The sequence below is a fragment of the Mesorhizobium sp. USDA 4132 genome (assembly GCF_056279545.1).
On sequence record NZ_JBWCCP010000002.1, the window covers coordinates 907,732 to 964,125 of the forward strand.

Here is a 56,394-nt window from a genome sequence, read left to right on the forward strand (position 1 = left end):
AGAAACCCTCTTATACGCCCCGCTTCCTCATCGCCATGGTCGATTCGAGCGGGGATCTGCACCGTAAATATTGCTTGTACATGTTACCGAATGTGTTCATAGTTAGCGCGAAAAATTCGAGTCGAAAAGTCAGAAAATGCACTCGGTGGAAATTTAATGCAAACACGAAGGGTAACGCTTCCTCGCCGAAGCCTCATATGTCTTTCTGCTCTGCTGACAACAGCCGTCCCGGCTTTGGCCGGAGGAAAAGTCGATCCGGCTTATGTCAAATCGCTGGCTGCGCCCGGAAAGTCGGTTCTGGTGGTCGAGTACTATGATCCGGGCGGGAAAATCGTCGACCGGAAGGGGTTTGCCTCGGCGACCGGATTCGAGGTTCGCTCGCCCGTCGATATTGCGGTCGACGCGAAGACCACGTTGCACCTCTACGGGCTTCAGCCCTGTACCGGCGATATGGTCAATCAAAAGGAAGGGTTCGCCGGGTCGTGCAGCGACTATGCGCGACAGCAACTCCACACCTTGGTGAAGGCGGCGAAGGTCGTTTTTTGTCGGGCGTTTCTGACCGAGAAAAATGCCGCCACGCAGGATGTCACGTGCTTCGGCTATTATAACTATCCGGGGGCGCTCGACGCTGTCGACAATATCGAGGAGCAACTCGTTTCGCTCGGCGCCTTGCGGCTCTCAAAAAAGCAGGATGGCAGCTTCTTGCGCCCTGACCTGGAGGCGGCCGAAAAAATCGGGCGGGGCGGCTTTGGAATGTGGGCCGATCCGAGAGTTCAGCAGCAATGACGGGCCGGCTTCCGCGCATCGTGCTGGCGGCTTTTCTCGCTGCCTTCCCGGCAAGCGGCGCTCCCGCAGGTTATTTCGACTTCGGACCCAACGTCACCTTCGAAACGGGTGACACCTGGATTTCCGCGGGCCGGCGCTACCGCATCTATGGGCTGCAGTCCTGCTTGCGTCAGACCTTCTACACCGATCGGTCGGGAAACAAGCGAGACTGCGGTGAGGCATCGATCGCCGTCTTGGGTGCCTATGTGAGAGACACGCATCCGCTTTGCGCTCCGGTTGCCACGCAAGCTGATCTGACATTCGTGACCTGCTACGCCACTGTCGGCGGCGAACGCCTTGACCTCGCGATGATGATGATCACGGAAGGCTTCGGCTTCGCCAGCCTCAGCAGCGACGGCCTGCCCGTATATCCCACCTATGCGGTTGCCGAGCAAAAGGCGCGAGAAGCCCGGCGTGGTCTATGGCAATTCGATGATGTCCAGCACCCATCTATCCTTCTGAGCCACGCGGCGAAAAACGCGAGGATGCAGAAATGATCCGAACGAGAACTGTTGCACTGCTGATGCTCACGCTGCTGCCGAACGCATCGAGCCCTGCGGACTTTGTAAGACCTGCACTCCAGAGTGCTAAGTCAACCGACCGGCCGATTGCGCAGAAGATCGAGGGCAAGGTGACTGTGATTGATGGCCGGACGCTGTGGTTTCCGGCTTCCCACCTTTTGGTGCGCCTTGCTGGGATCGACAGTTGCGAACTTCCGCAATGGGCTTTTGATCCGAACGCGACCGATCCCCGCAGCCTGGTTCTCGCCCCGGTGCCATGCGGAGCCCTGGCAAAGGCGTGGCTCAAAAAAATAATCTCCGGGAGACGCGTCGTCTGCACTGTCAACTCCAACCTGACCGAGAACCTGCCCGGCGCAACCTGCGTCGTCGATGGACGCGACCTCGCTCTAGACATGATCGGCGTCGGACTGGCGCGCGTGGACGATCCAAGACGGGTTCCCGAGCGGTATCGCTCCTCGCAACGTTACGCGATGGCTGCGCGCTATGGCATGTGGGCGACCTACTTACTCGACTTGGCAGAGTGGCGGCATAAGGCGGTCGACAAGACGCTGGGTCGCCGCCCCGCGGCCGATCGAAACCTGTTGACCACGCGGCAGAGCGAGATCTCGCCGCCATTCATCGACGCTCGCCGCCAGCCGGCGCGCCGAGACCGCTAATGATTGCACCTGATGAAGGATCCTTTCCGTGAGATATCTCTTAGCATCCTTGCTCGCCTTCTCCGCTCTCCTCGCCCATGCTCCCCAAACGTTTGCGAGCGAATGGGGCTGCGAAGTGCTGCTTTGCGCAGCGTCTTCCAGCCCGCCTTGGCAAGGGATCGAAAGTTGCCACCCACCAATGGAGAAGTTGATTTCTGCGATGAAGAAGCAGGGTTTCTCCTGGCCGACCTGTCCCGAGGGCGGTGCGGGAAAACCGGGCTATGAGCCCTATGCCGACTGCCCTATGGGCTGGACGCCGACCGCCAGCGGTGATGGCAACGGAGACCTTTCTCGCCAGGAGTTCTCGAGATGCATGCGCCAGATCACGAGTTGCGAGAGCGGATCCCGATTGTCTCGCTTTTCCGACAGCGGTGGCAGCGTTACGGCGGGGGACATCACACGGCACTACCGAGGTGACAATTCCTGCAGCTACACGGAGTTCCAGGATCGACCGCGTCGATCGGACCCCTATTTCTTTGACATCAGGGATCAGGCCACGGGTAAGGACGAACGACATTGGTTCGCTTTATCAACACACTAGTTTGTGCTGTTAAGACGCATTATCCGCGTTTTTTACCGCAGATCGATAGCCATCCGGCACCAGCGTGATGTATGAACGGGCGTCGCATTTTGGGTCGGTGGATGATGGCGGAAGATTTGGATAATCACATTGCGGAATTGGAATTGGTCAAGACGACCGATCCTGACAACGAAAAGCCCGTCTATCGCAGACAGGGCTTCGATGGAATTTCCACCTTTGACGAGTTGGATAACAAACTGGGCGAGCAACTGCGGCACTGCCGCCAGGAAAAGGGATTGAGCAGAGCCGATATGGCAACCCTCGTTGGATTGAGCGAGCAGGTCTACGGCCGCTATGAACGCAATTCCTCCAAGATGACGGTGAGCCGCTTGATTCACCTGAGTGAGGTGCTCGGTGTCTCGCCTCTGGCGATGCTGTACCCCACAGCACCCCAACTATGGGGGAAAACGGAGATTGAGGCGGAAGCCCGCATCCGGATCATGGGCTTGTTGGAAAACCTCCCGAGCGACACGATGGAATCCGTCGTAAAGCTGCTTGAAACGGTCCACGTCCTTCAGGAAAAAAACGCAAACTCTTAAGCCTTGGGACCGCCGTAGAGGATGTGATCGAGCGACAGCATTAGCCGTGCCATCGCCTGGTCATCCAGGAACGTTTCGGTTTTCGCGAGCAATAGCGTGAAATAGAGCAGCTTAGTCCTGCCCGCCGGCATTGGAAGTGGGTTTGAAGTCTAACAGCCGCTCGCGCAGCGATTGCTCTTCAAGTGTGCGTATTGTGATTTCCTGCTTGTCTTCGATCGTGGGATGCGACCTGGCTTGCAGATTGTCGATCGTTGCTATGACCTGGGCATGCTGGGCCAAGAGCGCCCAGAAGTCATCGGTTTCATCATCCATGCAGTATCTCGAAATGTAGCCAGCGCGCGCGGATGCAGTCGAGAGCGTGATGCAACGAACGCAGGTAGTGACCAGGTTTGTCGATTTCCGTAACCGCCCATTTTGGGTCTGGCCGGTCCAGTAGGTCTAGGCGCGGCCTTTTATGGTCTGACGTCCGGGGCAAGAGCTTAACTCTCTCAGTAGTCCGATCGACTGCTAAGCCATGAATGTCTGCAGCAAACCCCTGGACGTCGTAAGCTCGATATTGGAAGATCAAGCACTAAGCTGCCTATTTCACGGCTGCAGACCAACGTCTAAGACCCGTCAGATTTTGGCGGCGCCTCACCTGCATGAATTACAGCTCACGGTAGAATATCTAAAAATATGACTGTAGATCACGTTAAGTTGAGCTAGGCGCAATCTGTACTTGTGGTGACGGTTGCAGCGATCGGATAGAGCAATCGCGCCATGCGTTCGACGCCCCCCATTCGACCAATGGCATAGCATTTTCTGCTCGAAGCCGGAGATTTCGCAATAGACGCCAGATGGTTAGCAAAACCCCCCTCAAAAACTTCAGCTATTACTTCTTATTCAAGAACACTACCAGAGCAAAATCGTTGGTTGCAAGAGAGGCATATATCAATATCTCCGATATATCGAAGAAATCGGCACGAAATTAGATAATTGACGAAGCGATTTGTAGCAGGACTACTTTTCCGTGCGTGTAGTGGAGGGCACTCCGGCTGCGCAATCCAGATAAACAGGCATTTCAATTTTATGCAGGACAGCGATCTCTATCCGACAGCGCCGGACAAAGCGGCGGAAGCTTATCACCGAATCAAGGCTGCTCTTTATCGTCATCGACATCGCCCCGGAGCTTTTTTAAACATCCGCGTATTGGCGGCAAAAATGCGAGTTAGCCCCACGCCTGTTCGTGAAGCTTTAATCCGGCTAGCGGACGAAGATATTATTGGATTTACGAGAGGACGCGGATATGTCGCGAAGGCACTTGACCTGGAGGAGGTGGCCGGCGACTACGAAATGGCGCTGACCATGGCGAGGCTTGCGATCGAAAGAGATCCTTCCGCGCCTTTCCAGAGCGTTTCGGATCTTCGGCCGGATTTCGCGACAGACGTGCGTGGGTTGGATGAGGCCGAGGCGGCCTTGGCTGCGTCCTACGTCGAAAACTTGTACGATCGGATCGCCATCCTTTCTGGAAATGTTCGCCTAATCCGAAATATGCGACAGTTCAGCGACCGCACGACACATATTCGCCAATTCGGTTTGATGTCGGCTCCGCCCTTCTTCTCCCTCGTGAACCAGATGAGTATGTTCGAGGACGCGATGATTGCTGGCAATCGGACAGCGGCAATCGCGATCCTCGAAGACCAAATCCGGAGAAAGATCAGGGGACTTCAGGATCTTATCAAAGAGCTAAATTTGCGAGCGCAGCAAGCTCGGGTACCGCTTGAGGATTTGCTGTGATCCTTCGGTCACGTGACTAACAATCCTTGCCATTTCGAGTCGCGCGAGCAACCGGAGGCCACTGCTCCGATGGGAGGAACGCAACGTTGGACCAATGCATCCAGCGTATTGTCAATGGAATGCGTTGGTGGTCATTTGATTATTCCGAACTGCTGGGCAGGTGGCACGGTTGAGTGTCGTTCTGGCAATCGAAGAACTGAGAAATGCGCGTCACATGGCGGTGTCGGCCGCACAAATTCCATTCCATATTCGCGAAAAGCTGACCACGATGCCTTGGAGGATGCCGTAGTGGTCATCACGCCGGTAGAAACTCGCCGCCGTTCACGTCCAGGATCGCACCGTTGATGAAGCCCGCCGACGCAGATGTCAGGAATTCGACGGCTGCCGCGACATCGTCAGGTTGGCCGAGCCGGCCCGCAGGGATCCGGGCAAGCGCTGCCCGATTTGCAGGTGAGTCGCTCGGCATGGTCATCTCTGTCAGAATTCGGCCGGGGGCGATCGTATTCACTGTCACGCCGCGACCTGCATATTCGTTGACGAGCGAGCGCGCCAGCCCAGCAAGGCCTGCTTTCGAGGCGACATAACTCGCGCCGGCGATGCGCGGCATGGTGCGGGCAGCGACCGACCCGATGAAGACGATGCGGCCAAAACCCTGTGATGCCATGGCCGGAACGACCGTCTGGCAGCAAACCATGGGTCCTGTCAAATTGACGGACAGGACGTCGTTCCATTCGTCGAGGGCAATCGCATCGAACCGCGCCGGAGCGCCGTTTCGCTTTGGAGTGTATCCTGCGCTGCAGATCAGTACCGACGGGGCGCCCCAGCGATCTATGACCATTCGAACGAAGCGGGCGATCGCCCCGACGTTCCGTATGTCGACCGTTTCGGCGATGACATTGTCCCCGTCGGAATAGCTCGTGAGCAGGGCTTTTGCCTCGTCCACGCGATAGCTCTGCTGGCTGAAGACGGCCACCCGATGGCCTGACGACAACAGCCTCCGGGCGCAGGCGAGCCCGATGCCTGATGTTCCGCCGGTGACAATGGCAATTGGCGAGACAGAAGTCGGCATCACGCGGCCACCTCAAGTCCGGCAAACAGCGACAGAGCCGGGAAAGCATCTGGGTCTGTCATGATTTCGACCAGCAGGGGGCCATCCGTCTCGAACGCCCTGTCCAGCGCTGCGGACACATCCGCTATCGAGTGTGACCGTACAGCCGGGCAACCGCATGCCTCGGCAATCTTGACGTGGTCAACGTCGTGAAAGTGGATGGCGCTGGTATATTCGCCGAATTTCACGGTTTCGGCGTGCTTCTGAAAGCCAAGTATCCCGTTGTTCAGAAGAAGGATGGTGACGGGCAACCTTGAGCGCACCAGTGTCTCGAGTTCGGCCCAGCTGTGGGCGAACCCACCATCGCCGACGACCGCGATAACGCGCTGCCCAGGCCTTGCGGCTTTTGCACCGAGTGCGAGGGGCAGACCCCAGCCGAGGCCGGCAAGGCCACGCGGCGCAAGGAAGCGCATGCCGGCTCGCAGCGATCGCAATTGCCCGACGATCCACATTGATGAATAGCTCGCGTCTGCGACCACGATTGTCTGCGCGGTCATTCGTTCTTGCAGTTCCTTCATCACCGCTTCAGGCCGGAGCGGTCGCCCGTTCTGCTCCACCAGCGAGAGACGGTCCCGAGCAAAGGCCGACCAGGCTTCTGCGATGGCGGCTTCCAGTCCGCGCCTGTTTTTTCTACGGGTTGAGAGATCGACCTTCTTCAAGGCGATGCAAAGCGATTTCAGCGTTTCGGCCGCACTACCGACCAGTCGGATGGCCTCGTAGTTCCTGCCGATCTCGACCGGATCAATGTCGATGTGAACGATAGTCGCAGTCGGCGGGATCAAGCGCCAGCTGTCGGTACCATTCTGGTTGCTGCGGGTCGCGACCATGACGATAAGGTCCGCCTCCTCGAGGAGCCGACGTGTCCGTGCACCTAGCGACAGGGGTCCCATCAGCGTCATCGGCCCCGCGGACAGGGGATGGAACTCGTCTACCGCGCCCTTCCCCATATTGGTTGTAAAGACGGGCAACGAGGCGAGGTCCTGCAGGTGCGCCAGGGCATGCGGTCCATCGGCCGCATGAACGCCACCGCCCGCGATGACCAAAGGGGCTTCTGCCCTGGCAATTCGTTCGGCGAGGTCGATGATCTGCTCATCCGACGGTCGAAATTTGTCCAGCGGCCAATATCCGAGATTTGCGCTTCGTCGAACCAGTGGCGCTGCCGCCCCCTGCCGCAACAGGTCGGCCGGGAGGAGCAGCACCGCAGGCCCTGGACGACCTGACGCTGCCGCCGTGAAGGCCATGTCGATATAGTCGTCGATGCGGTCCTCGGTCACGACGCGCCGGACGAATTTCGAGCATGATTGGAAAAGAGCGATATGGTCGAGCTCCTGGAACGCGTTGCGGTCTGCCTGGTCCCGCTCCACTTCCTGAACAAGGGCCACGATTGGAATGCTAGCCTTTAGCGCTTCGGCAAGCGGCGGTACCAGCAAGGTCGCGGCCGGTCCGTTCTGCGCGGCGACGACGGCCACACGTCCGGACATGCGGGCGTAACCGTCGGCCATGGCACCGCCCATGTTTTCCTGGCGGTAGGAAATCTGACGGATGCCAAGCGCTTCTGCGGCGAGGATCACCGCCGAAGGGAGGCTCTGGCCAAAGATGACCTCAACGTCATGGCGGCGCAGCGCCAGCGCTGCGCGCTGTGCGACAGTCTCAAACTCACTCGTCATGTTGAAAATCCTGGGTGTCGAGAAACTTTTCGAATGTGTCCGCGACGAGATCGACGTCGCTTGTGTTCATCGCAGTGGAGAGGGACGAGGCGGCACCTTTCGGCATCAGCACGCCATGGTCCTTCATGAAATAGTCGAGCCTGGTCATCGCCCGGTTTTCCTGTGAACTGAGGAACGCCTCTCGATACTCGGAAGGAGCCGCCGTTTTCGGGTGGATGCGGAAAAGCGAGGCGGAGCCGGACACGCTGAACGGCGCCCCGGCGTTCTTGATCGAAGCTTGCAGCCTCGCCCGCAGACCCTCGCCAAGCGTTTCAAGACGATTGAAATTGTCTCTGGTCATCGCCCGCATCGCCTCAAGGCCAGCGACCATGGAGACCGGGTTTGCGGAAAAGGTTCCTCCCTGCGACAGGAGTGCGGTCCCGAACACCGCCATAGAGCCTCGTTTTCCGCCGATCGCACCGATCGGAAATCCGCCGCCGATGATCTTCCCCATCGCGACAAGGTCAGGATCAAGACCGAACCGGGCGGATGCGCCTTCATAACCCTGCCTGAGGTTCAGGACCTCGTCGGCAACAATCAATATCCCGTTTTCCCTCGCCACCCGCGTCACGGCCTCCAGAAAGGCCGGGTCCGGCGCCATGAGCCCGGCTCGGCTCGGCATGGGATCGATGAGGATACATGCAAGCCTCGATGCGTTCGCCTTGATCCGGCTAACGGCGGCCTCGATGTCGTTGAACCGCAGAACGACAACGTCATCCAAGACCACGCTTGGCTGGCCGTTATAGGCAGGGACCGGGCAAGGATTGTCCGGGGGGCCCCAGGTGATCGGGCTTCCCATCTGGCCGACTTCCGCCCAGTCATAGGCGCCGTGATAGGCGCCTTCGATCTTGGCAACACCTGGCCGGCTCGTCAGGGCGCGAGCCGCCTTGATCGCAAACATCACGGCCTCGGTGCCAGTATTGACGAAACGGACCTGCTCCACCGCGGGAACTCGATCACACAGAAGCTCAGCCAATGCGATCTCATGGACCGTCGGGTTCGAATAGCAGGTCCCATCCCGCAAGGTCCTGGTCACGGCATCGACGACAGGTTCGAACCCATGTCCGTGGATCAGCGTCGTGAAATTATTGTTGAGATCGAGGAATTGCCGGCCGTCGACGTCATGCAGATGGGCGCCCTGGCCCCAGCCGATGTAGTAAAGGCCGGGATCCCGATCCACCGTGTTGCGTGTGATGCCTCCCGGGAAGACCCGTGTGGCCCTTTGTGCGAGTTGCGCAGAAATTTCTCCGGGCGAGCCGCCCGGCCTTGGTATTGCCAGTTGCATGTTGACCTCCCGGCGGCAGGCTTGCCGCTTTGATGCAACAAAAGAAACAGGATTCTATTTTTGTTGCAACAAAATTCGGAGGCTTTGACCTATTTTTTTGGAGCGCGGTCGCTCAATGCCTGGCGCAGGCGGCGGTATCCGTCTCGAATATCGGTCTCGATCGCGGCCTTGACCTCCTGAGGATCCTGATGACGGAACCCTTCCAGCGCAGCACGATGGTTCTGAATTCCGTACTTCGAGATCGCGAATTCCGGATAGAGATCGTTGAATGCCGCGCCGACGCGAAGCCAGAGCGTCTCGATCGTTGCAAGCAGCATCGGCATGTTGGCGCGACCGTAGATATGGAAGTGAAACTCCTTGTTGCTCCAGAGCGCATCCGCGTACCGACCTTCCGCCAGCGCGGCATCGATCTCGCCTTGAAAGGCCTCCAATCGAGCGATATCAGCTGATCCGGCGCCAATCGCACCCTTTTCCGCGGCCAATCCCTCCAAGCGCAGGCGCATTTGGGTCACCTCATATAGCTCCGCGAGCGACAGCGTCGGGACGACGACCGTCTTCGGACCGGAAAAGACGAGCGCGCGCTCAGCAACCAGGCGGTTGAGCGCATCGCGTGCCGGCGTGGTGCCGTAGCCGAGTTCCTCGGCGACCGCCCGGACGGTGATCTTATGGCCCGGCGGATAGGCCCCGCGCACTAGCTTTTCCTTCAGATCCTCGTAAGCGCGATCACCAAGGCCCATCACCTTGTTCGAGCCGCCGACCAGTCCATCAGCCTCTTCCATTGAAGGTTCTGCCAAAGTTTTTTTCTCCATCACGATAATTTTGTTGCAACAAAAAAATCCCAAATGTATAGACGTTACATCTGACAGACGAACAAGCACGTCGAACGTGCGCAGGGGAATAAAACCAACCCGCCGACGGTACGTCCGGCTGCGGGAGCGTGGACACATCGCGTCTTCTTGCGATTATCCGCCGTTTTGTTTCCGGAACATATGGCTCTGCCATTGCTGAGAGCTCGCTCAATCTTGTGGAGGAAAACCGACATTGAACGGAGAACCTATCGATATACTGGGGATCGAAAAGCAGTTCGGCGACAAATCTGTCGTTTCGGATGTTTCTCTCTCCGTGAAGGCGGGCGAATTCCTGTCGCTGCTGGGGCCATCCGGATCTGGCAAGACGACCTTGCTGATGATGATCGCGGGGTTTGAGTTCCCGAATTCAGGGCAGATTCGTGTTGGGTCTCGAGACATTACGTATTTGGCTCCCAACCGGCGCGCCGTTGGCATGGTGTTCCAGAAATATGCCCTTTTCCCTCACATGACTGTAGAGCAGAACATCGCTTTTCCACTGAGAATGCGAAGCCTTGCAACCAAAGAGATCAATCGTCGGGTATCCGACATGATGGGTCTTGTCCAGTTGACCGGCTTTGAAGGCCGCTATCCGCAGCAACTGTCGGGTGGGCAGCAGCAACGGGTCGCCGTCGCGCGCGCATTGATCGCCGAGCCCCCGGTCCTGCTGATGGACGAACCACTCAGTGCGCTTGACAAGAAACTTCGCGAGACCATGCAGACCGAGATCAAGCGGATTCAAAACCGGGTCGGAGTCACGGTGGTCTACGTCACCCATGACCAGGAAGAAGCCTTGACCATGTCCGACCGTATTGCGGTGATGTCGGAGGGCCGACTGGTACAGGTCGGATCGCCGCTTGACCTCTATCAAAGACCGGCCACATCCTTTGTCGCCGAATTCGTCGGCAAGATGAACTTCCTGAAGGGGGAATTTGTCGGAAGCGACCATGGCACTTTCCGAGTGCGAATATCGGGGCATGCTACTCTCTCGTTCGATCTGGTCTTGAATGGAGAGGCCGAACAATACCGGCCGGGCTGCAGGGTCCGCGTCGCGATCAGACCCGAAGATATCATCATCAGGCAGCGTTTCGAACCTGGTCACCAGAGCGGCATTGTGCTGCGAGGGACGGTCGAGGCGGTTATCTTCCTTGGCCAGGCGCATGTGATCCTCGTCCAGATTGAGGGGCAGGGGGAGGCGCCGGTTCAGGTCCTGGTTCCTTCGCTCATCGGACAGGCGACATTTGCGCGGGGAGAGATGGTCGATCTCATGATCGCTCCCTCTGCTGTAAGGCTGTTTCCGGAGCTTGCGGGGTCTGTTCAATGACCGTTACCGCGACCATCGGGGTCCCGTCTACGGAAGCGATCAGGCGCCGGCCCCTGACCGGCTCCGCACGCAGCTATTCGAAAACACTCTCCCTGATACTCATCGCTCCGCTCGTGCTGTTGATGGGTTTCGGCTTCCTCTATCCCGTTGGCAAGCTGCTGCTCGGGAGTTTCTTCGCACCCGAATTCGGACTTGAGCAGTTCCAGCGGCTCATGCGCTCACCGCTTTATCTGACGGTTTTGCTGCGGACGTTCGAGATCGCATTTGCGGTGACGATTGCGAGCCTCGTTATCGGCTATCCGATCGCGTTTGCGATGGCGAAACTGCCACGCAGGTGGGCGGCCCTGACTACGGTATGCGTGCTCATCCCGCTCTGGACCTCGACATTGGTGAGGTCCTACGCGTGGATTGTGCTGTTGCAGCGCAAGGGTGTTGTGAACGAGCTCCTTCTGGACCTGGGCTGGATCACCGAGCCTTTGCGCCTGATCTACACGGAAGGGGCGGTTGTCATGGCGATGACCCATGTGCTCCTACCATATACGATACTGCCGATCTTCGCGGCGGTGCGCGCCGTCCCGAACGAACTTGGCCAGGCCGCGAGCAACCTGGGGGCAGGGACACTCAGTGTCTTCTGGCGGATCATGCTGCCGCTGAGCCTGCCCGGTGTTTTTGCGGGCTGCCTGATGACCTTCATTTTGGCACTCGGTTTCTATGTGACGCCGGCTCTGGTCGGTGGGCCCCGCACGATGCTGATGGCGACGCTCATCGGACAGCAAACCACCGAGACACTCGACTGGGCTTTTGCGGGCGCACTCTCGACGGTGCTTCTTGCAGCAACGCTCACCTTCGTCGTCGCCTTTCGCAAAACTCTGTCTCTCAATCGAGGATTCGCCGGTGTCTCCTGACATGGACTATGCACTCGCCGAGCGCGAAGCGGCTGAGATTGAAGGTCGCCGCCCGAAACCTACCCGTCATCAGGCAATGGGTCTGCGTTACATCTCCGGGGTGGCGATGACGGTTGGCTTGGCGGCGCTGCTGTTCTTTCTGATTCTTCCGACCGTGCTGGTGATCCCCATGTCGCTTGGATCGGCGGACTACCTTGAGTTTCCACCGAAAGGCATCACCTTCAAATGGTACGTGCGATATCTGACCGATCCCGACTGGATCGCCGCGACGCTATTCAGTCTCAAGATCGCGTTGGCGACCACAGCCACGGCGACGATCATCGGCACGCTTGCGGCGATTGCCCTTGTCCGTGGCGACTTGCCGGGAAAGGCCGTTCTTCAGGCGATGACGATCAGCCCGATGATCGTTCCGCATATCGTCATTGCAGTGTCGGTGTTCGTGGCCTTCGCGCCGCTGAAACTGTCAGGCAACTTCGTCGGCTTTCTGATCGCCCACACGATGCTCGCCGTCCCCTATGTCGTTCTGACGGTCACAGCCTCACTTCAACGCTTCGACACGACGCTGGAACTCGCCGCGTTGAACTGTGGCGCCGGCCGGTCGAGGGCATTCTTCAGCGTCGTGCTACCCGGCATCGCGCCAGGCGTCTCAAGCGGTGCAGTGTTTGCCTTCCTCGCATCGTTCGACGAGGCGACTGTCGCTTTTTTCCTCTCCGGGATCGACGGCAAGACCATCACCCGCAAGATGTTCGAGGACATCGACTTCAATCTGACGCCGGTCGTGGCGGCGGTCTCGACGATCATGGTGCTCGTCTCGCTGCTGGTCATGGGCGGCCTCACGCTATTCCAAAAACACCAGAAGGCCACGAGCTGGAATTGATGGGAGGACAGCAGACAATGCGTAGATTTTTGAAGAATTGCACGAATGCAGGCCTGATCACTGCAGCCGTTTTCGCTGTTTCGGGATCGGGTTCGGTGTCTGCCCAGGAAAAGCTCGTCATCGCGACGACCGGCGGGACCCTGGAACAGGAAATGCGGACCCATTTCTTCGACCCCTTCACCAAGGAGACCGGGATCCAGGTGATCACCGTATCCGGCACGGGCGCCGAGAATGTCGCCCGCATCAAGGCGATGGCACAAACGGGCAATGTCGAATGGGACCTCTATCAGGCCGGCGAGATCCAGGCGGCCTCGGAGCTCCACAAATCGATGAACGAGGATATGACCGAGTTCTGCCGCGCCTATCAGGGCGACACGGATCTGCTCCCGGGCGCCTGCGCGTCCTCCGGCGTGCTCTCCGCCTACGGCACGACACTTCTGGCCTACAATACCCGGTCGTTTCCAGCACCCGGCCTGAAGACCTGGGGAGATTTCTTCAACGTAGAGAAGTTCCCCGGGCCACGTTCGATGCCGAATTTCAATGACCCGTGGCGGGTCATGGCGGCAGCGCTCCTTGCAGATGGTGTACAGCCTGGCACGCTGTTCCCGCTCGACGTCGATCGCGCGCTTGCCAAACTCGATACGATCCGGCCGCAGATCAGCCTGTGGTGGAAGACGGGCGACCAGAGCACTCAAGGGTTTCGCAACGGAGAGTATGTCGCGGGCGAGATCTGGCAGACGCGCGCGTCCGCGTTGAAGAAGGAAGGCCAGCCGCTCGCCTGGAGCCAGGATCAGGCGTTTCTTGTCGGGGACCGCTGGGCATTGATCAAGAAGGCCCCGCATCGCGCCAACGCGATCAAGTTCCTCGAATATTTCCTCGCGCATCCGCAAGCGCAGGCGAGGGTCTGTGAAGCACTGACCTGCACGCCAGCCCGATACTCGGCGGCGAAGGCGATGAACGCGGAAGCGCAGGCGGCCGCGCCGACCTCACCGGACGTGTTCGAGAAGCTCATCCGGCCGGACGCTGCCTGGATAAACGCCAACAATCAGATGTTGCTTGAACGCTGGAACGAGTGGAACCAGCGCTAATCTAATCCCTCAACCGAACAGAAAGCCTGGAAATATGAACGTGCCCAGCCAAAGGCCACGGATTGCCGTCGGCCGTCTATATCACGAGTCCAATCGCCTCAATCCGCAACCGGCCACCGCCGACCAATTCGAGATTCAACGGGGCGAAGCGGTGTTTGAATGTGCCGGCTCGACATTGGGAGGCATCATCCGGTACCTCAGACAAGCGAACGTCGAGATTCTGCCGCTGATCTCCGTCTCGGGCCCGCCAAGCGGTCTTGTCGTCCACGAGTTTTACGAAGCGATTTGCACCGAGCTGGTCGAGCGGATCCAGGCGTCGCGCCCTGATGCAATCATCCTTGATCTGCACGGCGCGGCGGCTTCGACCGAGATCGCCGACCTGGAAGGAGATCTGCTGGCCCATCTCAGGCGGCATGTCGGCCCCTTCGTGCCGATCGGAATCGGTCTCGACCTGCACGCGCACCTGACCGACCCCATGCTGGAAAACACCGACATCTGCGTTGCATGTAAGGAAAACCCGCATTCGGACGTCGTCGAATGCGGCATGCGAGCCGCGGAACTGACCCTGCAGGTGTTGAGGGGCGACTTGCGGCCGGTCGTAATCAGCGCCCGGGTGCCGATGATCCTGCCAGGCGCCGGGGAAACCGCAAGTGGGCCGCTTGGTGAAATCCACGACAAGGCTCGAGAGCTTGCAGCCAGAACAAGCGGCGTTGTCGATATCTCCATCTACAACGTCTTCCGCTACGCCGACGACTACAATATCGGGCAGATGGTAACCGTCATGACTGATGGAGCCGTTTCGCTCGCCTCGGAGGTGGCCAAGGAGCTCGCATGGGCGTTCTGGGATAACCGGGAACGCTTCGTCGATGATCTTTTCGAGAAACAGGACGCCTTCGAGATCGTGCGATCGCAACCGGCCAACCGCCCGTATGTCATGGCCGACATGGGCGACCGGATCCTGGCCGGGGCGCCCGGTGACAGCACCGTTTTGCTGGCGGAAGTGCTGGACCATTTCGCTGAGCTGCGAGGTGCCTTGACCATCACCGATGCGGCCAGCGTGAAACACGCACAGGATGCTGGATTGGGCGCCACGGTCACGCTCGACGTCGGCGGACAGGTTTCGCCGGGATTATCGTCGCGCAGGATCACCGGGAACGTGATCCACCTGAGCGACGGCGCATATACGCTTGCCGGGCCGTTCCATGGCGGGGAGGCAAGCTCCCTCGGTGCGGCAGCTGTCGTACTGGTCGAGGAACGGGTGTTCGTGCTTCTCACCAGCAAACCGGCCTTTAGTCACGACCCTGCCGTGTTCACGAGCCAGGGAATTGATCTGAAGTCCATCGATTTCGTGGTGGTGAAGTCGGGTTATCACTTCACGATGAATTTTAAGGGGATTGCGACGCCACTCCTCGTATCGACGCCGGGTGTCGGCTACTACCGGAAGGGGATCTTCCGTTACGACAAGTCGCGCTTTTGGCCGGAGCATGACATCGACCTCAAAGCCATCGAGACAAAAGCGTTTGGGGGCAAGCTTAGTTCGGCATGATCAGCAGGTTCTTCCCGAGGCACGCCGACGGGGGCTAGGGGGCACTTGGGAACGCTTTCCTCTGAAATTAGTCTGTCGTCCTTCTCTCCACCACTCCGGGTTAACAGCTCAGCTACCGCCGTTCCAAGCAGCATGACGGCGACGATGGCTCCGGTTTCAGCCGGAGGGTTTTGTCGTGGCGGCAGTCGATCACGATGGAAGCAGCATTCCGCATCGAAGCAGTCGAGGAAGCGCTGGTCCCTTAGGGCGACCCGGAATATTTAATACCGACCAAGGCTCGCATTTCACCTCCATGGAATCCACGACGGTGCTGGAGAAGGCCGAAATCGCCATCTCGATGGGTGGCAAGGGTGCGTGGGGGACAATGTGTTCGTCGAACGGGTCTTTCGTTGGATCAAATACAATGATGTCTACCTCCACGCCGATAAGACCGTGTCCGAAGCCCGCGTCGGCGTCGGCCGATACCTGCCCTTTTGCAATAGCCGACGCTCACATTCATCCGGTGGCCGGCAGACGCCGGATCAGCCCTCCTTCAACGCGCTGGCACCGATGATGGTGGCGGCATAACCGCGGCGGAATACACTTAGCGAAGCGCCCGAAACTGTTCAGACAAACCGAGCCACCTCCTGAGTTCGCCCGCCATCTGGAAAGGCGGCGAGCTTTGCGAGAGAATGATCGCGAGGCTATCGACCGGCGTCCGCAGCAGCCATGTCGATCCAGCCCCCAATATTATGATGCCCGTTCTGCATCCAGTCGTACTCGCGAGTGAAGTCGCTTAGCGCCGCCGCCGTTCCAACAGGCAGCGGATCCTTGAAGTACCCTGGGAAAGGTACAGCCTGGGTGTAGTCCTGGTACCACTCCCAGATCCACCTGCCATTCCTCCAGACGCGCTCACAAAGAAAGATGCTTCCGTTATCCGCCCGGCCGAGACCTATCATTCTGCATGGGTTTAGCCCGCGCTCGTCCGGCCTATGGCGCTGATGGTGATTGATGCTGTTTATATGGATCGCGAGCAGCCCCTTGCCGTCGATCACGCTGCGGGCGATCTCGTATTTGACCCAGCGCCGTTGCCAAGTCTCCGACCCAACGAGAACGCATACGGTTGAGGTGTTCTCAACACCGGTACGGATAAGTGATTTTAGTGCATCGTCACCCTGGAGCTTTCTGCTCTCCCACAGGCTTCCGTCATAATACCCCTCGATATTGCGGCCGAATGCCGTCGATGAAGTTGCAAACTCTCCGCTCATTCTGACGACGTTCACACGCATGATGTCGGCGTAGTGAAAGGAGAAGAAGGTTCGGCGCTTCTTCTGCTGTACGACAGGAGGGTAGAGCCCGAATATCCCTGTCATGTTATAAACCTGGATAAAACATAGATGATGGATACGACGACGAGGACAGGCGCATAGAATCCTACAATGGACCAGCTTAGGAAAGCTTCCCAATAGGGATGCTTGTCGAGAAGGCTTGGTCTCAGGTCAAACAGAGGGCGGGCATCCCAGTCCTGGAGACGCACGTCGTTAAACAGTGAACGGTATGATCGTTCGAGCTGAAGGTACCGGGCATCAAGATAGGCGAAAGTGACAATAGCTAGAGCCGCCAAGGCAATCAGGTTCGCCTGTTTCATGGTCAAAGCGAAGCCGATGACCGCAATTACTAACGTGATGCAGTAATTCTTCAGCGTTGCACTGTAGCCCGACATGCGCGCAACAACAGCTTGGATCATCTCCAAGTGCTTTAATCGCATGTCAACGAGCTTTTCCGTTGGAATCATGCTTCATTTTACGAAAGGCGGCGTCGGCCACAACTGGCAGCTTCATTTCTCCCCAGAAAGTATCGAGCCGCTCGAGATTCAAGCTCCAGCAATGACTGACCCGATCGAATGCTACCCTTCGGCCTCTGCTTCCTTTTTCCTCGCGGGCTTTAAGGCCACAGATGAGGCAGCAGCTGCCACTGCGGCGATGGGGGCGACAACAGCAGCTCCGCCTTTACCTGGTATCAGCGCGATAATTTTGTCTGCTATTCCCGGGATGTTTCCAAGCTTAATCGCCGCATGAATTACGGAGATTAAGCCAATATTCTCCGCAACAGCCCGATATCAGAAGCTTAAGCCGCTTACCAAGGGCCGCAACCTCGGCAAGCCTCTACCTCCGCTCGGCGCTTCCACGGTAATCATCTGACGGCCTATCGGGGCTACGTTCTAGATTCTGGCCGTCGGAGCTCCGTACACAAGAGTCTTATGAGCGGATTTAGTAGCTTGGAGCTATCCGGAACATCCCGGAGAATCTGGTGGCGTTATCAGATCCGAACTCCCGAGCCTCACAGTGCAAATTTGCAGGGTCGTTGCATCTCATAGAAGCGAAAGGCGGTCCCAAGATGTTCGGTCATGCCGACGAACGAAAATCCCAGCCGCAGCATGGCCTTCTGAGACCGGATGTTCGTAGGCCTGACGACGCAAACCAGCCGGCGCAGAGGAAGGCGTCGAAAGCCGAACTCGATCGCGGCTTCAAGACTTTCGCCGGCGATCCCCTTACCAGAGGAAAACCCGAACAGGCAGACACCAACCTCGACATTATTTTCGTCATATCGGCGCAGTCCCGCGCGACCAACGAAGGTCAGGTCACCGTTCGGTTCCCTGAGATAGATCATCCAGAAGCCATAGCCATAGCGATCCCACTCATTGAGATAGAGATCGAGACGAGCGTCAGATTCGGCCCGCGTCAGCGGTTTGCCCTGCATGATAAGTTCGACGACAAGCGGATCAGTATGGAGGCGGTGTAGCGCGTCGCCGTCGCGGGTGGTCACCGGCCGCATGAACAGCCGTTCGGTCTCAAGGTTCATCGGCTGCGACCTCTTTCCTCGCATCGGGTCTGCCGACCACCGCGCCCAGGGCGTCTTCGAAGACTGCCGCAAGCATGCCGACGTCCGTCGGCGTCATCGGAGTCGAAATCGCCCCAAGGCCGACTTGCGAAATCAGAACGCCGCGATCGCGCATGTGCCTGATAACGTCGCCGAGCGTAGATGAATGGCGCGAGGCGAGATAGGCGTCGGCATAACTTGAGATTTTGCCGGCACCGATGAAGATGCGAAACAGTGATCCGGTGCCGGTGACCGCCCCGGTCACGCCCGCGCTTCGAAACGCATCGGCGAGCACGCGTCGCGCATCGTCACCGAGTTGATTGATGCGGTGAAACTCGTCCTTCGTCATGGCGGCCATCGCAGCCAGGCCCGCAACCATGGTCATCGGATTGGCTGTGAACGTGCCTGAATGCGCGACATGTGGTCGTTTGCCCAATGGCGCAAAGACCTTCATCACATCGCTGCCGCCCGCGACTGCACCGATGGGAAGGCCACCGCCGATGATTTTGCCGAAGGCGGTGATGTCGGGCTTGATCGAGCCTTCGCCGAAGGCCCCGGTGTATCCGAGCCTGAAGCTCAACACCTCGTCGGAGATCAGAAGAGCGGATCGGGCTGACGTCCATCGTCTCAGGTAGGCAAGATATTCCGGAGTGATCTGAACGAGGCCGGCACGGGAGGGCAGGGGGTCGATCAGCACGGCAGCGAGGTCGCATCCGGCAGCAGAGAGGATGCGATCGCTATTTTCGATGTCGTTGAAGGGGATCACGACCGTCTGCTGCGCGACGGAAGCGGTTAATCCGTCGTGCTCAAGGCTGCAGCCCCCACAGCCATCGGTCCAGCGGGTTGGCGGCGCGGAGACGTTGATCTCGACCGCGTCGTAGTTCCCGTGATAGGCGCCCTCGCATTTTGCCACCAGCGTCCGGCCGGTCAAAGCCCTTGCAGCCTTGATGGCCATCATCACCGCTTCGGAACCGGTGTTGGTGAAGCGCACTTGCTCGAAATGCGCTACCCGGTCGCAGAGAAGCTCCGCGAGTTCAATCTCGGGAAATGTCGGGTTCGCAAAGCTCAAGCCCTTCATCAATTGCGCCAGCAATGCGCTTGTGACGTCGGCATGACCATAACCGTGGATCAGCGCGGTGAAGTTGTTCTGGAAGTCGAGATAGCGGTTGCCATCCACGTCCGTGACATCGGCTCCCTCCCCTGATGCAAGATAGATAGGATATGGCGTGGCAAATGCTGAGCTTCTTGTGTTTCCCATGGGCATGACGCGTCGTGCCCGCCGATTTGCTGCCGCGGAGACGCCGGTGATCAGCATGGACGCGGTCCCGATCCGTCGGCCGCAGGTCCGTCGATAATGGACCTCAGCTCGCGGCCTAACCAATCGACTTCTTCGACCAGATGGGTGGCCGTCGGACAAACGCGCAAACCCGCTCTTCCCTGGGCCACCGTCGGAAAAAAGATCGCGGACGTATAGAGGCCGCGGTCGAGCAATTGGCGCGCCGCTGAAATAGCTGCGCGCTCGTCTCCGAGCATGATGGTGCGGATCGGAAAGGGCAGGGAGGTCTGCTCGGTTTCGATCATGGCATCAAACTGTTTGATCCGCTCTCCCAATGCGATTTGGCGATCGAGGAGCTCCTGGGTGCGGTGAAGATTGGCCGATGCGATCGCGCCGCCGACGCCGGCAAGATTGACAGGAACCGAAAAGGCGAATGCCAGGGCAAACCGGCGAAAGAGGTCTTCCTGGCGTTGCGACCCGAGCATGAGCAGCGCGCCTGAGGCGCCAAAACCCTTGCCAAGCGACGCGGCAATGATGGTGCGATCCCCCAATTCCTGGCCGATGGACGATCGGGCATAGCCTTCCCCTCGGAAACCGAAAAGCGATATGCCGTGGGCGTCATCGATGTAGAGGAATAATCCGTATTGCCGTTGCAGCCTGAGCAGTTCGCCGATCGGGGCTGCACCGCCCATGGAATAGAGACCATCGCAGACAAAGGCCACGATCGGGTTTGCCCGACAGATCTGCTCGAGCATATCGACATCATTGTGATCGATGGTGAGCACCGTGGTCTCGGCAGCGACGAGCGGCTTGTGGACCGCCAGCGTCGCGTGGACCAGCCGGTCGAAGACGACAAGCGGTCTATCGCCTCCGGTCAGGGAACCGGAAGCCAGGATCGGCATGGCACTCAGATTGGCGGCAAGCACGGTGGAGAACGTAATGACATGCGCCTGAAACAGATCGGAAAGGTTCTCCTCAAGGTCAGCGAGCAGCCCGAAATTGAGGCGCGTGCGTGCGCAGGACCAGTGCAGAGAGCCATAATCCGCGATCGCTTCGATGGCCCCTGCGATGATGGCTGGGTGATTGTCGAGACCGAGGTAGGAACAGCGGACGAAGTCGACGACTTCGTGGGTGCCGTTCTGGCGGTCCCTAACATGGACGAGGCGTCGTTCAACCGACTTCCCGCTCAGTCCCATCACACCTGCATCAAACGCAAGAGCGAAGATGGGGTCGGCGCGTTCGATGATACGTTGGGTATTCCGGATCGATCGCGGTTTGGCTGCAGAGGTCCGACTGTCTTTCGTCATTGTGCCCTCCCAATATCAAGGAAGGGTGAGCGCAGAATGGACATATAGCAAACGATATCAATGATGTAGAGACGATATATCGATCTGACGAAAGCACGGTTGGGAGTTGACGTGCACCCGCTCAGATCGGATGCGGACCTGCACAAACCCGCACAAGATCAGCCAGGATCGTCCGAAGCTCCGGCCACGGCGCTTCCTGTAGGGCAGAGCGTGGATCCTCTTTTTCCAGGAGTGAATGCAGCTTCACCGCGACGCCGGCGACAGAATGAGGGGCCGTGCTCCACAATTCCTTTGCCAACCCCTCTTCGACATCTGCGATTTCCTCTTCGGCTTTTTTCGACCTCGTATATCCAACACGCGTGTCCGCCTTCTTCCATTCGCTCCGGCTTGCGGCCAATGCTGCCCTTGCTTGCCTCCGCATTTCATCCTGATCAGCGTTCGGCAAAAGACGGTCGATCTCGCGGCCGGAATAGGCCCACATGAAACCACAGTCTTCGGAGAGCAGGACTTTCGTGCGGGGGAAACTTCCAAATTCTTGAAGTAACTCCCTCTCGAGCTTTTGCTGCCGGCGGCAGGCTTCCCCGCAGAGCCTGTGGGCGACCATCCAGTCTCTCCAGAGTGATACCACCGGATCGTTTTGCTCCGAACTCTCCGTCCGCACCACCGCACCTGCCGGGGCGGGCGCGGCTGCGATCGAAGCCGCAGCGCGTGACAGGAAGTTTCTGCGCGTGGTCTCGGGGGAGGCATCCCTATTCCCGGGCGAGGTCATTGGAGCCGGCCCTGATAACAACGAGATTCATGAGGATCGTCCGTAGTTCTGCGCGGTGATTTTCGGCGGATGATCGCAGACAAAGTTCTGCTATTCTCAGAATCAGCCATGATCCAAGCTCCAGACAGCTAGATTGTGGGTAGGTTGCCTATGCTGCTCGCAACAGTAGAGGCAACCGTCTCATACGCTCGGCCCCAAACGCAATCTGCGCGAGGACGAGAGAACTTTTAAATATCATATGAACTGAAATGGTTCAATGGAACTAGAAATGAAAATGATTACCGGAGCACAAATACGCGCGGCAAGAGGCTTGGTCCGATGGAGTGCTGATGAGCTCGCGGCTGCGGCTCAGGTCGGAATTTCGACTGTGCGGCGCGCGGAATCGGACAAGGGAGTCTCATCTATTACGACTGCCAACCTCAAGGCTATTCAACTTGCTCTCGAAAGCGCAGGGGTAGAGTTCATTCCAGAGAATGGTGGAGGAGCTGGCGTTCGATTTTTAAAACCGGCGCACGCCGACAGGTAAAGCTTGGCCAAGGCGCCAGAGGGGAAACCGTGACAAGTCGAATTGCATTCACATGTCAACGTTGGATTCGAAGATCTTGCGCCCGCCTATCCAGCTCGACTCCAACTCAAGCCCGGGCGTCAGCAGTACAAAGTCCGCGTCGGCTCCAGGCAAAAGCCGGCCTTTGTGGTTGGCAATACCCACGGCGTCGGCAGGATAGGCTGAAGCCATCCGAAGCGCTTCCTCCAGTGGCACGCCAAGCTTTTCATTCACGAAACGCACAGAGGAAAGCATATTAGTGTCGGCGCCGGCGAGGGTGCCATCGTGAAGCATCAGGCGCCCGCCTTCGCGTACGACTTTGCGGCCGTTCAGGTGGAAGCGCTTCATATCGGTGCCGATGGTCGACATCGCATCGGTAACCAGGAAAATCTGGCCGGGGCCCTGTTTGCTTCGGATCGCAATGTCCATTGCTGCCGGTTCGACATGGAAGCCATCGGCGATTATCCCCGCAAAGAACGTACCGGTCGCCAGTGCGGCGCCGACGACCCCCGGCTCGCGGTGACCCAGACCGCTCATCGCATTGAACAGATGGGTGACAACGCGGGCTCCCGCTGCCGCGTATGCGCAGGCGATCTCAAAGCTTGCATCCGTGTGGCCGAGACTGACGGTGATACCTGCATCGGCAAGACGTTCCACCTGCTCGATAGTTGTATTCTCCGGAGCAACGGTCACCATCAGGCAACCGAGTGCCCGCATGCAGGCAAGCAGTTCATCGAGATCTCGTTCTTGCATAGGGCGGATGAGCGACGGATCGTGAGCGCCCTTTCTCATCATAGACAGGTGCGGCCCTTCGAGATGCAGTCCAAGGAAACCGGGTATCCCAGCTGCTTTCGCCTCGACACCTGCCTCGATGGCAGCTTTTGTCACCTCACGTGTGTCGGTGATCAGCGTCGGCAGCAAGGCTGTCGTGCCGAACCGCGCGTGGACTTCACAGATCTTCCGGATACCTTCGAGCGTCGGTTGCTCGTTGAAAAGAACACCGCCACCGCCGTTGACTTGCAAATCGATGAAGCCTGGGACAAGAATGTGACCGCGTGTATCGACCGTTTCTCCAGTTCGGTCGGGCTTTTCGGCAACGATCGAGACGATGCGCCCGGCCTCAACAACAAGGAGGGAATCGTCATGCCATTCCATGCAGTCGAAGATCCGAGCACCTTTTATTGTAAGGTTCGAACTCATCGGGTTTCCGTGACCTTCTTCAGGTTTGCGGGCGCATCCGGATTATGGCCTCGCGAGCGTGACCAGGCTTCGACGAAAACGTAAAATGGCAGGATCAGCGCCAGTGCATCGGTGATTGGGTGGCCGGTCTCGACGAAGGGCAGTGGCTTTGCCCTTGCCGAGAGTGGCGACGTGATATGGACGAAGGCGCCCTTGGAAACCAGATCGTCGGCCACTTCCGCGACCGACCTCTCTGCTGCATCGCGGGCCGCAAGCGCGAGCACCGGAAAGCGCGTGCCGACGATTGCGACGGGGCCGTGCAGGACTTCCGCGGCGGAAAAGGCTTCGGCATGAATCCCGGTCGTTTCCTTGAACTTCAATGCCGCCTCGTTGGCGATCGCCAGCGCCGGGCCGCGGCCCAGCACATAGATGGATTCGGCTTCGCCGGCGTCGGCAGCAAATTCCCGCCAATCAAGTCTCGCCGCTGCGGCAAAATACTTCGGCAAATCGGTTACGGCGCGTCCAAGTGCCGAATCTCCCGTCCACTCAGCCAGCACCGCAAGGCCGGCGACGACGGAGTTCACATAAGACTTGGTGGCGGCGACCGCATTTTCCGGACCGGCAAGAATGTCAAGGGAATGGTTGCAGGCGCCCGCAAGCGGTGAAGGGACCGTATTCGTCAGAGCGATCGATGTGGCGCCGGCGCGCGTGGCGGTGCCCGCCAGGGCTACAATATCGGGGCTTTTCCCAGATTGCGAGATCGCGATGGCTGCGCCGCGACCAAGGTTGAGCTCGGTGCCGTAGATAGATGCGAGTGACGGCCCAATTGAAGCGACAGGTAATTTGGCCGTGAGCTCGATCGCATATTTCAGGAACAATGCTGCGTGGTCGGATGAGCCGCGCGCGACGGTAACGACGAATGCAGGGTCCTTGGAGCGCAAAGCCGCGCCGATCGCAGCGAAATCTTTCGCTGCGTGATCGAGCAACCTTGCCGCAGCCTCTGGAATTTCGTCGATTTCTCGGCGCATGTTCGTCTGCACGGTTGCCTGCATGATAGCGGTCCTGTTTCGTGGGAGGAGGTTCAGTTATCGAGATTGGTGAGTTCGGTGACGAAACAGTCGGCATCACCCCGAAAAAGTGAGCTGGTGAATTCGATCGCGCGGCCCGACGCAAGATAGGCCACGCGCTTCGTCAAGAGACCGGCCGCTCCAATCGTTACGCCGAGCATGCTGGCGTCGGGATCATCGATGTTGCATGCCAAAATACGCTGGATCGCTCGGACAGGTCGAAAGTCCGCGTCCGCGAGCGCCTTGTAGATCGAGGAGGTAACATCAAACGTGTCGCCCAGGAACTCCACGGAAATCGACGTCCGTTCGATGGCAAGCGGCCGGCCCGCTGAACTCCGTAAGCGACCGAGGCGTGCAACTCGGCTGTCACCTGGCAGGCCGAGTGTCATCATCTCCTCGGGGGACGGATGAGACGTGCTTCGCTCGATCCACTCAATTTTCGATCCAGGCCAGCAACCGTGACGGATCAAAGAGCTCGCGTATGATAGAAGGCGATGCGCGCGGACCGTCGATCCTGCAACGAAAGTCCCCGAGTCGGGCCGACGCGCCAGAAATCCGTCGCGGACGAGATGGTCGATTGCTTTTCGAACCGTGACACGGCTGACTTGCACGTGGTCAGCCAGATCCCGCTCGGGGCAAAGAACCTCGCCTTCCTTAAGCTCCCCAGAGAGTATTGCCTTTTCGATCACCATGCGAAGCCTATGATAGCGCGGACCCGCGCCCCCGGCATCTTTGCACCATCGTGGGGGCACTACGGCCGGCCCGTCACTCATTCGATAGCCTGCTGGCCACCGAAGCGCGAGACCGCCAAGGCGATGGCCCCGCTCAGTGCATCACCCTCAGGTGTGGCCATGAGTTGTTGATGCCGGGTGGCGAGCCGGGACGAATAGAGCGGCCCCAACCCGCCGAGAAGGCAAATCTTTCGTGTTCCTCTTGCAACAAGACAATCAAGCGCTTTGTCCACCAAAACAGCCGCATCATGCAGCAGCCGGGTAGCGACGGCATCGCCTTGCTCGGCATGTTCGAATACCCGCGGAGCATAGCGACCGAAGGCACCCGGATTTGCCTGCCGCGCAAACTCTACGATATTCCGCGGATCGTTCTTGAATTCCGCGAGTACCGAGGCACTCACTGCGGACATGTCATGGATGCCGTCATGAGCGAGCAGCGCTTCTTGCAAAAGCGCATGGCCGATACGTGCGCCGCTGCCAAGGTCGCCGACATTAAAGCCCCATCCACCGGTGTAGGTCACCGTATCGCGCCGGCGAGAGATGTAGATCGTGCCGGTTCCTAATATGGCGACAGCTCCGTCACTGTCGCCAAGCGCACCCTGTAGCGCGATCAGCCCATCTGACTCGATGTCTGACTCGGCAAAGGGTAGCTTGTTCTTAACGTATTGAACGGCGCTGCCGACATTGTTGCCCGCCACGCCAAGCACCGCGCGCGCCGAGGCGATATCGCCCGTGTCGATACCAGCTGCGTCGAAAGCCGCGCGGGTCGCGTCGGCTATGTTGCCGAGCGCCGTATCAGGATCGGAGAGAATGTTGGCCGGGCCGGCGTGGGCCCTTGCAAGGATCCGCCCGTCCGAATTGGCAACTGCCGCACGGCAACTCGTACCGCCACCATCGATTCCAACTAGGTAGACCGTCATGAAACCGTTCCTCAGGGGGAGATCGTGCCAAGCAACGCCGGTGCTCGCGGATCATGTTACACGCTATCGTTATTAGTATGTGCGTCGCACAAACATACCAGACTGTCAACGGGGAACCGAATAGCATGATGAGGTCACCCACTCGAGGAACCCCTAATGCCTTTCGACGCAAATCCATTCCCTTTCGACGCTGATCGCCATGCAATCTGGGAAATGCTCGTACGCAAAGACGTCGAAGGGTTTGTCGCCCAGGACTGGACCATCTTTGCACCCTCGTTCAAGTTTGACGGATTCTGCGGACTGGATGCGAAGGGGTCGCTCAATCCCGGAGACTGGGAGGTTCGATTCCCAACAGTTGAAGCCTACCGTGACGCTTGGCTTGGAGATGCCGATCGCTCGGCTTCAACCAGATATTCCGAGGACCGCAGGGATGCCCTTTACCGGGCATCCGTTATGCTGGACATCCGCGTGGAAGGTCAAACGGCTACCGCGAGAAAGACATTCAACGACAAAATTGCCCTTGAGGAGGGCGGTTTTCAGGCATTGAACTGGCAGTCGGTTTTCTTTTGCACGAAGGAAGGAGGGGCTTGGAAGATCAGCGGTTTCGTCGGCTTCCTTCCATTCGCACCGGGCTGAGCAGCAGAACCTCTTGGAAGTCGTTAGGCGGCGCCAAGCTCCTGCTTCGTCTGGTCATGGCATACTCAGGTCAACGGGTCGCAACTCCGCGCCTGCGATGATGGAGACCTTTTGATCGGCATGATCAGGCACAATAAGGGAGGGCTTGCTTGCCGCAAGGCAGAGAACATGTCCAGCCGCACAATCCCAGAGATTGGTCCCGTGTTCTATGTATCCGGCGAGCCGACCCGTTGCGACGAGGGCAAGGGAAGCCGCGCAGCTACCCAGGCTGACTACATGGTAGCCTGCGGCTTCGATTTCACCTTCTATCTTTACTCGATGCGCCGTCGGCCATTCCCGGTTTCGGCCGATTCCAAAGGCCGCGGACGCGTTCGCCCCTATCATCTGCAACGGCCCGTCGACGTTAAGAGAGCCATCCGATGTGGCCCAAACTAGTGTTTCGAGCGCGGGCAGAGCGACTGCGCCGAGCACTGGCGTGCCCGCTGCGACGTAGGCTATCGAAACCGACCAAATCGGGATTCCGCTGATAAAGTTGGCGGTACCATCCACCGGATCGATCAGCCAATAGCTACCTGTTGCGTTTCCCCCTTGTTCCTCACCAACAACAAGATCGTCTGGGCCGCTGTCTGCCAGCAATCGCCGAGCAAGGGTCTCTGCGTCGCGATCGACGGCACTGACGTAGTCGGAAGGTCCTTTGGTCTCGGCTGTCCACCCATCCCGATCGTGGAACCGCTCAAGCGTGAACGCCGCAACCTCTGATATGACAGCGTGAAGAGTTGCGAGCCGATCGGTAAGCGCATGCGCCCTCATGCGCTTTTCCCCCCGCGCGCCTCGGCTACCATCTCCTCGAGCCTGACGGCAACACTGTGAGCGCGGCGATAGTACGCGGACTCTGGAATCCCATACCGGTCCATTGGCGTTTCGAAGTTGAGCGGCGTCTGGTAAGGAGTGGCTGCGATGGCCGAGATGATGGTGCGCCAGTTCAACCGGCCATCGAACGGCAGAAGATGGTCGTCCATTGCTCCGAAATTGTCATGTATGTGGGTAGCGATGAGACGATCCCCGAAACGCTCCAGCACCGTGAGCTTGCCTGGCTCGACCAGTTCCCAGTGGCCACAATCGAAACAGACGCCAATGAACTCCTTGCCGTATCGAGCAAAGATGCGATCATACAGGTTGAGAAAATTCTCGGCGCTGGCACAAAGGAGGGTTTCAGCGGCAATCTGAACGCCCTTCTCCACGCAATAAGGCCTGATCTCGTCGAGAGATTGGAACAGGGGATCGAAGTATTTTCGTTCGGCGGCTTGGCTGCGGAACACGTCGTCGTTGATATCGATGTGCAGAACTACGTTTGGAGAATGGAACGCGGCTGCCAGGTCGATACGGTTACGCAACAGCTCGACACCGCTGCGGCGCTGCCAATCATGCGGCGACAGAATGTCCTTGCGCATCTCCATAGCGAAAGGGCCAGGTTGTTTATGACCGATCTCGGTAATCGGATTACGGCCATTGCTGGCATGAACCGAATGAACCTTTAGCCCAGCATCGGCCACGATCTTGCTTGTAAACTCGATTTCGGCGTCGGCTAACCAGTACGAGCTTCCGGAGTCGGGATTCCAGTTGATGTGTGTGAAACCAGCTTCCTTGATGAGAGTGAGCGAGTTGCGAATGCCTTCGTCGTACCAACGCTCCTGGTGGGGCCAATGCCAGACGGTGATGCAGGTATCCAATGGATCAGTCTCCTGTTCTACAATGTAGTGGTTTCTGGACCTTTGCCAAGGCCGATGCGCTCGGCCAGCAGAATGATCGCCATTGAAAACGCCATGATTAGAGTTACATAGACGAGATTGAGGGCGGCCTGCTCAGGATCGACAGACAGCGAGCTGTCTACGATTGCGATCGGCAGTGGCTTGTTGTTGACGTTGTATAGAAATGCCGACAACGGGTATTCCGACAGGAGATCGTTGAACGCCATCCCGGCCACGAGGATCGCCGTTGGCGCAACTATCGGCAGGATGATACGTCGATATCGGTACAGACCCGCAGCGCCCATTGAGCGGGCCGCCTCGTTGTAGGCCGGGTCGATCCCCATGAAGGCCGCCCGCAGGAACCTCACCATAAGCGGCAAGGCGACGATCGCGTAAGCGATCGGCAGTAACCAGTAGCTGCCAAGAAGGACTGCGTTTCCAACAAACGGGTTGGGCGTGTCAAAGGTGACGATCAGCCCGACCGCAAGCAGAATGCTAGGAACGACCCACGGCAGAAAAAAAGCAATGTCCAGAAAGCGGGTCAGCCAACTGCGCCGGCCCAGAATAACCGGGACGGCAAAGAGTGTAACACCGAGTGCCACCGTTACCGCGACAAGGCTCATCACTATCGAATTGAAGAACGGAAGAAAGGCAGAGCCCTCGGTAAAGACGCGAGCATAGTTTTTTAGTGTCAGGCTCGACGGGATAACCTCAATGCCGATGCTCGCGGCTGGGGCGAAGGAGAAGAGCACGACAAGACTGATCGGCACCACGTATATTGCCACAAGAAGATAGGCAAAAAAATGGAGTACACCGTTCGCGACGGGGCTTCGGATTTTACGCAGCCGGATAGCGGCGGTCGCTTTTGCGCCGCCGACATCGGAGGCGCGTGCTTCGTAATATTGGGACAGCAGGATAAGTCCCATGAGACACAGCCCCATCATGAGCGCCAGAAAGGCGGCCATGTCGGGGCGACGGAGGCTGTTGAGCGTCAGCACCATCTGGCTCAGCATGTGGAAATCGCGACCGCCCAGCACCTGCGGCGCGGCGAAGGAACTGATCGCGGTGTAGAGCGTGAGGAGGGCGACGGCGAGGAGCGACGGCGTGATCGTGGGTAGTACCACACGCCGCAGGACAGTGTATTCGGAGGCGCCCATACTGCGCGCGGCTTCGATGATCGCATAGTCGACGCGGCGCATCGCAGCACGCAGAAAAAGATAGTAAAAGGTGGTCATCAGAAATGTATGCGTGAAGAGCACGCCAAACCATCCGATGAACCAGTCTTGCGGGAGGCTGGGAAAGATGGCCTTCACCAGATGTGTCACCGCACCTCCGGGACCATAGGTGAAGTTGTAGCCCGCCGCCGCAACGACGCCGCCAAAGACCAGCGGCGTTGCATAGATGATTTTCAAGAACGCGCGACCGCGCACGTGAAAATATTCGAGGACAAGCACCTGGAAAAGCCCAACAACGGTCACCGTGACCATCGTCGCTGACGTCATCCAAACGGTGTTCCAAAGGGCAGCGCGCACCCTTCGTGATCTCGAAAGTTCGCTTACGACTTGGCCGAACACCAAGCTACCGTCCTTGAAAAAAGCCGCATGAAGCGACGCCAACAGCGGCAGGATCAGGAAGGTCATGACGATCCAGATCAGGGCCGCCAACCCAATCCAATAGGCTACGCGCTCGACGACAGCCGCGCGGTTCATTGGTTTGCTTCCTCGAAAATATGGGCTGACCCCGCCCGGATCGTCCACGACACGCTCTCGCCGATTTCGGGCAACGTGTCGCCCATGGCGGCTGCCGAAATAATATACCCGTCGCAATCTAGATCGACGCGGCTGTGGGCGCCAAGGAACTCCACGTCGTGGACGGTCGCCGGTAACCCGGCTTCTACCGTTTTCCCAATGAGAACATCTTCGTGTCGGACAAAGATTCGTCCCCGAAAGCTGCAGCCCAGGATTTGAGCGCCAAGCGTTGTGGGCAGTTCGTTTGCTGCGCCGATGAACTCGCAGATGAACGGCGTTGCGGGGCTCCGGTAAAGAGTACGGCCGCTGCCAATTTGTTCAACACCACCGTTCGCCAGCACAACGATCGTGTCCGACATGGTCAACGCATCTTCCTGATCATGCGTAACGAAGACCGCCGTAAATCCGAATTCTTCCTGGAGCCGTTTGATCTCGCGGCGCATTGTCACTCGCACCTTGGCGTCGAGATTGGACAGTGGTTCGTCAAACAAAAGAACCTTAGAGCCCGCGACGAGCGCGCGCGCAATCGCGACCCGCTGTTGTTGCCCGCCCGACATGGTTGCTGGCTTCTTGTCCAGTTGGTCCGCGATGCCGGCAGTTTCGGCGATTTGTGCGACGCGCCTTCGAATCTCGCCCTGAGGTATTTTCGCCACGCGCAAAGCAAAGGCTATGTTTTCAAACGCCGTCATCGTCGGAAAAAGTGCGTAGTTCTGAAACACCATACCGACGTTTCGGCGCTCCGCAGGCTCTTTGGTGATATCTTTTCCTTCAAGGACGATGCGGCCGCTCATGACCGAATGAAAGCCCGCGAGGGCCCTCAGAACGCTGGATTTGCCGCTGCCCGAGGGCCCGAGCAAAGCAACGAACTCACCTTCATGAATCTCGAGCGAGAGGTCGCGAATGACGACCTTGTCGCCATAGCCAATATGGAGTTTGTCGATGATGAGGATTGGGGTTGCCATGATCATACTCCTGTGAGACCTGGCGATCTGCGTCGCCCGGTCTTACACCCTTACCGGACCTCGAGTTCGACCCTCTGAAGCCAGCTGTCCAGTCTGGGCGCGATCGCATCCCAGTCGATTGGCTGCGCCTTCACCAAATTCGCGTTCGCCTGCACTTCGGGCGGTGATTTCGCCAGCGCCGCTGGCAACACGGGAACCTGCCCGAACTTTTGGGCATAGGCGGCCATGACATCGGCTGAGCCGAACCAGTCGACAAACGCCTTTGCCTTTTCCAGCTGATCGGTTCCCGCCATGATGGCAACGCCTTCGGAGATGACTGGCGTGCCACCCACCGTGTCAATGACCTTGAATTGCATGCCGAGCTCTTTGGCATCCTTGGTGACGCCCCCGAACCAGTTCAGATTGATGATTGCCCCGCCCGACTTGTAGGCCTCCTTACGCGCGTCGGCGTCATCGACGACAATTGCGTTCGCATAAAATGCGCCAAGAAAATCCCACCCGGCTTGAGTGACATCGCCCTTGTCATCGAGAAACCGGGCCAGAATGCCGGCGAGATAGACCCTTGTCGTCTGCCAGGCGGTGTTACCGATGACGTACTCGCCCTTGTATTGGCCCTTTGTCAGGTCCAGCCAGCTTTTCGGCGCCCCAACAGCGGAAAGCTTGTCGGCGTCATAGGCGATGACGATCGGTGTGCTCCAGAATTTGTGGACAATACCTTCCTTGTCTTTGTACTGGGCCGGGAGGTCCCCCGCCCAGACCGGCACGTACGGCTGGAACAGGCCGTTCTTCTTTAGCAGAGCCATGGACGTGTCGACCATGCCAAGGACAACATCGGCCTGCGGATTATTCTTCTCTGCAACCAGCCGATCAAAAAGTTCGCCTCCCGGCGCGCGCAGAACCTGAACGTCGTGACCAGCGGCTTTAGCCTCTTCGGTTATCCAATGAACGTTCTCCTCCCCCTGAGGCGAATAGACAACAAGGCTGTCGGCCAAGGCCGGAAAGGCGACAGCGAATAGCACGGCCGTGCGGGCCAACACGCGCTTAATCTGGTGCATGGCAATCTCCCATTTGGTTCCCCGGTCATTCCGGTGGCCCTCTTGGTAAGGGACCATCATGACAGTTTAATTACATTGCGTAATTTAATACCGTTTGCAATAGGTCTCTCGCAAGTCAATTTGAGGCAGGCTTAGACCCGATGGACCTTTCACGAAACGAACGGCGGCTGATCGAACTGATTTTCGTGAGCAAGAAGATTGCGCGCGTCGACTTGGCCGAACGGTCCGGCATGACCGGCGCATCGGTTACCCGGCTGATAGGCCGTCTGATTGAAATGGGACTCCTGATAGAGGTGGCGGAGCGGACGGGCGCCCAAGGCCAACCTCGGCGTTTGCTGAGCTTGCGAGCTGACAGGTATCTTTCGGCCGGGATAACATTCTCGGTCACCCGCATGGAGGTCGCCATTGTTGATCTGGCGGGTAGGATTCTGGCCTCCAGATCAGTCGGCATCGAGACCAGCTCGGCTTCGTTCGTGGCAAAGGCGGCGCAGGCCGCTATCACCGCGATGCTGGTGGACCTAGACGCGCCTAAGGATCGACTTCTGGGGATCGGCTGCTCGGTGCCGGGGAATTTCGGCACAATGTCGAGCATCCTCAAAGCGCACAGCTTCTTCCCGGCTTTCGATGATGGCGGGGCGGACAACGCTTTCAGAGCGACGTTCGAGGCACCCTATTACATCGAGAATGATGGAACAGCTGCAGCGCTCGGAGAGTACGTGTTCGGCGGACGCATTCCGCAGCCGGATCCAATGTTCTTCATTCACATCGGCCACGGCGTCGGGGGAGGGGCGGTTATAGACGGACGGCCATACCGCGGTGTCAATGGAAATGCCTGCCTGCCCGGAGTTCTATACCCATACGACCAACCTCGCCCATCCGGCCAAGACCTCTTTGCCACCCTCAATAAAGCCGGCTTCGTCGTTCACGACTTCCCTGATCTCCAGCGTTTGCCGGAGAGAGCCAACGCGACATTGGAAAGCTGGATTGAACGCGCCGGCAAGCAACTCCGCGAGACGGTACGTGTGGCAACGGCGATGTTCGACCCGGCCCTGATTGTTCTGGGGGGACGGCTGCCTGAATTGGTCACAGACAAACTGATGAGCGCAATTTCCAGCCAGCCAATCCTTGGCCCGTCGCGCGGCTTAGAGGCTGCCCCAGTCGTGGCATCCCGGCTAGGCCCTCGCGCAGGTGCGATCGGCGCCGCCTGCATTCCGTTCTTTGCTTCTCTCTTTTCCGCTGCCGTTGCAGACGATGGCAGCCCTTACCTTAACGGTCGCAAGCCCAGGTCCCGACCGTAGAATTCGATCGCGTGCCGCGTCTCTTATTGGTGTCTACGCAGCGGTCCAGGCGCGAACTGACACCTTGCAGGCCCCGCAACGTCGCCTCGTTAGCGTTCGGCGCTCCCTGTGAAGCCTCAAATGACCAGCTTGAGGTGGCTCGATAAAACCAGACCCGCCGCGCCACGCAGAGCCGTATGACCTTCGCCGATACCATTCACCGTGATTGATATCTCCTGGCCGGGTCTCTTCACCACCAGTTGCTCGACATGCTGCCTGATCAGCTCAGCAGCCTTCATGCCACCGCCGGCAACGTCTCCGTGGAGGACGTAGGAGTTCAGGGACAGTGTCTGCTGCAGATTGACGATGCCGAAAGCGACATTGCGCGTGTAGCGCTCGAGTAGCTCATCTGCCGCCTTAGAACCCTCGTCGGCTTCCTTGACAAGCCGAGCACAAGTGATGCTTTTGGGATGCGGCAAGCCCATTCGAGCGGCTTCTTTCCGCAGCCAGGGAAGGGCAGCGACCGTCTCCCAGCAACCGTGCTTTCCACAATTGCAAAGTGCACCATCGATCTGCACCACGCTGTGACCGAGTTCGCCGCCGGATCCGGCGAGGCCCCGGTAGACCTTGCCATCGATGAAGAAGGCTCCGCCGAGAACCTCACCGGTATAGACCGCCGCAAAATTTTGTTGGCCGCGGCCGGGGCCGAACCATCTGTCACCGACAAGCAAGGCACGGGGGTGATGATCGATGGCAACCGGGAGAGAAAAGCGGTCTTGCAATATGGCCACAAGAGGGAGCCCAGTCAGGACGGGAGCGAGGTTGACGGTAAGAATGGTCCCGTTGTCACTGTCGATCATTCCAGCAGATGCGACGCCAATTCCGAACGGCGCCTGCTGGGCTTGAGACAGGGTGGCAGTAAGCGTCTTCGTCATAACCGCAATGAATGTTTCTGTGTCGCCGAACGGATCGAACACACCTTTTGTAACGGCCTTGATCTCACCGGTTAAGGCGACGAGGCAAGCCTGTATCGTGCCGGGCAAAAGGAGGACTGCCCCAAGCATCGGCGCATCGGGATTGAAATAAAGCGGACGAGCCGGTTTGCCGCCTTTGACGTCGGACGGCGAAGCGTCTCCCTCGATAAGAAGCTGGTCCTCGATCATCGGCTGGACAATACCGGTTATCGTGGTCCGATTAACGCCTGCAAGTCGTGCGAGATCTGCCCGGCTTTTGGGACCGTTGTCATATAAGGCTTGCAGGACGCGACCGCGGTTGATGGCTCCAAGTGCCGACTGCGAGACAAGCGTCACGTTGCCGCCGTTCTCGCCGGCAGCGGCGTCTCTGCTGGAGGGAGTGCGCTGGCCCAACGAATAGGACGGTTGGCTCTCAAATTTCAATTTCTATCTCCGATCTGCTGCAGCCTTTGTAGCGTGTACATTGTCGAACGACCAGACAGCAAAGGGCTTTCCAGTGACACGCCGCCCCGGCGGCCGAAACGCGCCGATGCAAGCCCCGCATCTTTCACTGCGACAACTTCTTGACAGTATCATAAGTTTGTGCGAGGTACAAACTAACTGCTTATAAAAAGCAAATTAGGGGTAACGATCTCAGTATCAATGGCGGAAGCCTGTAGGCGTGCGCTTGACGGTGGGATTGGATTACAAATCAACTGAGGAGGCTCTTATGACAATCGATACCGGAAATATGTCGCGGCGTGACCTGCTGAAAAGCGCTTCCGTCGCAGCTCTTGTGGCTGGCGCAGGTTCGCTGGCCATTCCACGGCGAGGTGCTGCAAAGGACGCGAACACAGTGCGCGTCCTGTCAGTTGAAGACCCATTCTTTTTCTCGATGAAGGCAATGGTCCCGGAGTACGAGAAGCAAACGGGCATCAAGGTGGAGCTGGAGAGCCTCTCGTATGACGCCCTTCAGTCCCGCCTCGTATCTGCTTTTGTTGCCAAGACGTCGGACGCCGACGTTATCGTTGTCGACCAGATGTGGCTCGGACAATACCTCGACAATGGCTGGATCATCTCGCTGAACGACTTCATAGCCAAAGACAGCGAAATCGATCTCTCCGACTTCATCCCCGAGGTTCTCTACTCATCCAACATGTGGCGCGGCCAGATTGGTACACTGCCGGTGGCTGCCTACGCGCAGGGGGTCATGTACCGCAAGGACATCTTCGATGACCTCGGGATTGCAGCGCCGCCAAAAGAGACGTCAGAAAACTGGACCTGGACGAAATACGTCGACACTCTCAAATTGATGGAAGGCAAGTCATTCGGTGGCAAACCGCTTTTCCCGACAGTTGTCTGTGGGTCACAGCCTTCTCCTATCGTCCATATGTTCACGCAGCTGTCGGCGAGCCATGGAGCGAATTGGTTCAAATCGTTTCCGTCTGCGCCGTGGGATTTCTCTCCGCAGCTAAAAGGCCCCGCCTGGTCGAAATCAGTTGATATCTACCGGCAGCTTTACAAGCTGTCTCCGCCCGAGGCTATCAACTATGTCTGGTTTGACGCCGGCACCCGTTTTGCCAAGGGTGACATCGGTATGTTCTACTGGTGGACGCCATACTTCTACCTGATCAAGAACTCTGGTTACATGACGGGAAAGAAATCAAGCGTCATGGACAAATACGCGACGGCTGCTCTACCGAAGGCGGAGGGCGTGCCCCAGACAGTCAGCCTGGGCGGGTATAGCCTCGGCATTCCTGCCAGTTCCGAAAGGCAAGAAGCGGGCTACGACTTCATCAGATGGGCGACCTCGAAGGCGACCCAAAAGAAAATGGCTCTTTGGCCTGACCTCAACTACCAGTTCTCCGATTTTGCGCGCGCTTCGCTCTATATGGACGAGGAAGTCAAGGCCATCTATCCTTACCTCGATGTTCAGTACGCAATGATGAAACAGGGCAATGGCAAGGTCACGCGCCCGCCTGTACCTGGGTATACAGCAATCGAAAGCGTGCTTGGCCTCACGTTAAACCAGCTTCTGACCGGTACTGAAGAGCCGAAGATCGGCCTTGAACGTGCCAACAGCCTGTTTGAAAGCATTCTGAAGGGTAATCTCATGATCCCTTATCAGAAGGATAGCTATGCGGATACTCTCGACGGGGCCAAAGCCCTAATCGCCAAGAAGTAATAGGGTTCTCCTCGGGCCGGCGCGATCGCTGTCGCGTCGGCCGCCATGTGAAGAAGAACTGGATCTGGCAATGCACACGACAATCGTTCGCTCCCCGCGAGCCTTCGGGCCTGCCCGGAAGAGCTTTATCCGACGAAACCTACCCTACTTGCTGATCGCGCCTTCGGTTGTGATGCTGCTCGCCCTGATCGCCTACCCTTTGCTCTTCGCCCTAAGATCGAGCTTCTATTTCTGGAACCTGCAAATCGGTCCGGAGCCGCTCCAGTTCGTTGGCTTCGAGAATTATGTGCAGGCCTTCAACGCCTTTGACTTCCGCGCCGCTCTCACCAACACTCTGATCCTATCGATCCTCGGGACGGCACTTGAGTTCATGTTCGGTCTCGCGATCGCGCTCATCCTGCTCAAGGCGCTGCCTGGCATGAACGTCGTGCGCGCCCTGCTGATCCTGCCCACCACGATCGCGCCTATCGTCGTCGGCTTTTTGTTCCGCTACCTCTATGATCCGGGCGGCGGACTGTTGAGCTGGGTGTTGCAGTCGCTCTGGATACCGGTGCCTGCGCAAGGGATTCTTGGCTCCCCATCGACGGCACTCGCGGCGATCCTGTTCGTCGACATCTGGCAATGGACGCCATTCTTCGCAATCGTTCTTTATGCAAGCCTCCTGGCCGTTCCCGACGAAATTCTAGAAGCCGCACGATTGGATCGGGCGTCGGCATGGACCATTCTGATGCGGATCAAGCTGCCGCTGATTAAGCGCACCGCGATCATCATCGTCATGCTGCGGTTCATGCAGATCTTCAACACATTCGACACGGTGCTTGTGCTTACCCGCGGCGGGCCAGGCACTTCCACACGTACGCTTGGCTACTCGCTCTACGAACAGGGCCTCGTGAACTTCAACATCGGTCTTGCCAGCGCAATGACCTGGATCACCGTGCTGATCGTCAACGTCATCGTTGCCCTTTACGTCTTCTTCGCGTTTCGAAACGAGGAGTGGTAAAAATGTCCCGTCGCCACACGAGCTTCAACACGGCACTCACCTACGCCGCCGGCCTCCTCTTTCTGGCAATCTTCGTAGGACCGATCTTGTGGTTCATCGCGCTTGCGATCCGGCCGGCCGAGACGGCATTCAACATGCCGCCGCAACTTGGGTTCGAGCCCAACCTCGACGCGTTCAGGCACATCCTCGTCGATCCTGGCACCAATGGGCCGCAGCTGATCAACAGCCTGATTGTCGCGATCGGCGCTGTCTTGCTCAATCTGCCCTTTTCGGTACCTGCTGCATATGCGTTGTCCCGTTTCAAGCTACGCGGCAAGAAGAACATCATGTTGTGGTATCTCGGCCTCCTGATGGCCCCGCCGGTCGCGTTCCTGATCCCGTACTTCATCCTCATCACGCGCATCGGTCTCCAGGGTTCCTACTTCTCCATGATTCTAGTTCTCCAGACGCTGACGATCCCGTTTTCTGTCTGGTTGATGAAGAGTTTCATCGACGAGGTGCCGGTGGAACTCGAGGAGGCGGCACGGGTCGATGGCGCCCGTTGGTACACGATCATGTTGCGGATCACGCTGCCGATCGTTCGTCCCGGCATCATTGTCACCTCGATGTTCGCCTTTGTGTTCGCATGGAACAACGCCGCCTTTCCGCTGGTGCTGAGCTCACGCTCGACCGCCACCCTTCCGATCGGAACACTTGGATATTTCGCGACAAGCGGAGTGACCTGGAACTACATCGCCGCCGCTGCGGTGCTCGCGATGATACCCCCGATGATCATTTTCCTCGTTTTCGATCGATACGTCGTTCGAGGCCTCACCTTTGGTTCGGTGAAGGGCTGACCTTTCCTTTTATGAATGGAGTAATGCAATGAGCAAACTGCGAATGGGCGTCATCGGCGCCGGTCTTTGGGGCGGCAACCACGCCCATACCTTTAACGTCTTGCCGGAGACCGAGCTGGTCGGCGTCTGCGACCTCGATGAGGGCAGGGCGCTGAAGATGAAGGAAACCTACAGCGCAACGCTGGCCTTCACCGACTACCAGAAGCTGATCTCAAGCGATCAGATCGATGCGATTTCCGTCGCGACACCTGACTTCACTCACACGCCGATCATTCTCGCGGCTCTGAAGGCCGACAAACACGTGTTGAGCGAAAAGCCGCTTGCTACAACAGTGCGAGAAGCCGAGGAAATTGCTGCGGCTGCCGCAAAGTCCAAGGGCAAGCTGATGATTGACTTCCACAACCGCGTGAATCCGATCCTCGCCCAGGTTCGTGACATGATTCAGGACGATCAGATCGGCTTGGCAAAGCACGGTACTGCGCGTCTTTCGAACACGACCTTCGTTCCATTCGAAATGCTGAGCTGGGCTGCGAAGTCCTCGGCACTCTGGTTTCTCGGCAGCCATCTCGTCGATGTCCTACGCTTCATTCTGGTAGACGAGGTCGTGCGCGTGTATTCCGTCGCCCGCTCAGGCACCCTGTCCGCCGGGGGCGTGGATACGAAGGACTTCCACGTGTCGATCCTTGAATTTTCCAAGGGCACGGTCGTAGCCATGGAGAACAGCTGGATCCTGTCGCGCGACAATCCCTCGCTCGTCGATTTCAAGATCGAGTTCGTCGGCGAAAAGGGCCAGGTCCAGGCAGATCCGACCCATAGCGGCGGGCTGCGCCGGATCAGCGAGGGAGGCCTCAAATACAATGACTACATCGGCATCACCCCGACCGGCGCGACGCGTATCGGCGGTTTTGTCCTCGAATCCATTGCTCGTTTTGTCGATAGCGTGGTGCGTGACGCTCCGTTGCTGGCGGATGCTCAGGATGGTCTGGCAAACACCAAAATCCTGGCTGCGATCGAGGAATCCGTCGTAAGCGGCAAAGCGGTGACGATCGGCTAAAGCCGGAATTAAAAGCGCGGGGCATGTCCGCACGATCAGTGCGGCTTGCCTCGTCCGAAATACGGGGAGTAGATAAAAAATGGCGTCCATGACCTTCGACGGGATCGGCAAGACTTTTCCGGACGGGACCGTTGCTGTTGCGAATGTAAGTTTTTCGGTCGCGGACGGAGAATTCGTCGTGTTGGTCGGTCCGTCCGGTTGTGGCAAGTCAACGTTGTTGCGGATGGCAGCAGGCCTCGAAACGCTAAACAGCGGCCGGCTGCTGATGGATGACGCTGATGTCACTGAGACCGAGCCCCAGGACCGAGATATTGCGATGGTTTTTCAGAACTACGCGCTTTACCCCCATATGACCGTTTACGACAACATGGCCTTCGGTCTGCAGCAGCGCAAAATGCCTAAGGAGAAGATCGACAAGCTGGTACGCGACGCAGCGGAAATGCTTGATCTCACCCGCTATCTCGAGCGCAAACCCGGGGCATTGTCAGGTGGTCAGCGCCAGCGCGTGGCGATGGGCCGGGCGATCGTTCGCCATCCCATGGCCTTCCTGATGGACGAACCTCTTTCCAATCTGGATGCCAAGCTCCGCGTGCAGATGCGCGGCGAACTGAAGCTGCTCAACCAGAGGCTCGGCGTAACGACGCTCTATGTAACCCACGACCAGGTCGAGGCCATGACCATGGGCGATCGTGTGGCTGTGCTGAAGCCGGTGTTCAACGGACAGGAGAGCAATCTTCAGCAGATCGACACCCCGCAGATGCTTTACGATAAGCCGGCCAACCTTTTCGTCGCCGGGTTCATCGGCTCGCCCGCCATGAATTTTGTGCGCGTCGATCTGACGGCGGAAGCCGGATGTCTCAAAGCCGCGGTAACTGGAATGAAGACATCCTTCGCCATCCCCGCCAAGGCGGCGCTTTCGGAATATATTGGCCGACAGGTCATCGTTGGAATTCGACCGGAGATGTTTCAGGTTTGTCCCGCGTCTGAGGCCTTGTTCAACGAGCAGGTTCCGGTTGCCGAAGCGCTTGGCGCTGACACTTTCGTCTTTTTCGACATCGCGTCACCGCCGGTCAACATAAACGATGCCGAAGATACCGAAGACTTTCCGAACAAAGGTAAAAACCGACTTGTGGCGCGTATCCCACCGGCGCTGACACCACGCCTCAATCAACAGCTGGCACTGAGTGTCGATCTGGCGAAGTTGCACTGGTTCGATCCGGTAACGGGAACTGCGATCCGCGACTGACAGAACGTGCACGACTATCACCGAACTAGGGGCTTCAAGCCCTTTCTCCTGCCCTCCCAGGCAACTTGGCTGTCGTCGAATACGAGGTCGGCGGCAGCCATTTTTTTCAGATTTCTGAATCTGAAATGCAGAACCTGAACATTCATGCACCGCGCCAGGGCTCAAAGCACTCGGGATGGCAAGCAACATTCGCGTGTTAAAACGATACAAGTCGTGAAACCGAAGGGTTGGTACGCTGAGGACTTGCAGTCGTTCCGGTTGCTACCAGCGAGCAGTGGCCGCCGCAGTTCGGTACCTGGTATGCGCGCTGGCTCTAACGACACCAACGCCCACCGCGGATGACTTCCACACGAAGCCCGTGAGGAAGTAGCTTGATTCCAAACCAAACTGGATTCAAACTTCGTCACATTGCTCGATCGCGGCGTCGGCCGGCTGATCCACGGAAACAGCCGCACTCGCGCCCGGCCTGCGGCGGAATGGCATGGAACCTGGCCGATGAAATCGCGCTTCAGACTAAGCTACTTGGCTTGATGCTCGAGTGAAAGCGAGGGCAGGGGAGGCAGGATGCGGAAGGGCGGTGTAGCGCATCAGCTCGGCGTGCAGCAGCCGCAGCGAGAGGTCAAAGCGCATCGCGGTTTTATGGGTAACGTCGATCATGGGGCTAAGCTCGCCAGGAGGTCGGTCGAACGCGGCAATTTCCAAGGAAACGACATGCGCGTGCTTCACGCTGAGCGGCGAAGGGGAGAACTTGACGCCCCGGTCCCGGCTCGATAGCGAAGTCAGCCCAAGCGTCGACTGCACCGCCGGACGGCGAATTGAAGTGGCACCCGTAGGTCGATATGCTCTCAAAACGTCGGTGGCGTGTTGATCCAGATGAGGATGGTCTCTCCGTCATGTCGGTTGCGCCAGGAATGATAGCGGCGGCTCTCGAAATAGAGGGTATCGCCGGCACCAAGATCAAAAAACTTGTCGTGGTCGAGAACGACTTCAATCTGTCCGGAGAGGACATGAATGAATTCTTCTCCGACATGCCGATAGGCGCCTTCGCTAGCGGCGCCCGCAGCCAACACAAAACGGTGGCAATCCATCATGCGCGCTCCCTCCACCAGCAACTGGACCGTGACGCCGGGTGTGGTCGCTGGCCACGCCTTCCATTCGCCACTACGAACGACCTCGGACATGGCGTCGATCTTCTCACCAGAGAGGTCTGAGACGGTCGTGCCGAAATATTCTGCTAGATCGTGCAATGTTTTGAAACTCACGCCTTGCGAGGTTCGCTCCAGACTTGACAGCGTAGACGCACTGACCCCCACGTCGGACGCAACGTCCTCTAACGTCTTACCAATACTTCGTCGAAGGTGCCGAAGCCGCCGTCCAACATTGTCGTTGCCATTCTCCGGGCTGCTAAATGTTTCGTCGTGTTCAAGAGCCTCTCTTATGGCCGCAGGATTCAGGCCCCTCTCACTGCGAAAGTACGCAATCTTCTTAAGGAGGGCTACGTCTGCAGACGAGTAGATTCTTTGGCCGGTTTGCGTCCGCTGAGGAGCGAGCAGCCCTTGTGTCTCCCAAAGGCGTAGCGTTGAAGCTGAAACACCGGCAAGGCGGGCGGCTTCGGCAACGCGGTAGGTTGTTCGTCCAGCTTCTGTCGCTACCATCTCGATCCACTTTCATATGGTCGCGCTTTATGGCGCCCCGCTAGGCCCATTAGCAACTTTTTTAGCAATCATCCCGGAATCCGCTTGCATTCTTGCAGGATAAATGTAGGTAATTTGTATCCTACAGAATTTATGCAAGATATTCCTTTAGAGCCGGAGCGTACCATGACCGCCATTACCCTTACGGAGCGAAAGAATGCCGCGGTTTCTCGTGGCGTAGGCGTGACCACCCAAATCTATGCCGACCGCGCAGAAAACTCCGAAATTTGGGACAAGCAAGGCCGGCGCTACATCGACTTTGCATCGGGTATTGCCGTGGTGAATACCGGCCATCGTCACCCGCGGGTGATCGCGGCCGTCAGGGATCAGCTGGATCGCTTCACCCACACCTGCCATCAGGTGGTTCCCTACGAAACTTATGTGCGTCTGGCCGAACGGCTCAATGAGCTGGCGCCAGGCAACTTCGCCAAGAAGACGATTTTCGTGACGACCGGCGCCGAAGCCGTCGAGAACGCGGTAAAGATTGCCCGCGCTGCGACCAGCCGCTCCGCCGTCATTGCATTCGGAGGCGGCTTTCATGGCCGTACCTTCATGGGCATGGCGCTAACGGGCAAGGTCGTTCCTTATAAGGTCGGATTCGGTGCGATGCCGGGCGATGTGTTCCATGTGCCCTTCCCGGTCGAGCTGCATGGCGTTAGCGCCGAGCAGTCGCTGGCTGCACTGAAGAAGCTTTTCGCTGCCGACGTCGACCCCCAACGCGTTGCAGCGATCATCATCGAGCCGGTCCAGGGTGAAGGTGGTTTCTATGCTGCCCCGGCCGCATTCCTGAGAGCACTGCGCGAAATATGTGACCAAAATGGCATCTTGCTGATCGCCGACGAGGTGCAGACGGGTTTTGCGCGCACCGGCAAGATGTTTGCTATGGACCACCATGAGGTCGCACCCGACCTGACGACCATGGCCAAGGGCCTCGCCGGCGGCTTCCCGCTTGCAGCCGTCACCGGCCGCGCGGAAATCATGGATGCGCCCGGCCCCGGTGGCCTGGGAGGCACTTATGGCGGCAATCCGATCGGCATCGCGGCAGCCCACGCGGTTCTCGACGTCATCCAGGATGAAGAGCTTTGCGACCGCGCCAACCAGCTTGGCGCTCGCCTGAAGCAGCGGCTGGAATCACTGCGGGAAAGGGCGCCAGAAATTGTCGATATCCGCGGCCCGGGCTTCATGAACGCTGTCGAATTCAACGATAAGGCGAGCAAGCTACCAAGTGCCGACTTCGCGAACAAGGTGCGTCTGATCGCTCTCGAAAAGGGGCTCATCCTTCTGACGTGCGGCACGTTTGGAAATGTTATTCGCTTCCTTTCGCCTATCACCATTCAGGACGACGTCTTCGGCGAAGCACTCGACATTCTCGAAGCCTCCATTCTTGAAGCAAGCGCGGATATTTAGCCGCCTTCGGAGTAGCAGACATGGCATTCACGCCTGCATTGACGAAACACATCGCCCTCTCCTCGCCGTTCCTGCGCGACGTCGGCTTTATCAACGGCGAATGGACTAGTTGCGACGCGACGAAGACTTTTGACGTCCTGAACCCGGCGACGGGCGAAGTTTTGGCATCGCTGCCCGACATGGGCGCTGCCGAGACCCGCAAGGCAATCGACGCGGCCCATCTCGCGCAGCCCGGCTGGGCCGCAATGCCTGCCCGAGAACGCAGCGCCATCCTGCGCAAATGGTTCGACTTGATGGTTACGAATGCCAATGAGCTTGCGACAATCCTGACGGCCGAGATGGGCAAGCCGTTCGCGGAAGCCCGCGGCGAGATCCTCTACGCCGCCGCTTACATCGAATGGTATGCCGAAGAAGCAAAACGTATCTACGGCGAAACTATCCCTGCACCTTCTAACGACAAGCGCATGCTTGTTATCAAGCAGCCGGTCGGCGTCGTCGGCACGATCACGCCCTGGAACTTCCCGGCAGCGATGATCACCCGCAAGATCGCACCGGCGCTGGCCGTCGGCTGCACGGTCGTCTCCAAGCCCGCCGAACAGACGCCGCTCTCGGCCCTCGCGGTTGCCGTGCTCGCCGAGCAGGCCGGCATTCCCGCCGGCGTCTTCAACGTCATCGTCGGCGAAAACGGCCCTGCGATCGGCAAAGAGCTCTGCGGCAACGAAAAGGTACGCAAGATCAGCTTCACCGGCTCGACCGAAGTCGGCCGCATCCTGATGCGCCAGTGCTCGGACCAGATCAAGAAGGTCAGCCTTGAACTCGGCGGCAATGCACCCTTCATCGTCTTTGACGATGCAGACCTCGATGCCGCTGTCGAAGGCGCCATCGCTTCGAAATTCCGCAATGCCGGCCAGACCTGCGTCTGTGCGAACCGCCTCTATGTCCAGTCGGGCGTGTATGATGTCTTCGCCGCAAAGCTGGCGACCAAGGTCGAAGCGATGTCCGTCGGTGACGGCTTCAAGAGCGGCGTCACCATCGGTCCATTGATCGATGAACAGGGGCTTGCCAAGGTCGAGGAGCACGTCAGCGATGCGGTCTCCAAGGGTGCCGAGGTGCTGACCGGCGGCAGTCGCATCGACGGCATTGGTACATTCTTCACGCCGACAGTTCTGACCGGCGTCGCCAAGGGGATGAAGATCGCCAAGGAAGAGACCTTCGGCCCGGTCGCGCCGCTCTTCCGATTCGATACCATCGAGGAAGTCATCCACCAAGCAAATGACACCGAGTTTGGTCTCGCAGCCTACTTCTTCGCAGGTGATCTCAAGAAGGTCTGGAAAGTCGCCGAAGCGCTCGAGTACGGCATGGTTGGCATCAATACCGGCCTGATCTCGACGGAAACCGCACCCTTCGGCGGCATCAAGCAGTCCGGCCTCGGCCGCGAAGGCTCACGCCACGGTGCCGATGATTACCTGGAGATGAAATATCTCTGCATCGGCAATCTCTGAAGGTTGACCAAACCGACGTTAGGGCGGCGGAACGTCGGACGGGCCTCTGTTCGTGCGACGAGAACTCGACCCCAGCTTACCTCGCACTTAAGGTAGCTGTCAGCCGCAATATGACCGGGATCATCTCCCATCTTCACGATCAGATCGCCGAATGCGAGGCCTGTGGATCGCCCGGGTGCTCACTGCAGGCACCTGGGTAAGGTGTTGCTCGATGCCTGAGATACGTACTACCAATAGCAGTATACATCCCACGCGATCAGGCGGCAGATGCCGATCCCGGCAACCGAAGTCAACGGCGTTCCAGTCCCTCAACGCTCTAAAGTGCAACTTTCGTACGCGGCCGGCCGATCAGTCGCATGGGCTGCCACTCTTCAACCGCGCTACCGCAGTCTTTTCCTAACCGCCCCGCGCTTCAGCGGCGGATCCATGTCAGCTATCGACAAGTTGGGCTTGGGAAATTGCGAGGGCGTCGGGAGGTCGGCTGTCAGACGGTTGGCCATTGATGGCCCTCCCAACCAGACGGCTGAGCATTTGCACCGCATTCGCCACAATCGAGGCCAAAAAGCATTAGCCCAAAGCCAAGTCGGATGGCGTGGTAGAGCCGGTGTCATTGCGCTAGCGTATCAGCAGATAAGGCTCTCGTTCAGAAGTCGAAACAGCGAAGCGAGATGGTCCTAACTCGTGGAAGAATGTGCGGCACAGATCAATAAATGCTTGCAGAAAGTACGGCTTCTCTGGTCCGTACAGATCCGCGATGATGAGCTTCGCTGCGGGCAAGTCGTCGAGGAGGGGCTTCCTTACAATATTTGGGCCGTCGGTCTTGAGCTGATTGAGCGGCCTCATATTCAGAAGCGACATGCCAAATCCGGATGAAATGGCAGACAATACCGTCTCATAGGAGCGCGTCCGAAACCCGATTTTCGGAACTTCAGCCAAAATATTGAAGAGCGCAAGGATATGGGGTGCGGTTTCCGGCAGGTCCAATAGAACCAATGGGTATTGCGCAAGATCCTTGAGCGTGACGGCGTCACGTCGCGCCAGCGGATCGTCGACGTGTATCGCTGCGTGCGGAGGAATAAAGCAGATCGGGGTGAGCGAGTAAGATGAGAAGAGATCGCCTTCGTACAGTACCGCCATCTCTATTTCACCTGCAGCGAGCCAATCTCGTAGCTGACGTTGGTTTCCTTCCCTCAGATCGATCTCCGCCTTGCCAATCTGATCCACATACTGCTGGAGTAGATCGGGCATGAACAAGGCCCCGAAGGGCTCGAAGCAACCAATCCGCAGAACGTCCGGGACTCGCTCAGAAATGCCGCCTATCGCGCGGGCAAACTCGATTTCCGAAGAAAGCATGACTCTCGCAGCATTGATGAAACGCATGCCTGCCGGAGTGACCCGTATCCCCTTTGCGGGGAACCGCTCGAAAATGCGCGATCCAATTTCAGCCTCCGCCAAGTCGATTGCAGCAAGAATTGAGGACTGAGCGATCCGAAGGGACTTTGATGCCCCGAGAACGGTGCCCAGCCGCGCAACCTCGCAGATATAACGGAGCTGTCGGAGGCTAAGGTTTAGATAGGGTCCGGAATTCATATTTCTACAAAAAATGGAAGATGTTTGCTCTTATAATACATTTTGCAGACTTTTGAAAGAACGATAATCGAATACCCGAACCGATGTCTCAGCCCTGCCCGTGTAGGACTGAGAAGGAGAGGAATCGGATTTCCGGCGAAATGGCGATCCCAGACCGCGGAGCATTGGCCTGATGACCGAGGCTCAGTTGCAACGCGGAATGGGTTTGCACGATCGCAAGGACGCAGCAGGAGGAGTTAATGCTTACGAGATCTGAACTCGGGCGGGTCGTAGAGGCCAATTGGGATAGGCAGCTTCAATGGCTGCAATCACTCACGAGCTTCCCAAGTGAGCGAGGTCAAGAGGCGGCTTGCCAAGACTGGATCGCGCGTTCTTTCTCCGATCGCGGCTGGGTCGTTGACCGCTACGCGCTGTCCGACGTCTCGATGGAGCACCTGCCTGGCTATTCTCCTGCTGTCGACGTCGACTACGAAAATGCCATTCAGGTCATCGGGGCACTCCGCGCACCGAACCCTTGCGGCAAAAGCCTGATTCTTCAAGGCCACGTTGATGTCGTTCCGCCGGGGCCATCGGACATGTGGACCGACGGACCCTATGCCGCTTTAGTGCGAGACGGCAAGCTATTCGCCCGCGGAGCTTGCGACATGAAGGCCGGCGTGTGTGCGATGGTGTTCGCGCTGGACGCGCTGCGGGAAGCCGGTTTTCTACCTGGTAGTGACGTCTTTGTGCAAACTGTGACGGAAGAAGAATCCACAGGCAACGGTGCGCTCTCGACGCTGGCTCGCGGCTACAGGGCAGATGCCTGCCTCATTCCTGAACCGACCCAGCAAAACATTTTGCGCGCTTCGCTTGGTGTCATGTGGTTCCGGTTATCGGTGCGGGGAACGCCGGCTCATGTCGCCGAGAGTGAGCAGGGGACTAGTGCCATCTTGTCGACGTTCCATCTGATCAACGCACTCGAGGAATTCACGCTGCAGCTCAATGAGCGTGTTCAGCGGCATCCCTGGTTCTCAAAGCTGTCCTCGCCGATCAAGTTCAATCCCGGGAAGATTCGCGGTGGGGACTGGGCGAGCTCGACGCCCGCATGGTGTGAACTCGATTGCAGGATCGCAGTATTACCCGGCTTATCTCTGGACGCCTTCCGCCAGGAGATCACGGAGGTCGTCAACAAAGCCGCAGCCAATGATCCGTTCCTCGCAAACACCCCCCCGCAGATCATTTGGAACGGCTTCCAGGCCGAGGATTATGTGCTCGAGCCGGGCACTGACTTCGAAACTGCAATGCGGAACGCTCACGCGGCAGTGACTGGCCAGCCTGCGAAAGAAATCCTGTTCACTGGCGTGACCGATTGCCGCTTCTATGGCCGCTACTATGGCATTCCGGCCCTTTGCTACGGCGCCAAGGGCAGCCAAATACATGGGTTCGACGAACACGTCGACCTCGACAGTGTCAGACAGACCACAATGGTCATCGCTGACTTCGTCCAACGCTGGTGCGGCTTGAGGCGAATCTAACGTGCCAATCAAACAAAGGAGGGGAACCAACATGCCTGCCGCAAAATCACAATCGATCAAAGCCGCAGCTGGATCATTCATCGGCACAACGATTGAATGGTACGATTTCTACTGTTACGGCCTCGCCGCAGCGCTCGTCTTCGGGCCCCTCTTCTTTAGCGGGTCGTCGCCCTATATTGCAACACTCTCCGCTTTCGGCACATTCGCGGTTGGGTTCTTTGGCAGACCTCTCGGTGGGTTGGTATTCGGGCACTTTGGTGACCGTGTCGGCCGTAAAAACATCTTGGTTACTACCTTGGTCATGATGGGCTGTGCTACGGTCGGAATCGGGCTCCTGCCAACTTACGCGCAGATCGGTATCTGGGCGCCCATTCTGCTCGTCGTATTGCGTGTCTTTCAAGGGATTGCAGTCGGAGGAGAATGGGGTGGCGCAGTTCTTCTGGCCGCGGAACATGCTCCTAAAGGCAGGCAGACGTTTTTCGCTTCGTTCGCTCAACTAGGAAGTCCAGCAGGGCTCATTCTTGCGCTGCTCGCATTTCGAGTGGCGGGGATGAGTGATCAAGCTACGTTTATGAGTTGGGGCTGGCGTGTACCGTTCCTCGTCAGCATTGTGCTCCTAGGCGTTGGCCTTATCATTCGACTGAACGTGGATGAGACTCCCGAATTCGAGGATATTAAGAAGAGGGCCGAACAGTCCACTACACCTGCCATGGAACTGCTGCGCGAGTGGCGGTTGCCGATTATACTGGCAATGGGCGCGAACACCTTCGGCATCGCGTCCGTGTACTTTTACAGTACGTTCATGATTGCCTATGCAACACAGTATGTCGGAATTCCGCGGTCGACCATTCTCGATGCGCTGTTTTGGGCAGCAGTGGTTCAGCTCCTGTCGCAGCCCATCGGTGCCAGGATAGCGGAAAAGTTCGGCAAGGAACGCTTATTCCTGCAACTTTGCCTGACCGTTGCGATGCTCACGCCGTATCCGTTGTTCCTACTCGTCGGGACTGGAAACTTCTGGCTGCTTCTGCTCGGCCTCGTCGTGAACACCTTTGCTGGAGCATTCTTCTACGCTGTAATCGCCGGCTACATTTCGAAGATCTTCCCAACTCGTGTCCGGTACAGCGCCATCTCAATCGCGTATCAGTTCTGCGGCGCAGCCGCGGGGGGGCTGACACCGGTCCTAGGAACGGTTCTCGCAGAAAACTACAAGGGAGAATGGTGGCCGCTCGCCCTATTTGCGAGCGCTTTGGCTGGTGTCTCGCTGATCTGCGTCACACTTATTAAGCGCTATCAAAGCGTGCCAGACACGGTTGTGGTTAGCCCGCACGGAGACCCTGTGCAGAGTTGAAGGTAGATAGCCCGGGATTCTGCAGGGTCGCAGAACACCTGCATGATCCCGGGACTGACGACGCGGTGATGTCCCAGTAATCTGAGGCGACCGCTACAAACTTCGAATAGTTTATTTTCGGATAAGATCGCCAGCCGCATCTTTTCGTGCCGCCAAGGATTGAGGACGGTGGAGGATACTGTCAAGTCAATGCCAACCTAACAAGGCTGGCATGTGCTGAGCAGTCAGGTTCGTTCGAGCTATTGCATGTAAGCCCCCAGTGGTCGCGTCGCTCCAGGTGGCATAGACGTTCTCACGCGGAGCCTGGTACTCATTGGCAGACAGACGATGACGGCGGAGCTGAAAATATTAGTAGATCGTACTCGGCTGAGTGAAACAACTGGGGCATAGCGAGCGGCTTGAAGCGCCTCATGTGGCGCTCCGCCGGCGGCGTGGGTTGGCGTTAGACCTCACAGCGATTGTTGGAGTATCGGCTCTCGCGATGCCAACAACCGGCAGGATCTCGCGTAGGGCAGCGCCATGGATCCGAGTTTACCGTCGTGGATAATATCGGGCGCGTAGCGCAAGCCTTTGCAACTTGTGACGAAGCGGTCGGCTGCCTTCGCGTTGAGGGTCTGGACCCACACGTCGAGCGCGTTACGACCGGTCGATCATTGTCGGACGCTATCGGACGTGATTTCCTGAGTTTGATATCGCGCGAACCACACAGCCGGTGGCGTTTTCGAACTCTCGCGGCATCTCCCCAATCGGCGCATTCCTATGCAAAATCCTGCAACCCAACAGGGATACGATTGCCGGCGCGCCCCGTTTCGATGCAGACAGCGACGCCGCCCCGAGTGCGTGCCGTCGCCGTGGAAACCTGACGACCCTTGCCGAGGGCGCGTGCCGGCGGACGGCTACGAGTCCCTTTCTGTATCGGCGGTATCGGGGTACAACCACGGAACATGACATTCGTGCAGCGCTACGGCCAAGCCGGCGTCGGGCGGATCTGTAACCGGTCGACTAATATCGGGTGATGAGGATTCGGCACCCTTGTCGATGTACAACATCCAATCGCTTTCGTAGGCGCCCGGTGTCCAGTCCCATGTTTCCAACCGCTCGTGCTGAGGTCCGCTTCGGTCAAAATCTGCTCCACGTGCCCCCTTTATGCGTTGCGCCGATCCTAAAGAGGCCATCCCCGCGCCACGCTCCAAAGCGAGCTTTCCTCCAGTTGATGCGACAAGGCCAGCACCATGTCCTCCCGGCCGAAATGGCCAATGAGTTGCACTCCGACGGGAAGACCCTTATGCCGCCACAGTGGCAGACTTGCAGCAGGCTGACCTGATGCGTTCACAACTGCCAAAAACGGAGTAAGCTCGCCAGCCTTGCGCCGGAAGCCGCGAAAATCAGCCTCTTTGGTTGAAATGGTCCCTAGCGTCGGTGGAAGGGTCGCAAGGCTCGGGGAAAGAACGAGATCATATCCCTCGATCATCGTGGCCATCATCCTGCCGGTTGCGTGCAGCGTGTTGACGGCTGCGATATAATCAGTGGCCGTGGTGCGGGCGCCCATGAAGTATCCGTCGAGAATGGCTGGTTCAAGCTCGTGCGGCCTGGGATCGCGGCGCTCTGCCGAAAGTTTGGTGCGTGCGGCAAGGGCGATGTTTGCCGCCATAACGCTGACAATGGCATCTATGAAATCGGCGTAGTCAAAACGAGGCGGCTCGATCGCAACGGTTTCGTGTCCGAGCGCAGCACAAAGTTTCGCCGTTTTTTGCACGGCCTGGTGGCAGGGCTCGTCCACCAGCAGTCCCCACGGATCCTTCCAGACAGCAATCCGCAAAGGGCGCTCCAAGGGCAGGTCAAGACAGGCTTCGAAATTGCCGCCCGGGGGTGCCGCATAAGGTGCACCGGCTTCCATGCCAGCGGTCAAATCCAGCGCACGCGCGGTATCGCGGACGCTCCGTGTCAGAACGCCATCGCAAGCAAGGCCGCCCCAGCCTTCGCCGCGGAACGGTCCCATCGGAACACGACCACGGGACGGCTTCAGACCGAAGACGCCGCAGCACGACGCTGGGATACGGATCGAACCGCCGCCATCACTACCATGGGCGACGGGCACCACTCCAGCAGCCACAGCAACTGCCGCGCCGCCGGACGATCCGCCCGAGGAGCGGGTCAGGTCGAATGGATTGCGGGTCGGACCGCCGTTGCGGCGCGCCTCGGTCGTCGGCGCCATGCACAACTCGGGCACCGTCGAACGTGCAAAAGCGATAAATCCCGCGTCTCGGAACCGCCTGACAAGGGTGGCATCGCTCTCGGCCTTCGTATCCTCAAACAGTGAGGAGCCGATACTTGTCGGAATGTCCGTGCAGGCGAGACCTGAGTCCTTCAGAAGGAAAGGCAGGCCACTGAACTTCCCTTCAGCCACTTCGTGGCAAGAAGCTTTCGCCAATGCGCTGTCATAGTCTTTGTAGGACAGCATGTTGGTGGCCCCGGCGACGCGTTCGGCGGCGTCGATCGCGATGCGCATCAATTCAACCGCGCTTGCCTCGCGGTTGGCGAGAAGATCGGCAAGGGCGATGCCGTCTTTGGACCGGTACTCTTCAAATGTCACGACGTCTCCGTTCCGACGGAAGCACTCTTGTTTGGTGCAGCCTCTGAAAGGTGCTAAAGAATTAATTTTCGGACTTGTCCCAGGCCTCGGCGATCTGATGCCCCTGGGCGAACCAGACACCGGGGAACGTTTGTATCCACTGGATGAATTCCCTGAGCAGCGCGATCCGTGACGGCCGGCCGATGACCTGAGGGTGCATCGTCAAATTGAACAGGCCGCCCCACCGGTAAATCTCGCGGAATTCATCCTGCCATACCTTCAGAATATGGTCGTTGGTGACGATGGTGCGTGGCGCGCGTACAGAAAAGAGCGCGAATGGCGCGTCGTCCAGGCTCCAGTGCACCGGCAGTTCAATCGGTCCATCGGATCCGTCTTCAAGGTGGTGCCGGTAAGGGTTGACGGTATCCATGAAGGAGCTGTCGTAGAAAAAACTATAACGTTTCAGCAGGCCGATCATATTCGGCGATGTCTCCCAGGCCGGTGACCGATAGCCTGTCGGTACGATGCCTACCGTCTTCTTCAAGGCTTCCAGACCCTTGACAAGAATCTCTTCCTCCTGTTCCGGCTGGTCAGGATTGACCCATTCGTGCAGATAGCCGTGGTGGCCAACTTCATGTCCCTTGGCGACAATCATCTCCAACCGGCCGGAGTGCTTCTCTGCGGTCCACCCGGGGACGAAAAAGGTCGCCATAACGCCAGCATCACTTAAGACTTCGAGGATCATTGGGACCCCCACTTTGGAGCCGTAGCTGCCCTGGGATAGCGTGCCAGGACGGCGGGCGTTGTCTGGGTCTCGCGACAGCCAAAGAGTTTCGGCATCGAAATCGAACGAGAGCATGACTGCCACTCGGTGTTGACCTGGCCAGCTGATAGGACCGAAGTGCTCCACAATCTTACTCCTGAAAATGTCCCCCGGAGGCGAGCCAGCCGCCGTCGACGGCAACTATCTGGCCGTTGACGAACGAGGCCTGATCGGACCCCAGGAAAGCGATCACCTCCGCCACTTCCGTCGAATCGCCGACCCGCCGCAACGGCGTCCCGGCAATCATCGCTCGGCGGTATTCGGGGTCGTTGTCGATCTTGGTACGCGTCATCGCCGTCAGAATGCAGCCGGGCGCAACGGCGTTTACCCGTATACCTTCCGGACCGACCTCCGCGCTCAACTGCCGCGTGAGCTGCGAGATGCCTCCCTTGCTTGCAGCGTAAGCGGTAGTTCCCACGCGGCCGACTTCGCCATATACGGAAGCAAGATTGACAATAGCCCCGCCGGGACGACGGAGCAGCGGCAGAAGTTCGCGCGTCAGCCGGATAACAGAGCGAAGATTAATGCCGAGAATCCGGTCGAGCAGGGCATCATCGGTTTCAGCGATGCGTTTTGAGCCGCCTACGCCGGCGCAATTGACTAAGAGGTCGAGATCGCCCAGTTCGCCCGCGGCTTCTGCGATCCGCTTCGGCGCGGAGTCCTCGGAAAGGTCGGCGGAGACTGTGATCGCGGGGACCCCGCCGAGTTGCGATACGTCCAGATCGACCGCAAGGACACACGCTCCACGTCCTATCAGAAGATCAATTGTCGCCCGGCCGATCCCGCTGTTCGCGCCGGTGACGACCGCGTTCCTGCCATGAAAACTATGCAAGACGGCCTCCATCAACAGGCAGCGCCACGCCGGTCGTGTATGACGCTGCGCCGCTGGCGAGGTAAAGCACTGCTTCCGTGACCTCGTTCGCCTCGCCAAAACGTTTCATTGGATGAAGATCCTTGTAGATCTGGCGGCGCATTTCTGAGTCGGCTCCGGCTGCCGCAAAGTTCCGCTCCAGCATTGGCGACGTTATCGACCCGGGACAGACTGAGTTGACGCGGATGCCTTCTTCGGCCAGCGATAGCGCGAGGCTGCGGGTTAGCAGTGATACGGCTCCTTTGGTTGTCGAGTAGGCGCCGAGCGCACGTGATCCGGCCAAGCCCGCCGTGGAACCGTAGGTCACGATGTTGCCTTTACGCTGTCTCAGCGCTGTCAGGGTAAGTTGGACGGCAAGCAGCGTGCCGCGAACATTCAACGACAGCATCTGGTCGAACTCTTCCGCGTCCACTTCCAACAGTGGCTTGCCACTTCCGAGAGTTCCACCAGCGGTTACCAATACATCGATTCCCAGGTTGAGATCCATCCCGTCCCAAGCCTGCCGCATGTCCGTAACGGACGTAAGGTCGCAACGAACCGCAATGGCATTTTCACCGATTGCGGCGCAGAGTTCCCTAAGTTTGGCTTCACTACGATCGACAAGATAGAGTCGCTCGGCCCCTTCACGGGCAAATGCCTGCGACAGATCGGCGCCTAGAGCACCGGCTGCGCCGGTGATCAATACCGTTTTCCCCGTAAACCGCATCACGTTCGTCCTTTCCCCAAATAGAATTCGCGCAGCTCCTCGACATTAAGATCGGGACCGTTCTTTCGCGAATAGGCAAAGCGGCCTTCACGCAGAATGTGCACCTCGTCTGCAAGCTCAAGCGCCATCGAGACGTTCTGTTCGACGAGCAGCATGGTCAGGCCGCGTGTCCTCAGCTTGCGGATAATGTCGGAGATCTCACCCACTACCTTCGGGGCGAGTGCTGCCGAAGGCTCATCGAGCAGCAACATGCTCGGCCTCGCCATCAATGCCCGCCCGAGCGACAGCATCTGACGCTCGCCGCCAGAGAGAAGTCCGGCCGGCGCTTTGTGGCGGGCCTTGAGGCGCGGGAACTCGGCATAGACCATCTCGACGTCTTCGGCTATGCCAGCCTTATCCTTACGGCGGTGATAGGCGCCAATCAGGATGTTCTCATAAACGCTCAAGCCTGCGAGAACCTCCTTGCCCTGTGGGACGAGGCATAGTCCTGCAGCCGCCATTGCATGTGCACCCGCGCCGTCGATCCGCTTGCCGTCGAGCAGAATTTCTCCGCTGGTTGGTTGCACCAGGCCGGCGAGTGTTTTGAGAGCGGTCGACTTGCCGGTCCCATTGCTGCCAAGGATCGCGCTCAACCCGCCCTTTGTTATGGTGAAGTCGAGACCGTAGAGAATTTGGACTTTGCCGTACCCGGCATTGACGTTCTTGCACTCAAGCATGGGAAGCCCGCCCTAATCCGATATAGGCTTCAATGACCTTGGGGTCCCGAACGACGTGGTCGGGCATCCCATCTGCAATCTTCTGTCCGTAGTCGAGGACGACGACTCGGTCGCAGACGGATTGAACGACACGCATGACGTGTTCGACGAGCAGAACCGTCACGCGGAAATCGTCCCGCATACGGCGGATCATCTCGATGAGCCGATCTACGTTGATGGGCGAAAGCCCGGCTGCCGGTTCGTCGAGAATGAAGATCCTCGGGCTGGTTGCGAGGCCGCGCGCCAGTTCGACCATTCTCTGCTGCCCAATTGACAGGTCCGTGGCGAGTTTCGTGGCATGTTTTTCCATCTCGAAAAGGGCCAGCATGTCGCGCGCTTGGCTGGTTGCCTGTTCCCGCCACGCCCGTGCGTTGCGACGGTTCAAGAAGGACGACACGTATCCGGGCCCGGACTGTTCCTGGAGCGCCAGAACGATGTTCTGTTCGACGGTCAAGCTGGCAAAGAGCCTGATCATCTGGAAGGTGCGAACGACCCCGTGCATGGCGATAAGATGCGGAGCAGTTCCGGAGAAATCTTTGCCGTCGATCAGGACGCGACCGCTGGTCGGCGCGAGAACGCCGGTCAGAAGATTGACAACAGTCGACTTCCCCGAGCCGTTCGGCCCGATCAAACCAACGAT

General features: G+C 58.3%; 52 protein-coding genes and 1 pseudogene (1 of these 53 only partly in view). 23 read left to right on the forward strand and 30 right to left on the reverse strand.

Annotation, left to right across the window (positions count from 1 at the left end):
• Positions 1-156 precede the first annotated feature (156 nt).
• The 4 genes from ACZ9IU_RS26995 (at position 157) to ACZ9IU_RS27010 (ending at position 3,160) form a co-directional block, all read left to right on the forward strand.
• Positions 157-786 carry a hypothetical protein gene (locus ACZ9IU_RS26995; protein WP_040124854.1) on the forward strand — a complete coding sequence of 210 codons (630 nt, stop codon included), beginning with the start codon at positions 157-159 and terminating at the stop codon, positions 784-786.
• Positions 783-1,322: a thermonuclease family protein gene (locus tag ACZ9IU_RS27000; RefSeq protein ID WP_051900494.1), complete on the forward strand. Its 540-nt coding sequence runs from the start codon at positions 783-785 to the stop codon at positions 1,320-1,322. Before ACZ9IU_RS26995 ends, ACZ9IU_RS27000 begins: the two co-directional genes overlap by 4 nt.
• Entirely contained in the window at positions 1,319-2,002 is a 684-nt protein-coding gene (locus ACZ9IU_RS27005; RefSeq protein WP_244447561.1) for a thermonuclease family protein, read from the forward strand. Before ACZ9IU_RS27000 ends, ACZ9IU_RS27005 begins: the two co-directional genes overlap by 4 nt.
• A gap of 681 nt (positions 2,003-2,683) precedes the next feature.
• A complete protein-coding gene (locus tag ACZ9IU_RS27010; RefSeq protein WP_244447560.1) occupies positions 2,684-3,160 on the forward strand; it encodes a helix-turn-helix domain-containing protein in 477 nt (158 codons plus the stop codon).
• Between the two features lie 111 nt (positions 3,161-3,271).
• Here ACZ9IU_RS27010 and ACZ9IU_RS27015 read toward each other — a convergent pair whose 3' ends face one another.
• Complete coding sequence (locus tag ACZ9IU_RS27015) at positions 3,272-3,472, reverse strand: hypothetical protein (RefSeq protein WP_498957815.1); 201 nt, start codon at positions 3,470-3,472, stop codon at positions 3,272-3,274.
• A 756-nt stretch (positions 3,473-4,228) separates the two neighbouring features.
• Between ACZ9IU_RS27015 and ACZ9IU_RS27020 the strand changes: the two genes are divergently transcribed.
• Positions 4,229-4,936, forward strand: coding sequence for a GntR family transcriptional regulator (locus tag ACZ9IU_RS27020; protein WP_080719349.1), 708 nt, complete (start codon positions 4,229-4,231; stop codon positions 4,934-4,936).
• 295 nt (positions 4,937-5,231) lie between these two features.
• On the opposite strand, the gene fabG is transcribed toward ACZ9IU_RS27020, so the two are convergent.
• The 4 genes from fabG to ACZ9IU_RS27040 form a co-directional block, all read right to left on the reverse strand.
• Positions 5,232-6,005 carry a 3-oxoacyl-ACP reductase FabG gene (gene fabG, locus ACZ9IU_RS27025; protein WP_040124850.1) on the reverse strand — a complete coding sequence of 258 codons (774 nt, stop codon included), beginning with the start codon at positions 6,003-6,005 and terminating at the stop codon, positions 5,232-5,234.
• The gene (locus ACZ9IU_RS27030; protein WP_040124848.1) at positions 6,005-7,711 is read right to left on the reverse strand and encodes an acetolactate synthase catalytic subunit; all 1,707 of its coding nucleotides are present in this window, start codon (positions 7,709-7,711) and stop codon (positions 6,005-6,007) included. Before ACZ9IU_RS27030 ends, fabG begins: the two co-directional genes overlap by 1 nt.
• Complete coding sequence (locus tag ACZ9IU_RS27035; RefSeq protein WP_080719348.1) at positions 7,701-9,035, reverse strand: aspartate aminotransferase family protein; 1,335 nt, start codon at positions 9,033-9,035, stop codon at positions 7,701-7,703. The genes ACZ9IU_RS27030 and ACZ9IU_RS27035 overlap by 11 nt, the downstream gene beginning before the upstream one ends.
• 89 nt (positions 9,036-9,124) lie before the next feature.
• Positions 9,125-9,814, reverse strand: coding sequence for a GntR family transcriptional regulator (locus ACZ9IU_RS27040; protein ID WP_051900488.1), 690 nt, complete (start codon positions 9,812-9,814; stop codon positions 9,125-9,127).
• 262 nt (positions 9,815-10,076) lie between these two features.
• Here ACZ9IU_RS27040 and ACZ9IU_RS27045 point away from each other — a divergent pair, with 262 nt between their 5' ends.
• The 6 genes and pseudogenes from ACZ9IU_RS27045 to ACZ9IU_RS27070 form a co-directional block, all read left to right on the forward strand.
• Complete coding sequence (locus ACZ9IU_RS27045; protein ID WP_040124847.1) at positions 10,077-11,204, forward strand: ABC transporter ATP-binding protein; 1,128 nt, start codon at positions 10,077-10,079, stop codon at positions 11,202-11,204.
• Positions 11,201-12,109 carry an ABC transporter permease gene (locus tag ACZ9IU_RS27050; protein ID WP_040124846.1) on the forward strand — a complete coding sequence of 303 codons (909 nt, stop codon included), beginning with the start codon at positions 11,201-11,203 and terminating at the stop codon, positions 12,107-12,109. The genes ACZ9IU_RS27045 and ACZ9IU_RS27050 overlap by 4 nt, the downstream gene beginning before the upstream one ends.
• A gap of 76 nt (positions 12,110-12,185) precedes the next feature.
• Complete coding sequence (locus ACZ9IU_RS27055; protein ID WP_051900709.1) at positions 12,186-12,986, forward strand: ABC transporter permease; 801 nt, start codon at positions 12,186-12,188, stop codon at positions 12,984-12,986.
• A gap of 17 nt (positions 12,987-13,003) precedes the next feature.
• The gene (locus ACZ9IU_RS27060) at positions 13,004-14,074 is read left to right on the forward strand and encodes an ABC transporter substrate-binding protein (protein WP_051900487.1); all 1,071 of its coding nucleotides are present in this window, start codon (positions 13,004-13,006) and stop codon (positions 14,072-14,074) included.
• Positions 14,075-14,108: 34 nt separating this feature from the next.
• A complete protein-coding gene (locus tag ACZ9IU_RS27065; protein WP_040124843.1) occupies positions 14,109-15,620 on the forward strand; it encodes a M81 family metallopeptidase in 1,512 nt (503 codons plus the stop codon).
• 155 nt (positions 15,621-15,775) lie between these two features.
• Positions 15,776-16,187: pseudogene (locus tag ACZ9IU_RS27070) on the forward strand (transposase); the annotation flags it as partial.
• A 116-nt stretch (positions 16,188-16,303) separates the two neighbouring features.
• Here ACZ9IU_RS27070 and ACZ9IU_RS27075 read toward each other — a convergent pair.
• A complete protein-coding gene (locus tag ACZ9IU_RS27075) occupies positions 16,304-16,972 on the reverse strand; it encodes a TIR domain-containing protein (RefSeq protein ID WP_051900485.1) in 669 nt (222 codons plus the stop codon).
• On the reverse strand, positions 16,969-17,346 hold the full coding sequence (locus ACZ9IU_RS27080; RefSeq protein ID WP_498957816.1) for a hypothetical protein: 378 nt from the start codon (positions 17,344-17,346) through the stop codon (positions 16,969-16,971). Before ACZ9IU_RS27080 ends, ACZ9IU_RS27075 begins: the two co-directional genes overlap by 4 nt.
• A 19-nt stretch (positions 17,347-17,365) precedes the next feature.
• Here ACZ9IU_RS27080 and ACZ9IU_RS27085 point away from each other — a divergent pair, with 19 nt between their 5' ends.
• On the forward strand, positions 17,366-17,677 hold the full coding sequence (locus ACZ9IU_RS27085) for a hypothetical protein (protein ID WP_498957817.1): 312 nt from the start codon (positions 17,366-17,368) through the stop codon (positions 17,675-17,677).
• 262 nt (positions 17,678-17,939) lie between these two features.
• Here the strand turns inward: ACZ9IU_RS27085 and ACZ9IU_RS27090 are convergent, their stop codons facing one another.
• The 8 genes from ACZ9IU_RS27090 to ACZ9IU_RS27125 all read right to left on the reverse strand — a co-directional run bounded on the left by ACZ9IU_RS27090 (position 17,940) and on the right by ACZ9IU_RS27125 (position 26,272).
• Positions 17,940-18,461: a GNAT family N-acetyltransferase gene (locus ACZ9IU_RS27090; RefSeq protein WP_040124841.1), complete on the reverse strand. Its 522-nt coding sequence runs from the start codon at positions 18,459-18,461 to the stop codon at positions 17,940-17,942.
• The gene (locus ACZ9IU_RS27095; RefSeq protein WP_051900478.1) at positions 18,451-19,794 is read right to left on the reverse strand and encodes an aspartate aminotransferase family protein; all 1,344 of its coding nucleotides are present in this window, start codon (positions 19,792-19,794) and stop codon (positions 18,451-18,453) included. The genes ACZ9IU_RS27090 and ACZ9IU_RS27095 overlap by 11 nt, the downstream gene beginning before the upstream one ends.
• Complete coding sequence (locus tag ACZ9IU_RS27100) at positions 19,788-21,062, reverse strand: aminotransferase class I/II-fold pyridoxal phosphate-dependent enzyme (RefSeq protein ID WP_051900476.1); 1,275 nt, start codon at positions 21,060-21,062, stop codon at positions 19,788-19,790. The genes ACZ9IU_RS27095 and ACZ9IU_RS27100 overlap by 7 nt, the downstream gene beginning before the upstream one ends.
• Positions 21,063-21,183: 121 nt before the next feature.
• The gene (locus ACZ9IU_RS27105; protein WP_157885305.1) at positions 21,184-21,666 is read right to left on the reverse strand and encodes a hypothetical protein; all 483 of its coding nucleotides are present in this window, start codon (positions 21,664-21,666) and stop codon (positions 21,184-21,186) included.
• Between the two features lie 739 nt (positions 21,667-22,405).
• Entirely contained in the window at positions 22,406-23,575 is a 1,170-nt protein-coding gene (gene nagA / locus ACZ9IU_RS27110; protein ID WP_040124839.1) for an N-acetylglucosamine-6-phosphate deacetylase, read from the reverse strand.
• Complete coding sequence (locus ACZ9IU_RS27115; RefSeq protein WP_244447558.1) at positions 23,572-24,606, reverse strand: SIS domain-containing protein; 1,035 nt, start codon at positions 24,604-24,606, stop codon at positions 23,572-23,574. Before ACZ9IU_RS27115 ends, nagA begins: the two co-directional genes overlap by 4 nt.
• Positions 24,607-24,635: 29 nt before the next feature.
• Entirely contained in the window at positions 24,636-25,394 is a 759-nt protein-coding gene (locus ACZ9IU_RS27120) for a GntR family transcriptional regulator (protein WP_040124837.1), read from the reverse strand.
• A complete protein-coding gene (locus ACZ9IU_RS27125; protein WP_040124836.1) occupies positions 25,391-26,272 on the reverse strand; it encodes a glucosamine kinase nucleotide-binding domain-containing protein in 882 nt (293 codons plus the stop codon). The genes ACZ9IU_RS27120 and ACZ9IU_RS27125 overlap by 4 nt, the downstream gene beginning before the upstream one ends.
• A 156-nt stretch (positions 26,273-26,428) precedes the next feature.
• Between ACZ9IU_RS27125 and ACZ9IU_RS27130 the strand changes: the two genes are divergently transcribed.
• Positions 26,429-26,908 (forward strand): hypothetical protein, encoded by a 480-nt coding sequence (locus tag ACZ9IU_RS27130; protein WP_040124834.1) that lies wholly within the window; start codon positions 26,429-26,431, stop codon positions 26,906-26,908.
• 54 nt (positions 26,909-26,962) lie between these two features.
• Here ACZ9IU_RS27130 and ACZ9IU_RS27135 read toward each other — a convergent pair whose 3' ends face one another.
• Genes ACZ9IU_RS27135 through ACZ9IU_RS27155 form a run of 5 tightly spaced genes read right to left on the reverse strand, consistent with a single transcriptional unit; the run spans position 26,963 to position 32,421 of the window.
• The gene (locus ACZ9IU_RS27135; protein WP_051900472.1) at positions 26,963-27,718 is read right to left on the reverse strand and encodes an inositol monophosphatase family protein; all 756 of its coding nucleotides are present in this window, start codon (positions 27,716-27,718) and stop codon (positions 26,963-26,965) included.
• Complete coding sequence (locus ACZ9IU_RS27140; protein ID WP_040124832.1) at positions 27,715-28,638, reverse strand: sugar phosphate isomerase/epimerase family protein; 924 nt, start codon at positions 28,636-28,638, stop codon at positions 27,715-27,717. Before ACZ9IU_RS27140 ends, ACZ9IU_RS27135 begins: the two co-directional genes overlap by 4 nt.
• Before the next feature lie 17 nt (positions 28,639-28,655).
• A complete protein-coding gene (locus ACZ9IU_RS27145; RefSeq protein WP_040124831.1) occupies positions 28,656-30,365 on the reverse strand; it encodes an ABC transporter permease in 1,710 nt (569 codons plus the stop codon).
• Positions 30,362-31,366 (reverse strand): ABC transporter ATP-binding protein, encoded by a 1,005-nt coding sequence (locus tag ACZ9IU_RS27150; protein WP_051900705.1) that lies wholly within the window; start codon positions 31,364-31,366, stop codon positions 30,362-30,364. The genes ACZ9IU_RS27145 and ACZ9IU_RS27150 overlap by 4 nt, the downstream gene beginning before the upstream one ends.
• 50 nt (positions 31,367-31,416) lie before the next feature.
• Positions 31,417-32,421, reverse strand: a complete 1,005-nt coding sequence (locus tag ACZ9IU_RS27155; protein WP_040124829.1) for an extracellular solute-binding protein — start codon at positions 32,419-32,421, stop codon at positions 31,417-31,419.
• Positions 32,422-32,561: 140 nt separating this feature from the next.
• Here ACZ9IU_RS27155 and ACZ9IU_RS27160 point away from each other — a divergent pair, with 140 nt between their 5' ends.
• A complete protein-coding gene (locus ACZ9IU_RS27160; protein ID WP_040124827.1) occupies positions 32,562-33,719 on the forward strand; it encodes an ROK family transcriptional regulator in 1,158 nt (385 codons plus the stop codon).
• 116 nt (positions 33,720-33,835) lie between these two features.
• Here the strand turns inward: ACZ9IU_RS27160 and ACZ9IU_RS27165 are convergent, their stop codons facing one another.
• Entirely contained in the window at positions 33,836-35,095 is a 1,260-nt protein-coding gene (locus ACZ9IU_RS27165; RefSeq protein WP_040124825.1) for an ROK family transcriptional regulator, read from the reverse strand.
• Positions 35,096-35,381: 286 nt separating this feature from the next.
• Here ACZ9IU_RS27165 and ACZ9IU_RS27170 point away from each other — a divergent pair, with 286 nt between their 5' ends.
• The 5 genes from ACZ9IU_RS27170 to ACZ9IU_RS27190 all read left to right on the forward strand — a co-directional run bounded on the left by ACZ9IU_RS27170 (position 35,382) and on the right by ACZ9IU_RS27190 (position 40,972).
• Positions 35,382-36,836 carry an ABC transporter substrate-binding protein gene (locus tag ACZ9IU_RS27170; RefSeq protein ID WP_040124822.1) on the forward strand — a complete coding sequence of 485 codons (1,455 nt, stop codon included), beginning with the start codon at positions 35,382-35,384 and terminating at the stop codon, positions 36,834-36,836.
• 70 nt (positions 36,837-36,906) lie between these two features.
• Positions 36,907-37,836: a carbohydrate ABC transporter permease gene (locus tag ACZ9IU_RS27175; protein WP_040124820.1), complete on the forward strand. Its 930-nt coding sequence runs from the start codon at positions 36,907-36,909 to the stop codon at positions 37,834-37,836.
• A 2-nt stretch (positions 37,837-37,838) separates the two neighbouring features.
• Positions 37,839-38,672: a carbohydrate ABC transporter permease gene (locus ACZ9IU_RS27180; RefSeq protein ID WP_040124818.1), complete on the forward strand. Its 834-nt coding sequence runs from the start codon at positions 37,839-37,841 to the stop codon at positions 38,670-38,672.
• A gap of 28 nt (positions 38,673-38,700) precedes the next feature.
• Positions 38,701-39,726, forward strand: a complete 1,026-nt coding sequence (locus ACZ9IU_RS27185; RefSeq protein ID WP_040124817.1) for a Gfo/Idh/MocA family protein — start codon at positions 38,701-38,703, stop codon at positions 39,724-39,726.
• Between the two features lie 79 nt (positions 39,727-39,805).
• Positions 39,806-40,972, forward strand: a complete 1,167-nt coding sequence (locus ACZ9IU_RS27190; protein ID WP_040124815.1) for an ABC transporter ATP-binding protein — start codon at positions 39,806-39,808, stop codon at positions 40,970-40,972.
• A 513-nt stretch (positions 40,973-41,485) separates the two neighbouring features.
• On the opposite strand, the gene ACZ9IU_RS27195 is transcribed toward ACZ9IU_RS27190, so the two are convergent.
• Entirely contained in the window at positions 41,486-41,629 is a 144-nt protein-coding gene (locus ACZ9IU_RS27195; RefSeq protein WP_157885304.1) for a hypothetical protein, read from the reverse strand.
• 188 nt (positions 41,630-41,817) lie between these two features.
• Positions 41,818-42,627 carry a MerR family transcriptional regulator gene (locus ACZ9IU_RS27200; RefSeq protein ID WP_040124813.1) on the reverse strand — a complete coding sequence of 270 codons (810 nt, stop codon included), beginning with the start codon at positions 42,625-42,627 and terminating at the stop codon, positions 41,818-41,820.
• A gap of 165 nt (positions 42,628-42,792) precedes the next feature.
• On the opposite strand from ACZ9IU_RS27200, the gene ACZ9IU_RS27205 reads away from it, so the two are divergent.
• Both ACZ9IU_RS27205 and ACZ9IU_RS27210 read left to right on the forward strand, forming a co-directional pair.
• On the forward strand, positions 42,793-44,073 hold the full coding sequence (locus ACZ9IU_RS27205; RefSeq protein WP_040124811.1) for a 4-aminobutyrate--2-oxoglutarate transaminase: 1,281 nt from the start codon (positions 42,793-42,795) through the stop codon (positions 44,071-44,073).
• 20 nt (positions 44,074-44,093) lie between these two features.
• A complete protein-coding gene (locus ACZ9IU_RS27210; RefSeq protein WP_040124810.1) occupies positions 44,094-45,575 on the forward strand; it encodes an NAD-dependent succinate-semialdehyde dehydrogenase in 1,482 nt (493 codons plus the stop codon).
• A gap of 615 nt (positions 45,576-46,190) precedes the next feature.
• Here the strand turns inward: ACZ9IU_RS27210 and ACZ9IU_RS27215 are convergent.
• Positions 46,191-47,165 (reverse strand): LysR family transcriptional regulator, encoded by a 975-nt coding sequence (locus ACZ9IU_RS27215; protein WP_040124808.1) that lies wholly within the window; start codon positions 47,163-47,165, stop codon positions 46,191-46,193.
• Between the two features lie 239 nt (positions 47,166-47,404).
• Here ACZ9IU_RS27215 and ACZ9IU_RS27220 point away from each other — a divergent pair, with 239 nt between their 5' ends.
• Together ACZ9IU_RS27220 and ACZ9IU_RS27225 are read left to right on the forward strand one after the other, a co-directional pair.
• Positions 47,405-48,679, forward strand: a complete 1,275-nt coding sequence (locus ACZ9IU_RS27220; RefSeq protein WP_040124806.1) for an ArgE/DapE family deacylase — start codon at positions 47,405-47,407, stop codon at positions 48,677-48,679.
• Positions 48,680-48,710: 31 nt separating this feature from the next.
• Entirely contained in the window at positions 48,711-50,027 is a 1,317-nt protein-coding gene (locus ACZ9IU_RS27225) for an MFS transporter (RefSeq protein WP_040124805.1), read from the forward strand.
• 1,162 nt (positions 50,028-51,189) lie between these two features.
• On the opposite strand, the gene ACZ9IU_RS27230 is transcribed toward ACZ9IU_RS27225, so the two are convergent.
• The 6 genes from ACZ9IU_RS27230 to ACZ9IU_RS27255 form a co-directional block, all read right to left on the reverse strand.
• On the reverse strand, positions 51,190-52,620 hold the full coding sequence (locus ACZ9IU_RS27230; protein WP_040124802.1) for an amidase: 1,431 nt from the start codon (positions 52,618-52,620) through the stop codon (positions 51,190-51,192).
• 61 nt (positions 52,621-52,681) lie between these two features.
• Positions 52,682-53,458: a polysaccharide deacetylase family protein gene (locus tag ACZ9IU_RS27235; RefSeq protein ID WP_051900470.1), complete on the reverse strand. Its 777-nt coding sequence runs from the start codon at positions 53,456-53,458 to the stop codon at positions 52,682-52,684.
• A 55-nt stretch (positions 53,459-53,513) separates the two neighbouring features.
• Positions 53,514-54,254 carry an SDR family NAD(P)-dependent oxidoreductase gene (locus ACZ9IU_RS27240; RefSeq protein ID WP_498957819.1) on the reverse strand — a complete coding sequence of 247 codons (741 nt, stop codon included), beginning with the start codon at positions 54,252-54,254 and terminating at the stop codon, positions 53,514-53,516.
• Complete coding sequence (locus tag ACZ9IU_RS27245) at positions 54,247-54,975, reverse strand: SDR family NAD(P)-dependent oxidoreductase (protein ID WP_157885303.1); 729 nt, start codon at positions 54,973-54,975, stop codon at positions 54,247-54,249. The genes ACZ9IU_RS27240 and ACZ9IU_RS27245 overlap by 8 nt, the downstream gene beginning before the upstream one ends.
• Positions 54,976-54,998: 23 nt before the next feature.
• Positions 54,999-55,715: an ABC transporter ATP-binding protein gene (locus ACZ9IU_RS27250; RefSeq protein ID WP_040124797.1), complete on the reverse strand. Its 717-nt coding sequence runs from the start codon at positions 55,713-55,715 to the stop codon at positions 54,999-55,001.
• Positions 55,708-56,394, reverse strand: partial view of an ABC transporter ATP-binding protein gene (locus ACZ9IU_RS27255; RefSeq protein ID WP_040125783.1) — the 3' portion only. 93 nt of this gene lie beyond the right edge of the window; only the last 687 of its 780 coding nucleotides appear in the window; its start codon lies beyond the right edge, outside the window; its stop codon occupies positions 55,708-55,710. The genes ACZ9IU_RS27250 and ACZ9IU_RS27255 overlap by 8 nt, the downstream gene beginning before the upstream one ends.

Coding starts and splice junctions, on each gene's coding strand:
- ACZ9IU_RS26995 (WP_040124854.1), top strand. CDS start 157: ATGCAAACACGAAGGGTAACGCTTCCTCGCCGAAGCCTCATATGTCTT.
- ACZ9IU_RS27000 (WP_051900494.1), top strand. CDS start 783: ATGACGGGCCGGCTTCCGCGCATCGTGCTGGCGGCTTTTCTCGCTGCC.
- ACZ9IU_RS27005 (WP_244447561.1), top strand. CDS start 1,319: ATGATCCGAACGAGAACTGTTGCACTGCTGATGCTCACGCTGCTGCCG.
- ACZ9IU_RS27010 (WP_244447560.1), top strand. CDS start 2,684: ATGATGGCGGAAGATTTGGATAATCACATTGCGGAATTGGAATTGGTC.
- ACZ9IU_RS27015 (WP_498957815.1), bottom strand. CDS start 3,472: ATGGATGATGAAACCGATGACTTCTGGGCGCTCTTGGCCCAGCATGCC.
- ACZ9IU_RS27020 (WP_080719349.1), top strand. CDS start 4,229: ATGCAGGACAGCGATCTCTATCCGACAGCGCCGGACAAAGCGGCGGAA.
- fabG (WP_040124850.1), bottom strand. CDS start 6,005: ATGCCGACTTCTGTCTCGCCAATTGCCATTGTCACCGGCGGAACATCA.
- ACZ9IU_RS27030 (WP_040124848.1), bottom strand. CDS start 7,711: ATGACGAGTGAGTTTGAGACTGTCGCACAGCGCGCAGCGCTGGCGCTG.
- ACZ9IU_RS27035 (WP_080719348.1), bottom strand. CDS start 9,035: ATGCAACTGGCAATACCAAGGCCGGGCGGCTCGCCCGGAGAAATTTCT.
- ACZ9IU_RS27040 (WP_051900488.1), bottom strand. CDS start 9,814: ATGGAAGAGGCTGATGGACTGGTCGGCGGCTCGAACAAGGTGATGGGC.
- ACZ9IU_RS27050 (WP_040124846.1), top strand. CDS start 11,201: ATGACCGTTACCGCGACCATCGGGGTCCCGTCTACGGAAGCGATCAGG.
- ACZ9IU_RS27055 (WP_051900709.1), top strand. CDS start 12,186: ATGGGTCTGCGTTACATCTCCGGGGTGGCGATGACGGTTGGCTTGGCG.
- ACZ9IU_RS27060 (WP_051900487.1), top strand. CDS start 13,004: ATGCGTAGATTTTTGAAGAATTGCACGAATGCAGGCCTGATCACTGCA.
- ACZ9IU_RS27065 (WP_040124843.1), top strand. CDS start 14,109: ATGAACGTGCCCAGCCAAAGGCCACGGATTGCCGTCGGCCGTCTATAT.
- ACZ9IU_RS27075 (WP_051900485.1), bottom strand. CDS start 16,972: ATGACAGGGATATTCGGGCTCTACCCTCCTGTCGTACAGCAGAAGAAG.
- ACZ9IU_RS27080 (WP_498957816.1), bottom strand. CDS start 17,346: ATGATCCAAGCTGTTGTTGCGCGCATGTCGGGCTACAGTGCAACGCTG.
- ACZ9IU_RS27085 (WP_498957817.1), top strand. CDS start 17,366: ATGTCAACGAGCTTTTCCGTTGGAATCATGCTTCATTTTACGAAAGGC.
- ACZ9IU_RS27090 (WP_040124841.1), bottom strand. CDS start 18,461: ATGAACCTTGAGACCGAACGGCTGTTCATGCGGCCGGTGACCACCCGC.
- ACZ9IU_RS27095 (WP_051900478.1), bottom strand. CDS start 19,794: ATGCTGATCACCGGCGTCTCCGCGGCAGCAAATCGGCGGGCACGACGC.
- ACZ9IU_RS27100 (WP_051900476.1), bottom strand. CDS start 21,062: ATGACGAAAGACAGTCGGACCTCTGCAGCCAAACCGCGATCGATCCGG.
- ACZ9IU_RS27105 (WP_157885305.1), bottom strand. CDS start 21,666: ATGGTCGCCCACAGGCTCTGCGGGGAAGCCTGCCGCCGGCAGCAAAAG.
- nagA (WP_040124839.1), bottom strand. CDS start 23,575: ATGAGTTCGAACCTTACAATAAAAGGTGCTCGGATCTTCGACTGCATG.
- ACZ9IU_RS27115 (WP_244447558.1), bottom strand. CDS start 24,606: ATGCAGGCAACCGTGCAGACGAACATGCGCCGAGAAATCGACGAAATT.
- ACZ9IU_RS27120 (WP_040124837.1), bottom strand. CDS start 25,394: ATGAGTGACGGGCCGGCCGTAGTGCCCCCACGATGGTGCAAAGATGCC.
- ACZ9IU_RS27125 (WP_040124836.1), bottom strand. CDS start 26,272: ATGACGGTCTACCTAGTTGGAATCGATGGTGGCGGTACGAGTTGCCGT.
- ACZ9IU_RS27130 (WP_040124834.1), top strand. CDS start 26,429: ATGCCTTTCGACGCAAATCCATTCCCTTTCGACGCTGATCGCCATGCA.
- ACZ9IU_RS27135 (WP_051900472.1), bottom strand. CDS start 27,718: ATGAGGGCGCATGCGCTTACCGATCGGCTCGCAACTCTTCACGCTGTC.
- ACZ9IU_RS27145 (WP_040124831.1), bottom strand. CDS start 30,365: ATGAACCGCGCGGCTGTCGTCGAGCGCGTAGCCTATTGGATTGGGTTG.
- ACZ9IU_RS27150 (WP_051900705.1), bottom strand. CDS start 31,366: ATGGCAACCCCAATCCTCATCATCGACAAACTCCATATTGGCTATGGC.
- ACZ9IU_RS27155 (WP_040124829.1), bottom strand. CDS start 32,421: ATGCACCAGATTAAGCGCGTGTTGGCCCGCACGGCCGTGCTATTCGCT.
- ACZ9IU_RS27160 (WP_040124827.1), top strand. CDS start 32,562: ATGGACCTTTCACGAAACGAACGGCGGCTGATCGAACTGATTTTCGTG.
- ACZ9IU_RS27170 (WP_040124822.1), top strand. CDS start 35,382: ATGACAATCGATACCGGAAATATGTCGCGGCGTGACCTGCTGAAAAGC.
- ACZ9IU_RS27175 (WP_040124820.1), top strand. CDS start 36,907: ATGCACACGACAATCGTTCGCTCCCCGCGAGCCTTCGGGCCTGCCCGG.
- ACZ9IU_RS27180 (WP_040124818.1), top strand. CDS start 37,839: ATGTCCCGTCGCCACACGAGCTTCAACACGGCACTCACCTACGCCGCC.
- ACZ9IU_RS27185 (WP_040124817.1), top strand. CDS start 38,701: ATGAGCAAACTGCGAATGGGCGTCATCGGCGCCGGTCTTTGGGGCGGC.
- ACZ9IU_RS27190 (WP_040124815.1), top strand. CDS start 39,806: ATGGCGTCCATGACCTTCGACGGGATCGGCAAGACTTTTCCGGACGGG.
- ACZ9IU_RS27195 (WP_157885304.1), bottom strand. CDS start 41,629: ATGATCGACGTTACCCATAAAACCGCGATGCGCTTTGACCTCTCGCTG.
- ACZ9IU_RS27200 (WP_040124813.1), bottom strand. CDS start 42,627: ATGGTAGCGACAGAAGCTGGACGAACAACCTACCGCGTTGCCGAAGCC.
- ACZ9IU_RS27205 (WP_040124811.1), top strand. CDS start 42,793: ATGACCGCCATTACCCTTACGGAGCGAAAGAATGCCGCGGTTTCTCGT.
- ACZ9IU_RS27210 (WP_040124810.1), top strand. CDS start 44,094: ATGGCATTCACGCCTGCATTGACGAAACACATCGCCCTCTCCTCGCCG.
- ACZ9IU_RS27215 (WP_040124808.1), bottom strand. CDS start 47,165: ATGAATTCCGGACCCTATCTAAACCTTAGCCTCCGACAGCTCCGTTAT.
- ACZ9IU_RS27220 (WP_040124806.1), top strand. CDS start 47,405: ATGCTTACGAGATCTGAACTCGGGCGGGTCGTAGAGGCCAATTGGGAT.
- ACZ9IU_RS27225 (WP_040124805.1), top strand. CDS start 48,711: ATGCCTGCCGCAAAATCACAATCGATCAAAGCCGCAGCTGGATCATTC.
- ACZ9IU_RS27235 (WP_051900470.1), bottom strand. CDS start 53,458: ATGCTCTCGTTCGATTTCGATGCCGAAACTCTTTGGCTGTCGCGAGAC.
- ACZ9IU_RS27250 (WP_040124797.1), bottom strand. CDS start 55,715: ATGCTTGAGTGCAAGAACGTCAATGCCGGGTACGGCAAAGTCCAAATT.